Annotated in this window: 41 protein-coding genes and 2 pseudogenes; 9 read left to right on the top strand and 34 right to left on the bottom strand. The window is 68.2% G+C overall.

Annotation, left to right across the window (positions count from 1 at the left end; all coding sequences use genetic code 11):
• Window positions 1-125: 125 nt before the first annotated feature.
• Window positions 126-407: pseudogene (locus ACFYX4_RS38850) on the top strand (IS5/IS1182 family transposase); the annotation flags it as partial.
• Window positions 408-461: 54 nt separating this feature from the next.
• On the opposite strand, the gene ACFYX4_RS38845 reads toward ACFYX4_RS38850, so the two are convergent.
• The 6 genes from ACFYX4_RS38845 to ACFYX4_RS38820 form a co-directional block, all read right to left on the bottom strand.
• Entirely contained in the window at window positions 462-1,685 is a 1,224-nt protein-coding gene (locus ACFYX4_RS38845; RefSeq protein ID WP_389344284.1) for an aldo/keto reductase, read from the bottom strand.
• A gap of 340 nt (window positions 1,686-2,025) precedes the next feature.
• Window positions 2,026-2,724 (bottom strand): flavodoxin, encoded by a 699-nt coding sequence (locus ACFYX4_RS38840; RefSeq protein WP_389344282.1) that lies wholly within the window; start codon window positions 2,722-2,724, stop codon window positions 2,026-2,028.
• Window positions 2,725-2,792: 68 nt separating this feature from the next.
• The gene (locus ACFYX4_RS38835) at window positions 2,793-4,067 is read right to left on the bottom strand and encodes an FAD-binding oxidoreductase (RefSeq protein WP_389344280.1); all 1,275 of its coding nucleotides are present in this window, start codon (window positions 4,065-4,067) and stop codon (window positions 2,793-2,795) included.
• Window positions 4,068-5,592: 1,525 nt separating this feature from the next.
• Window positions 5,593-6,579, bottom strand: coding sequence for an aldo/keto reductase (locus ACFYX4_RS38830; protein WP_389344278.1), 987 nt, complete (start codon window positions 6,577-6,579; stop codon window positions 5,593-5,595).
• Window positions 6,580-6,642: 63 nt separating this feature from the next.
• Window positions 6,643-7,602 (bottom strand): aldo/keto reductase, encoded by a 960-nt coding sequence (locus ACFYX4_RS38825; protein ID WP_389344276.1) that lies wholly within the window; start codon window positions 7,600-7,602, stop codon window positions 6,643-6,645.
• Between the two features lie 79 nt (window positions 7,603-7,681).
• Window positions 7,682-8,587, bottom strand: a complete 906-nt coding sequence (locus tag ACFYX4_RS38820; RefSeq protein WP_389344274.1) for a helix-turn-helix transcriptional regulator — start codon at window positions 8,585-8,587, stop codon at window positions 7,682-7,684.
• Window positions 8,588-8,847: 260 nt separating this feature from the next.
• On the opposite strand from ACFYX4_RS38820, the gene ACFYX4_RS38815 reads away from it, so the two are divergent.
• Window positions 8,848-9,894, top strand: a complete 1,047-nt coding sequence (locus ACFYX4_RS38815; RefSeq protein ID WP_389344272.1) for an NAD(P)-dependent alcohol dehydrogenase — start codon at window positions 8,848-8,850, stop codon at window positions 9,892-9,894.
• Between the two features lie 72 nt (window positions 9,895-9,966).
• On the opposite strand, the gene ACFYX4_RS38810 is transcribed toward ACFYX4_RS38815, so the two are convergent.
• From ACFYX4_RS38810 to ACFYX4_RS38780, 7 genes are all read right to left on the bottom strand, one after another.
• A complete protein-coding gene (locus tag ACFYX4_RS38810; RefSeq protein WP_389344270.1) occupies window positions 9,967-10,953 on the bottom strand; it encodes a zinc-binding alcohol dehydrogenase family protein in 987 nt (328 codons plus the stop codon).
• Window positions 10,954-10,978: 25 nt separating this feature from the next.
• The gene (locus ACFYX4_RS38805) at window positions 10,979-11,398 is read right to left on the bottom strand and encodes a cupin domain-containing protein (protein ID WP_389344268.1); all 420 of its coding nucleotides are present in this window, start codon (window positions 11,396-11,398) and stop codon (window positions 10,979-10,981) included.
• Window positions 11,399-11,437: 39 nt separating this feature from the next.
• Window positions 11,438-12,280, bottom strand: a complete 843-nt coding sequence (locus ACFYX4_RS38800; RefSeq protein ID WP_389344266.1) for an SDR family oxidoreductase — start codon at window positions 12,278-12,280, stop codon at window positions 11,438-11,440.
• A 159-nt stretch (window positions 12,281-12,439) separates the two neighbouring features.
• Entirely contained in the window at window positions 12,440-13,483 is a 1,044-nt protein-coding gene (locus tag ACFYX4_RS38795; protein WP_389344264.1) for an NAD(P)-dependent alcohol dehydrogenase, read from the bottom strand.
• Between the two features lie 206 nt (window positions 13,484-13,689).
• Window positions 13,690-14,529, bottom strand: coding sequence for an SDR family oxidoreductase (locus tag ACFYX4_RS38790; RefSeq protein WP_389344262.1), 840 nt, complete (start codon window positions 14,527-14,529; stop codon window positions 13,690-13,692).
• Window positions 14,526-15,407 carry a carboxymuconolactone decarboxylase family protein gene (locus ACFYX4_RS38785; protein ID WP_389344260.1) on the bottom strand — a complete coding sequence of 294 codons (882 nt, stop codon included), beginning with the start codon at window positions 15,405-15,407 and terminating at the stop codon, window positions 14,526-14,528. Before ACFYX4_RS38785 ends, ACFYX4_RS38790 begins: the two co-directional genes overlap by 4 nt.
• A 560-nt stretch (window positions 15,408-15,967) precedes the next feature.
• Window positions 15,968-16,627: an SDR family NAD(P)-dependent oxidoreductase gene (locus ACFYX4_RS38780; RefSeq protein WP_389344258.1), complete on the bottom strand. Its 660-nt coding sequence runs from the start codon at window positions 16,625-16,627 to the stop codon at window positions 15,968-15,970.
• A 189-nt stretch (window positions 16,628-16,816) separates the two neighbouring features.
• Here ACFYX4_RS38780 and ACFYX4_RS38775 point away from each other — a divergent pair, with 189 nt between their 5' ends.
• From ACFYX4_RS38775 to ACFYX4_RS38755, 5 genes are all read left to right on the top strand, one after another.
• A complete protein-coding gene (locus ACFYX4_RS38775) occupies window positions 16,817-17,713 on the top strand; it encodes a helix-turn-helix domain-containing protein (RefSeq protein WP_389344256.1) in 897 nt (298 codons plus the stop codon).
• Window positions 17,714-18,003: 290 nt separating this feature from the next.
• Window positions 18,004-18,981 carry an aldo/keto reductase gene (locus ACFYX4_RS38770; RefSeq protein ID WP_389344253.1) on the top strand — a complete coding sequence of 326 codons (978 nt, stop codon included), beginning with the start codon at window positions 18,004-18,006 and terminating at the stop codon, window positions 18,979-18,981.
• Window positions 18,982-19,014: 33 nt separating this feature from the next.
• On the top strand, window positions 19,015-19,983 hold the full coding sequence (locus ACFYX4_RS38765; RefSeq protein WP_389344251.1) for an aldo/keto reductase: 969 nt from the start codon (window positions 19,015-19,017) through the stop codon (window positions 19,981-19,983).
• Window positions 19,984-20,065: 82 nt separating this feature from the next.
• Complete coding sequence (locus ACFYX4_RS38760) at window positions 20,066-20,713, top strand: alpha/beta fold hydrolase (protein WP_389344249.1); 648 nt, start codon at window positions 20,066-20,068, stop codon at window positions 20,711-20,713.
• Window positions 20,668-20,838, top strand: a complete 171-nt coding sequence (locus tag ACFYX4_RS38755; protein WP_389344247.1) for an alpha/beta fold hydrolase — start codon at window positions 20,668-20,670, stop codon at window positions 20,836-20,838. The genes ACFYX4_RS38760 and ACFYX4_RS38755 overlap by 46 nt, the downstream gene beginning before the upstream one ends.
• A gap of 102 nt (window positions 20,839-20,940) precedes the next feature.
• Here ACFYX4_RS38755 and ACFYX4_RS38750 read toward each other — a convergent pair.
• The 17 genes and pseudogenes from ACFYX4_RS38750 to ACFYX4_RS38670 all read right to left on the bottom strand — a co-directional run.
• Window positions 20,941-21,085 (bottom strand): annotated as a pseudogene (locus ACFYX4_RS38750) (transposase); the annotation flags it as partial.
• A gap of 111 nt (window positions 21,086-21,196) precedes the next feature.
• Window positions 21,197-21,922 (bottom strand): L-ribulose-5-phosphate 4-epimerase AraD, encoded by a 726-nt coding sequence (gene araD, locus ACFYX4_RS38745; protein WP_389344245.1) that lies wholly within the window; start codon window positions 21,920-21,922, stop codon window positions 21,197-21,199.
• A gap of 35 nt (window positions 21,923-21,957) precedes the next feature.
• Entirely contained in the window at window positions 21,958-23,475 is a 1,518-nt protein-coding gene (araA, locus tag ACFYX4_RS38740) for an L-arabinose isomerase (protein WP_389344243.1), read from the bottom strand.
• A 65-nt stretch (window positions 23,476-23,540) separates the two neighbouring features.
• Complete coding sequence (gene araB / locus ACFYX4_RS38735) at window positions 23,541-25,220, bottom strand: ribulokinase (protein WP_389344241.1); 1,680 nt, start codon at window positions 25,218-25,220, stop codon at window positions 23,541-23,543.
• A gap of 194 nt (window positions 25,221-25,414) precedes the next feature.
• Complete coding sequence (locus ACFYX4_RS38730) at window positions 25,415-27,220, bottom strand: RICIN domain-containing protein (protein ID WP_389344239.1); 1,806 nt, start codon at window positions 27,218-27,220, stop codon at window positions 25,415-25,417.
• Between the two features lie 21 nt (window positions 27,221-27,241).
• Complete coding sequence (locus ACFYX4_RS38725) at window positions 27,242-29,425, bottom strand: beta-galactosidase (protein ID WP_389344237.1); 2,184 nt, start codon at window positions 29,423-29,425, stop codon at window positions 27,242-27,244.
• 49 nt (window positions 29,426-29,474) lie between these two features.
• Window positions 29,475-30,410, bottom strand: coding sequence for a carbohydrate ABC transporter permease (locus ACFYX4_RS38720; RefSeq protein ID WP_389344235.1), 936 nt, complete (start codon window positions 30,408-30,410; stop codon window positions 29,475-29,477).
• Entirely contained in the window at window positions 30,407-31,348 is a 942-nt protein-coding gene (locus tag ACFYX4_RS38715; RefSeq protein ID WP_389344233.1) for a carbohydrate ABC transporter permease, read from the bottom strand. The genes ACFYX4_RS38720 and ACFYX4_RS38715 overlap by 4 nt, the downstream gene beginning before the upstream one ends.
• 78 nt (window positions 31,349-31,426) lie before the next feature.
• Window positions 31,427-32,824, bottom strand: coding sequence for an ABC transporter substrate-binding protein (locus ACFYX4_RS38710; RefSeq protein ID WP_389344231.1), 1,398 nt, complete (start codon window positions 32,822-32,824; stop codon window positions 31,427-31,429).
• A gap of 370 nt (window positions 32,825-33,194) precedes the next feature.
• Window positions 33,195-34,337, bottom strand: a complete 1,143-nt coding sequence (locus ACFYX4_RS38705) for a LacI family DNA-binding transcriptional regulator (protein ID WP_389344229.1) — start codon at window positions 34,335-34,337, stop codon at window positions 33,195-33,197.
• A gap of 525 nt (window positions 34,338-34,862) precedes the next feature.
• Window positions 34,863-35,939, bottom strand: a complete 1,077-nt coding sequence (locus tag ACFYX4_RS38700; protein ID WP_389344227.1) for a family 43 glycosylhydrolase — start codon at window positions 35,937-35,939, stop codon at window positions 34,863-34,865.
• Window positions 35,936-38,749, bottom strand: coding sequence for a GH116 family glycosyl-hydrolase (locus ACFYX4_RS38695; protein ID WP_389344225.1), 2,814 nt, complete (start codon window positions 38,747-38,749; stop codon window positions 35,936-35,938). The genes ACFYX4_RS38700 and ACFYX4_RS38695 overlap by 4 nt, the downstream gene beginning before the upstream one ends.
• Before the next feature lie 237 nt (window positions 38,750-38,986).
• Window positions 38,987-39,829, bottom strand: coding sequence for an ABC transporter ATP-binding protein (locus tag ACFYX4_RS38690; RefSeq protein WP_389344223.1), 843 nt, complete (start codon window positions 39,827-39,829; stop codon window positions 38,987-38,989).
• A 1-nt stretch (window position 39,830) separates the two neighbouring features.
• On the bottom strand, window positions 39,831-41,540 hold the full coding sequence (locus tag ACFYX4_RS38685) for a dipeptide/oligopeptide/nickel ABC transporter permease/ATP-binding protein (RefSeq protein WP_389344220.1): 1,710 nt from the start codon (window positions 41,538-41,540) through the stop codon (window positions 39,831-39,833).
• 62 nt (window positions 41,541-41,602) lie between these two features.
• Complete coding sequence (locus tag ACFYX4_RS38680) at window positions 41,603-42,544, bottom strand: ABC transporter permease (protein ID WP_389344218.1); 942 nt, start codon at window positions 42,542-42,544, stop codon at window positions 41,603-41,605.
• Between the two features lie 29 nt (window positions 42,545-42,573).
• Window positions 42,574-44,094 (bottom strand): ABC transporter substrate-binding protein, encoded by a 1,521-nt coding sequence (locus ACFYX4_RS38675; protein ID WP_389344216.1) that lies wholly within the window; start codon window positions 44,092-44,094, stop codon window positions 42,574-42,576.
• A 396-nt stretch (window positions 44,095-44,490) separates the two neighbouring features.
• Window positions 44,491-45,645, bottom strand: coding sequence for a LacI family DNA-binding transcriptional regulator (locus ACFYX4_RS38670; protein WP_389344214.1), 1,155 nt, complete (start codon window positions 45,643-45,645; stop codon window positions 44,491-44,493).
• A gap of 222 nt (window positions 45,646-45,867) precedes the next feature.
• Between ACFYX4_RS38670 and ACFYX4_RS38665 the strand changes: the two genes are divergently transcribed.
• Entirely contained in the window at window positions 45,868-47,244 is a 1,377-nt protein-coding gene (locus ACFYX4_RS38665; RefSeq protein ID WP_389344212.1) for a GH1 family beta-glucosidase, read from the top strand.
• 349 nt (window positions 47,245-47,593) lie between these two features.
• On the opposite strand, the gene ACFYX4_RS38660 is transcribed toward ACFYX4_RS38665, so the two are convergent.
• Complete coding sequence (locus ACFYX4_RS38660) at window positions 47,594-50,215, bottom strand: family 78 glycoside hydrolase catalytic domain (protein ID WP_389344210.1); 2,622 nt, start codon at window positions 50,213-50,215, stop codon at window positions 47,594-47,596.
• A 1,015-nt stretch (window positions 50,216-51,230) separates the two neighbouring features.
• Between ACFYX4_RS38660 and ACFYX4_RS38655 the strand changes: the two genes are divergently transcribed.
• Complete coding sequence (locus tag ACFYX4_RS38655; RefSeq protein WP_389344208.1) at window positions 51,231-53,975, top strand: family 78 glycoside hydrolase catalytic domain; 2,745 nt, start codon at window positions 51,231-51,233, stop codon at window positions 53,973-53,975.
• A gap of 115 nt (window positions 53,976-54,090) precedes the next feature.
• Here ACFYX4_RS38655 and ACFYX4_RS38650 read toward each other — a convergent pair whose 3' ends face one another.
• The 3 genes from ACFYX4_RS38650 to ACFYX4_RS38640 all read right to left on the bottom strand — a co-directional run bounded on the left by ACFYX4_RS38650 (window position 54,091) and on the right by ACFYX4_RS38640 (window position 56,812).
• Entirely contained in the window at window positions 54,091-55,266 is a 1,176-nt protein-coding gene (locus ACFYX4_RS38650; protein ID WP_389344206.1) for a GDSL-type esterase/lipase family protein, read from the bottom strand.
• A gap of 243 nt (window positions 55,267-55,509) precedes the next feature.
• Complete coding sequence (locus tag ACFYX4_RS38645) at window positions 55,510-56,136, bottom strand: NAD(P)-dependent oxidoreductase (RefSeq protein ID WP_389344204.1); 627 nt, start codon at window positions 56,134-56,136, stop codon at window positions 55,510-55,512.
• Between the two features lie 94 nt (window positions 56,137-56,230).
• Window positions 56,231-56,812 (bottom strand): SRPBCC family protein, encoded by a 582-nt coding sequence (locus tag ACFYX4_RS38640; protein ID WP_389344202.1) that lies wholly within the window; start codon window positions 56,810-56,812, stop codon window positions 56,231-56,233.
• Window positions 56,813-57,671: the final 859 nt, after the last annotated feature.

The raw sequence follows: 57,671 nt of genomic DNA, 5'->3' as shown, positions 1-57,671 counted from the left end.
TCGGATCGCATGGCGCGGGGTGCTCACGCGTGCATTCCTGCCCGACGGCGAGCGACGGTGGGAGGACATCTGGCGGGTGCCGATCATGGCGGCGATTGGCAGAGCACGTCTGCGTCTGGGTCCCGAACCGCTCAGGGTGTAGTTCGCCCGGGTGCGCCGACCTGTGGCCACTGGAGAAGGACCAGGCCGCCAACCGGAAGAAGAAGGGCTCCGGAGGGCGGTCGGCCCGTCAGCCACGCCGCCGACCTGTGCAAGGAGAGGAACACCGTCGAGCGCCTGATCGACAAGTTAAGGCCTGGCGAGGCGTCGCCACCCGATACGACAAGACCCCGGACAGCTACCTCGCCGGCCTACACCTGCGCGCCTCGATGATCTGGATCAAATACGTCACCCGGACCGCCCATTGATCACGACTCGATACGCGACCCCTGTGCACGCGCTGTTCGGTTTGTGTCAGCCGGTCAGCCGGTCCGTGGCGGTGCTTCGACGCCCGTCAGCGCGAGGCCCGCCGGCGAAAGCCGCTCACCATGGATGGTGATGCGTGCGACTGCGGCGTTCAGTTCCTGGAGTTCGTCGGGGCTGAACCTGACTTCTTCGGCGCCGATGTTCTCCAGGAGGTGTGACAGCCTGGTGGTGCTGGGGATCGGCACGATCCACGGCTTCTGGGCCAGCAGCCAGGCGAGGTCGATCTGGGCGGGCGTGGCACCCTTGCGTACGGCCCAGTCCTGGAGCAGCTGTACCAGTGGCATGTTGGCGGCCATGTTGTCCCGGCTGTTGCGGGGTGTTGCGGTCCGGCGGTCTCCCTCCGTGAACCGGGTGTAGGGATTGATCGTGCCGGTCGTGAAGCCCGTGCCCAGGGGCGAGAAGCACACGAAGCCGATGCCGAGTTCCTCGCAGAGCGGCAGGACCTGCTCTTCCGGTCCGCGCCACAGTGTGGAGTACTCGTTCTGGATCGCGGTGAGGGGCAGGACCGCGTGGGCCCGGCGGATGGTCCCCAGACCCGGCTCGGACAGGCCCCAGTGCAGCACCTTGCCCTGGGCCATGAGGTCCTTCACCGTGTCCGCGACGTCCTCGATCGGGACGGCGGGATCGACCCGGTGCTGGTAGAGGAGGTCGATGTGGTCCGTCCGCAGGCGCTTCAGCATGCCGTCGACGACTTGCCGGATGTGGTCCGGACGGCTGTTCCGGCCGGTGTTCGCGCCGGTGACCGGGTCGATGTTCCAGCCGAACTTGGACGCGATCACCACGTCGTCGCGGACGGGCCGGAGGGCCTCGCCGATGATCCGTTCCGACTCGAACGGCCCGTACGCCTCGGCCGTGTCGAAGAGTGTCACCCCCTGGTCGGCGGCCGTCCGGACGAGGGCGACCATGTCCTTGCGGCTGGTGACGGGGCCGTAGAGGTTGCCCGGCATGGTCTGGGTGCCGAGGCCGATGCTGGAGACCTTCAGGGACCCGGGCCCGGACCCGAGCCGACGGTGACCAGTCTGCGTGATGGCTGCGGTCACCGGGTTGCGACGGCCGACGGGGCCCTTGGTGCCGGTCGCGGACGATGCGGTGTGCGCCTGTGCCAGTGTGGCTGGCGCGGCCACCACCGAGGTGGCTGCCAGCCCGGCCGCACCCATCAGGAAGCCGCGACGGCCGCGATCGGTCGAGTTGCCGTTCGGCGTGCTCTCGTGTTCGTGCATGCGTTACATCCCTCATGTTCGTCGGTTGGGAGCACCCTCGGTGCGTCACCGCATCACAGTCGGTGGCGAAGAAGCAGACCGCGTCGGAATGAGCACCTGGGCACTTCGTCCGGAGGCATCGGCCCACCACGTCCGTGAATTCGGACGACGTTCCTGCTCGTCCGGTGAGGGGCGCGTCCTGTGGTGCCGATGGTGCCGGGCGGTCAGTAAAACTCAAGCAGAGCGCCCGCCGGGGTGGGAGGCCGTGCTGTTCCACGCCGTACCAGTGCCCCCCAAAAACCGGGCAAAGGTCCCTTTTGCTCGGGCTCGGCCCGGGCCGCAGGACCGCAACTGGCGGGCGTCATGAAATCCCGAGACTGTCGAGCCAATCGCTCACCTCCGCCTCGGCATTGTCCATATCGTCTCGTGAGATCGTGAACGCATTACTGATCACAGTGGCACCAGCAAGCTTTTTGGTGACGACTTCAACAGTTCCCGACAGGCGGCTTCCGCCATGGGTCGTGAATAGAATGATGGTTTTTTTACTAAAATCGTGCTGTTCGAGGAACGTGTGCATCGGCATCGGCAGGCTGTACCACCAGATCGGATAGCCGATGAATACGGTGTCATATTCTGCAAGGTTCGGTGTGAAGGCTTTGAGTTTCGGCCTTTCGTCGTCTTCCTGCTGTTTTAGTGCGAGATCTGACAGTGTTTTATGATCGAGGGGCAAATCTTCCGCTGTCTCGATGCGGAATACCTCGGCACCCGTGCTCTCCCCGATGATTTGAGCAACGTGTTGGGTGTTCCCGAGAACCTTTCCATCAACGACATGAGTGCTGTTCTGTTCGTTCTCCGTCATGTTGTTCGGATCATCGGTTTCCGGCATCGAAAAGTAGGCGACCAAAGTGCGTGATTTATCCAATGGCGGGGCGGTTTTCGAGGATTCGGAACCGCCGAGCGCCTCGCCTGCCCCTCTTATTATTGAACAGCCCGCGGTTCCGGCTCCCGCCAGTGCGACGGTGGTCAGTGCAAGAAATTTCCGGCGCGTGGTGCTTGTCATCTCAGTGAACTCCGTCTCGTCGGCGATGGTCGATTTCCTGGGGCCACGACGAACTAAGGCTGCAACGTCTACATGGTGAGGCGTTCATGGTGTATTCGCCGTGCAGAGACTCCAATGCGCCGCAAGATACGCTGGTTCGCCAACACGGCGGGGTTCGGACCCACAATGAAGAACGCGCCCTTCGCGACTGCCTCTGCAGACAGCGTGCTGGCGAGATCTTCACGGCGGAACCGGCCGACACTGATGGTGACCTGCATGCGGTTTCCGGAGGTCGCCTGGTACTCCTCGATCACGTCACGGTAATAGGCGTCTTCCGGGCTACGGACGGCCCACAGCAGATGAATCTTCCGCGTGGTGTGGTGAGCTGCTGCCAGGCTGAGCAGCGGCGCAACGCCCGCGCCCATCCCGACGAGCACGAGAGGAGCTTCGTGGTTCCGCCCCTGGACGATCGATTCGAAGCGGCCGAACGGGCCCTCCAGGCGGACTCGGGTTCCTACTTCGACATTGTCGAGGCGGCGGGTGAAGTCTCCGTGCTGTCGAATGGTGAAGGCCAAAGTCTTCTGGTTGTAGTCCGTCACTGAGAAAGGGTGCCATTCCCTGCTCACAGAAGAAGACCCCTCGAAGCTGAGGAAGAAGAAGTCACCTGGCTGCAGGGTCGCCGCTTTGCTGTCGAGGCCCACCGACACCCTGCGGGTCGCCCCACCGCGCATTTCATTGCTGGTGACTGTCCCCATCAGATACGTGTCGGGCGCTATCCATTTCTTCCAGACATAAATACCGAACGTCACCACTGTGTACAGATCGAAAAGCGCCATGAACACGAAGTACTGGTTCACTCTCACGAGCAGGTGGGCGTGCAGCCAGATCATCGCCACGATCACCAGGTTGAGTCGGTGAATCCACACGGAGAGCCGCCGGCGGAGGACGGTCTCCAGGAGTCCCTTGACCCTCAGCAGCAGTCTCGACCTGTCGACGAACCACCCGCTCATGAAGAACATCGAGTAGCACAGCACTGCGAGGGCTCCGTAGAACCCCCAATCCCCCAGGATTCGGGCTAGGTGGCTCGGAGAGTAGGAGTTGTCGCGGTGTACATATGCCGCGGCGATTGCCAGTATGCCGAGTGCCCCATGCAGGCCGTAGATGGACGGAAGTCCCGCGAAACGGTGCAGCCAGGCCGGTCTCACGCTGAGCAGGATGGACAACAGCCACCATGTATAGGCAATCAGGCCGAGGAAGACGTAGAATTTCAGGAGGTCGGGTTCAGTGGCCACGAACTCGTAGGTGAGAATCAGCGGGAGTGGAAACACCACCGCGAAGCTCCAGAAGAGCAGTTTACGTAGCATCGTCAGGACTCCACCTGAGCTGTCCGGTTCGGCTCGCTCGACCGTTGTTCGACCTCAGGCGTCCCGGCATCACCCGCGAGGGAAACTCCTCGGCTGCCCGTGTCTCGCACATTTTGCAGGTTGACGTAAATGAGTGTTGCCATAATCAGGGCGGCAACAACGATCAGGGTAATCGCTTTGTATTTCGGATTCACGTGCAAGCGTTTCTCGGTGAGGGCGACTTGGAGTTATGGCTCATCGAGTACTCTTCCTGTTTCCATTGCGTGGATCGCCTGGCGGCACTCTCGTTGCGAGGGAACGGGCGCCGTACGTCAGGCCGTCACCGCCATACGGCGACGCGTCAACGCTCGTGCGCACACCACGATGTCCGTGACACCGAGTACATCCAGTGCCCGGTGAGCGTGGCGTGAGTGGGGCGGGAGCCGGCTCGGTCCGCAGACCGACTCAGCAGCGGAGCAACTGGAGTGATGCGAGCGAGCCGGTGGCTGGGGATCGCGACGCGAGGGGGGATGCCGTGAGGCCGCCCGGAGGCAGTGCGGTGCGTTCGTTCCGCACTGCACCGGCAGCGGAGCGCTCCGCGTCGGGTTCCACGGCGTGGCGACGGTCACGGCCCGCGGGCCGTGATTTCAGGCCCGCGATCTGCCCGGCGTCTCCGCAGGGGGCGAACTCGTCGGTGCGTTCGGCGTCGGCGACGGCTACGTCCGTCGACCGCTCCAGGGGCACCGGGGCAGAGCCGTAGGCGGCATGCCCAGATCCGCCGGGCGCCATCACACCGAGGAACTGCAGACCTACGAGGAGAGCGGCCAGAGCGAGCACGAACTGGGGTGTCCTGTCTCGCGGCATGCTCCCTCCTTCCGGCCGTTCTCGTTGCGTTCGACTTTTGTCGGGGAAGCGGGAAAGACCTCGCCCTTTGCAGCGCTCCGGGAATCCCCGGTGGCAAAGGGTGTACGCCGTCGAGTGGCTGTACCGGCGCGGGGTCCGCCATGAACAGCGCATCAACCATGAGCGCGCGGGAGTTCCACGTTCGTCACCCACCTTGCCCGAAGGACTCACCAAACGACAGGCCGTGCTGTGCCAGGGAGCGCTGATCAGGGCACTGACAGGGCACCCAACATGCCTCCCAGGCAGATCACTTGTCTGCTATAAGCGGGCTCACCACGTGGGAGGCTCGGGCCACGAGATGAGAGCACCGCAGGCACGCCCGGGCGCGGCCGGAGCCGGCCGGGGACATCAGCAGGAAGAGCCGCCGGGTCGGTGCCGGCCGCAGGTACGAGGCGGTGGCCGACCAGTTCGACTCGCAATTCCAGGTTTCGCCGCGCCGACTGCCCGCCAAGGATCGTGTGGGAACAGGCACGGCCACCGCACGGTCTTCGGGAGTTGTGGACTCCCGAAGACCGTGCGGTGGCCGCGGGTCCTCAGCGGCCGGCCGCACCCGGCCGTGGCCGATGCGGCGCCTGCAGGGCTGCAACTCGGCACGCCGGTCGCGTCCGGGTACCGGTTCGGTACGTCGGCCCGTGCCGACCGGTCAGGAGAAGAAGATGGGCAGGCGCGGCACGTACGGTGCTTCAAGAGCGTCGATCTCGTCGCCGGTGAGTTGGATGTCGAGCGCGGCGACGGCGTCGGCCAGGTGGTGCGGCTTGGTGGCGCCCACGATCGGAGCTGAGACCACCGGGTTCTTGAGCACCCAGGCCAGCGCGATCTGCGCCATGGACACCCCGCGACCCTCGGCGATCTTCTGCACGGCGTCGACGATGGCCTTGTCGCTGTCGAGGAAGAGCGGCCGGCCGTTCATGTCGACCTGGCGGTCCTCCTCCGACCTGCGCGTCGTGCCCTGCTCGCCCCAGGGGCGGGTCACCCTTCCCCCGGCGAGCGGGCTCCAGGGGATGCTGCCCACGCCCTGGTCGGCGAGCAGGCCGTACATCTCCCGCTCCTCCTCGCGGTGGATCACACTGTAGTGATCCTGCATGGACACGAACTTCGTCCAGCCGTTCGCCTCCGCGGCGTGCTGCAGCTTCGCGAACTGCCACCCCCACATCGACGAGGCGCCGATGTAGCGGGCCTTGCCGGCCTTGACCACGTCGTGCAGCGCCTCCATCGTCTCCTCGACCGGTGTCTCGGGGTCGAAGCGGTGGATCTGGTAGAGGTCGACGTAGTCGGTGTCCAGGCGCCGCAGCGAGGCGTCGATCTGCTCCATGACCGCCTTGCGCGAGAGCCCCGAGCCGCCCGGCCCCTGATGCATTGGCTGGAACAGCTTTGTGGCAAGGACGATGTCCTCGCGCTGGGTGTACTTGCGCAGCGCGCGTCCGACGATCTCCTCAGAGGTGCCCAGGCCGTAGATGTTGGCGGTGTCCCAGAAGGTGATGCCGAGTTCGACGGTCTGCCGGAAGATCGGCTCTGCCGCCGTGTCGTCGAGCACCCATGGCATCCGTTTCGCGGGGTCGCCGAAGCTCATGCAGCCGAGTGCGATGCGGCTGATCTTCAGGCCCGAGGTTCCCAGGCGCGTGTACTCCATGACCAACTTCCTCTGTCTGATCTGTGTGGGGTTGATCTGTTGTGGTGCTTTGCCGGTGTCGGTTCAGTAGTAGCGGCCGCCCTGCGGGATGGGCAGGCCGTCGAGCTCGGCGAGGTCCTCGGCGCTCAGCTGGACATCGGCCGCGCCGGCGTTGTCCAGCAGGTACTTGGGGGTCTTGGTGCCGGGGATCGGGACCACGTGCTCACCCTGGGCCAGCACCCACGCCAACGCCACCTGAGCAGGAGTGGCACCGATGCGGTCGGCGATCTCGCGAACCTTGTCGGTGATGGCGCGGTTGATAGCCAGGGCGTCGTCCTGGAAGCGGGCCAGGCCGCGTCGGAAGTCGTCCTGCGGCAGGTCGTCGAAGGAGGGGAACCGGCCGGTGAGGAAGCCCTTGCCGAGCGGTGAGTACGGCACGAAGGCGATGCCCTGCTCCTCGCAGTACGGCAGCACCTCGGTCATCCAGTCCCGTGTCCACAGCGACAGTTCGGACTGCACCGCCGTCACCGGATGCACGGACTGGGCCCGCTTGATCTGCTCGACACTCACCTCGGACAGACCGATCGCACGGGCCTTGCCCGCCTCCACCGCCTCCGCCAGCGCGCCCACGCTCTCCTCGATCGGCACACTCGGATCGACGCGGTGCAGGTAGTAGAGGTCGATGTGGTCCGTGCCCAGACGCCCGAGACTCTCGTCCATCGAGCGGCGGATGTGCTCCGGGCGGCCGTCGACGCCGGTGACCGCACCGTCCTTGGCCAGCACGCCGACCTTGGTGGCCAGTACGGCGCGCTCGCGGTGGCCGTCTGCCAGGGCTCGCCCGACCAACTGCTCGTTCGTGTAGGGGCCGTACACGTCGGAGGTGTCCAGCAGAGTCATCCCCAGATCGAGGGCCTGGTGGATCACCGAGACCAGCTCGGCCTCGTCGCGCGGGGTCGCCTGGTCGTAGCTGAAGCTCATGCCCATGCAGCCCAGGCCGACGACGCCGACCTCGGGTCCCTTGGTGCCGAGCGTGGTGATGCGCATGCCGTTCGTCCTTTCGGTCTTTGGGGGTTTGGACGGGCGCATGGCGTGTCGGTCGACGACCTGTTGGAAGGGGGGCGCGTCAGTCCGTGAACCCGGTCCGCGACGCTCCGATCCCCGACGCGTGCGCCGAGTCGGACGCCGCCAGATCGAGCAGGACCATCGCGTCGTACTCGGTGCTGCCGGGCTCGGCGTGGTACACGACCAGCCGGTGGCCGGGGGTGCCTTCCAGCTGCATGGACTGGTAGCCGAGGGTGAGGTCGCCGACGTCCGGATGGTGGAACGTCTTGCGGCCATACGAGTGGCCGCGGACGTCGTAGCGTTCCCACAGTCGGGCGAACTCCGGGCTTTTGAGCAGGAGTTCACCGGCGAGCTGGGTGAGGTCGGGGGCGTCCGGGTCGGTGCCGGCCAGGGCCCGCAGGCGGGCTACGCAGCCGCGGACCTGGTTGCCCCAGTCGTCGAAGAGGTCTCGGGCGGCGGGGTGGAGGAAGACGTAGCGCGCGATGTTGCGCTGTCTCGCGGGCCAGTCCTCCATTCCGGCGAGCAGTCGCAGTCCGCCCGGGTTCCAGGCCAGTACGTCGCCCGTGCGGCTGACCACGTGCGCGGGCTGGGGTCGCATGGCCTCCAGCAGGATCTTCACTCCGGGCCGCACGGAGCGGCTGGGCGCGGTGGGCGGTTCCGGAGCGGTACGGGCGGCATGTGCGACCAGGCTGCGCAGGTGGTCGTGTTCCGGCTCCTCCAGCCGGAGGGCGCTGGCGAGGGAGTCGACGACGGACGGGCTGGGGCGGGTCTCCTTGCCGCGCTCCAGCCGGGTGAAGTAGTCGATGCTGATTCCGGCGAGGGTGGCCAGTTCCTCGCGGCGCAGTCCCGGTGTGCGACGTGGGCCGGTACCGGGTGGCAGGCCGACCTCCTCGGGGGTCACCTGGGCCCGTCGGGCGCGTAGGTAGCGCCCCAGCTCGGTGCCGCTGCTGTGTTGCTCACGATCCATGTCTTCCGAGTGTGGGGACACCACGACCTGGGTGGAAGGCGGGCGGGGTGCCCTGTCACGGCACTGAACAGCACTCCCGGCTACAGCGCGGTCTGCCACATGACGAGCCGGAAGCGCAGGCTTGATGCTCGTAGAAACATCTCCGTTCCCGGCAGCCGCGCACCGCGACGATCCAGCTCGTGGCCGCGCTCGGAAGGCCACGGGGACGGACTCGGCGGCCCCCCGGCTGCCCGGCGCCACCCCGTCCTTATGGAGAAACCGTGCTCACCGTCAACGCCTATGCCGCGACCTCCGCGACCGAACCGCTCGCCCCGACCACGATCGAGCGCCGTGACGTCGGCCCGCACGACGTCCTCATCGAGATCAAGTACTGCGGCATCTGTCACTCCGACATCCATTTCGTCCGCGGCGAGTGGGGCCCGCAGACCTACCCCGTCGTCCCCGGCCACGAGTTCGCCGGCATCGTCACCGAGGTCGGCTCCGAGGTCACGAAGCACGCCGTCGGTGACCGGGTCGGCGTCGGCTGCATGGTCAACTCCTGCCGCGAGTGCGCGAACTGCCTCAAGGGCGAGGAGCAGTACTGCCTCAAGGGCAACACCCTGACCTATGGCGCCCCGGACAAGGACGGCACGCGCACTCAGGGCGGCTACTCCACCCACGTCGTGGTGACCGAGGACTTCGTCGTACGGATCCCCGATGGGCTCGGGCTGGACGAGGCGGCCCCGCTGCTGTGTGCGGGCGCGACGACGTACTCGCCGCTGCGCCACTGGGGTGCCGGCCCCGGCAAGAAGGTGGCCGTTATCGGCCTGGGCGGTCTCGGCCATCTGGGCGTCAAGCTCGCGCACGCCATGGGCGCCGAGGTCACCGTCCTCTCGCAGTCGCTGAAGAAGATGGACGACGGGCTGCGCCTGGGCGCGGACCACTACCACGCCACCAACGACCCGGCCACCTTTGAGAAGCTGGCCGGAAGCTTTGACGTCATCCTGAACACCGTGAGCGGGAACGTTGACCGGGGCGCCTACATGAACCTGCTGGCCCTGGACGGTGCGTTCGTCACCCTGGGCGCCTCCTCGGAACCGGAGATCTCGTTCCCGACGTTCGCCGTTGCCGCCAACCGCCGTGTGTTCACGTACTCGCTGATCGCCGGCATTCGCGAGACCCAGGAGATGCTCGACTTCTGCGCCGAGTATGGCATCGGCGCGGAGATCGAGGTCATCCCGGCCGAGAAGATCAACGAGGCGTACGAGCGCGTCCTCGCCTCCGACGTGCGCTACCGCTTCGTGATCGACATCGCGTCGCTGGCCTGACCAGCACGCTCTCACCGTCCGCCCTCCGGTATCAGCGCCGGAGGGCGGACCGGGCTTTGGCGGGGCCGGGTGTCAGGGGACGGTGAGAACGACTTTTCCGTGGGCTTGGTGGGAGCGGAGCCGTTCGGCGGCCTGGGCGGCGGTGTCGAACGACAGTGTCGTGTCGATCAGGGGCCGTACCCGTCCGTCGGCGACCGCGGGCAGCAGTCGCCGGCCGGCCGTAGCGATGACGGAGCCGAGTTCAGCGGGACGGGTGAAGCCGAAGGAGACTCCCCGGACGCGCAGGTGGCGATAGGAGAGGGCGTCCAGGTCGATGGTGGAGGCAGCCTGGTCCAGGCGGCCGATGTTGACCACGGCGCCGTCGGTGCGGGTGGCGGGCAGGCAGGCGGCGAAGGTCTGGCCGCCGACGTGGTCCAGGGCCACGTCCACGCCCTCGCCGCCGGTGGCTTCCAGCACCGCGTGGGACAGGTCCTGCTCGCCGGTGATGACGACGGTGTCGGCTCCGGCCTTCTCCAGGAGTTCCCGCTTGGCGGACGACCGGGTGGTGGCGATGATCCGGCTTGCCTTGAGGGCGCGGGAGATCTGCACGCCGATCAGGCCGATGCTGGAGGTGGCGCCGGTGAGGAGCACCGACTGTCCGGCCTGGAAGCCGGCCACGCTGAGGGCACCGTGTTCGGTCAGCAGCCCGGTGGGCAGCGCGCACGCTTCCTCGTAGCCGAGTTCGTCGGGGACGGGCAGCACGTGGCGGTGATCGGCCAGGACGTACTGAGCGAAGCTGCCTGGTGTCGTGCCCATCACGCGGCTGCCGACGGCATGCGTCCGGACGCCGTCCCCGACGGCGGAGACCTCACCGGCGAACTCGAAGCCGGCCTGGTACTCCTTGCCGGTGCCGCCGGAGGTCGGGTCGGCGGTGGCGAGCATGGAGGCGTCCGCGTTGTTGAGCGCCACCGCATGGGCACGCACCACGACCTGCCCGGGACCCGGCTGGGGTACCGGGACCTGACGTGGTGTCCAGTCGGGTCCGGCACCGCCGAACAGGGCGGTCATCGTCTCGGACATGTGCACTTTTCCTTCGGGTCTGAGGTCAGTGGCTGCGGGTGCGCGGGCCGGTGTACTGCTCGTCGGTGATGTGCTCCAGCCAGGTGGTTTCGGGCCTGTCGTCGTCCGGGGCGGTGCCGTCCCACAGGGCGAGGTGCTGCATGAAGTGTTCTTCGGTGGCGCCGTGCCAGTGCTCCTCGCCGGGCGGGCAGGTCACCGTCTCGCCGGGGTGGGCCTCGTAGACGGTGCCGTCGCGGGTGCCGATCAGGGCGATGCCGGCGACGACGTGGAGGGTCTGGCCGACGGCGTGGTGGTGCCAGGCGGTGCGGGCGCCGGGGGCGAAGCGCACCATGTTGGCGCGGATACGGGACGGCTCTCGGCCCGCGTGGATGACGTCGAACCAGACGTCACCGTTGAACCAGTCCTCGGGCCCCTTGCCGGTGGGCTGCGGCTTGACGAATTCCATGAGTGCTCCTCGAATTGATCGCGTGGGGGGACCGGATGGTCAGGCAGCGTCGTCGTGGGAGAGGCCGGTGCCCAGGGCGCGGGAGGCGCTCGCCTGGTCGGTGATTTCCTTGCCCTTGCCCTCGGCCGTGGGAATCGCGTCGTCGCCGGCGACGAACCGCAGTGGCGGTTGATCCAGGTCGATGACCTTCAGCAGGGCGTCGGCAAGTTTGGCGGGATCGCCGGCCTGCTGACCGTTCATGGACTGCCACATCTTCTTGGTCTCGGCGGTGCGCTCGGCGTAGTCGTCGAGGGACAGTTCCGCCCAGCTGGTGGAGGCGTCCACCAGCAGTTCGGTGCGGAAGAAGCCGGGCTCGACGATCGTGGTGCGGATGCCGAACGGTTCCAGGTCGAAGTGCAGGGACTCCATCCAGCCCTCGACGCCGAACTTGGAGGCGGCGTAGGCCGCGCAGAACTCCTGGCCGACCAGGCCGGCGATCGACGAGATGGTGACGACGTGACCGGCGCGCTGGGAGCGCATGACGGGCAGGACGGCGCGGGTGACGTTCATCGGGCCGAACAGGTTCGTCTCGATCTGCGCCCGCATCTGGGCGTCGGAGATCTCCTCGAAGTAGCCGGCCTGGAAGGTGGCGGCGTTGTTGATCAGCACGTCGATACGGCCGAACTTCTCCATGGCGGCCTCGGCCGCGGCGCGGGCGGTGTCCGGGCTGGTGATGTCCAAGGAGGTGGCTAGCAGGTTGTCCTGCTCCCCGCCGAGGGCGTCGATGACCTTCTGCGGGTTGCGGGCGGTGCCCACGACCGGATGGCCGGCGTCCAGGGCCTGTCGGGCGATGTCGGTGCCCAGGCCGCGCCCGGCACCGGTGACGAAGATGACCTTGCTCATGTGGGTGCTTCCTTGTCTGCCGGCGCGGTGGGGGCCGGACGGTGAGTCGGGGGCGGTGTTCTCCTTCACCCGCGACACGCGCTCGGTGCCCGGGGAGGGGCGCGATGTCGCCCTGGGCCGACGACGGGGCCGTGGGCGACTCGGCATCACCAGAGGGGCTCAGCTCAGCGTGGCGATGTCGATGACGAACCGATAGCGCACGTCGGAGGCCAGGACACGCTCGTACGCCTCGTTGATCTTCTCGGCCGGGATGACCTCGATCTCGGAACCGATGCGGTGCTCGGCGCAGAAGTCGAGCATCTCCTGCGTTTCGCGGATGCCTCCGATCAGGGAGCCGGCGAGGGCCCGCTGTCCGCCGAGGAGGGCGAAGACGTTGAGTGAGACGGGTTCGGCGGGAGCGCCGACGTTGGCCATGATGCCGTCCGTGGCAAGCAGCGCCAGGTAGGCATCGAGGTCGATCCGGGCGCTGACCGTGTTCACGATGACGTCGAAGGTACCGGCGAGCTGCTCGAAGGTGGCCGGGTCGCTGGTGGCGTGGTAGTGGTCGGCGCCCAGGCGCAGGCCGTCGTCCATCTTCTTCAGCGACTGCGACAGCACGGTGACCTCGGCGCCCATCGCATGTGCGAGCTTGACGGCCATGTGACCCAGCCCGCCCAGACCGACGACGGCCACCTTCTTGCCGGGGCCGGCACCCCAGCGGCGCAGGGGTGCGTACGTGGTGATGCCCGCGCACAGCAGGGGCGCGGCGGCGTCGAGTCCGATGCCGTCGGGGATGCGGAGGACGAAGTCCTCGGTGACGACGATGTGAGTGGCGTAGCCGCCCTGGGTGAGGCGGCCGTCCTCGCCGAGGGAGCCGTAGGTGAGCGTGTTGCCCTTGAGACAGTACTGCTCCTGGTCCTTGCGGCAGTTGACGCATTCGCGGCAGGAGTCGATCATGCAGCCGACGCCGACCCGATCGCCCACGGCGTACCGGGTGACGTCGGAGCCGACCTCCTTGACGACGCCGGCGATCTCGTGGCCGGGAACGAGGGGGTAGGTCTCCTCCCGCCAGTCGCTGCGGGCGTGGTGGATGTCGGAGTGGCAGATGCCGGTGTACTTGATCTCGATGAGGACATCGTGTGGGCCGACCTCGCGACGGTCGACCGTCATGGGGACGAGCGGGTCGGTCGCGGAGGTCGCTCCGTACGCGTTGACGGTGAGCATGGTTCTCCAATCAGTACCGGTGCGGGTACGTGACGGGTGGGCGGTTCTTGCCCGGTTGTCCCGGACGGGTTGGCCGGTCCGTGGGGCAGGTAGCGGCGGCGCCTCCGCCGTTCAGGCAACAACCAGCGCTGACGCCCCCGTTCGTCGGGGCCGGCCGCTGGTGGAGATGTGAGTTGGCCTCTGCCAGCGCCTGCTGCGTCGTGCGGTCATTCCCCGGCGGGGTAATCCGTGGACTTCGCCAGGTCCCGCTGCGACTCGAAGTCGGCGGTCCTCCTGCGCAACACGTCGAGGGTGGAGTCCAGGGCTTGCGAGCCGAGGACCACCCGCATGGGGGCGGGCTCGACGTCGACAGATTCGATGATGCGTGCGGCCATACGCTGAGGGTCCCCGGGCGCCAAGCCGTTCGCGGGGTCGAGCATCGCCTTGAAAGCGTGCGCGGGGGTGGCGTCGTACACCTCGGTGAGGTCGGCGACTCGTGCGCTGCCGTAACGGAACTCGGTGCGAGCACCGCCGGGCTCGACGATCGTCATGCCGATGCCGAACGGAGCGACCTCCTGGGCCACCGACTCGACAAAGCCTTCGATGCCCCACTTGGTCGCGTGGTACAGGGAGTTGCCGGGGAAGGCGACCTGACCGCCGTAGGAGGACAGCTGAATGACGCGTCCGCCGCCCTGTGCGCGCAGATGGGGGAGGGCCGCACGGATCAGCGTGATGGATCCGGTGAGGTTGGTGGCGATGATGTGGTTCACCTGCGCGTCGGTGAGTTCCTCGGCGGCGCCGAACAGCCCGTACCCGGCGTTGGAGACGATCACGTCGACGCGGCCTGCCGCGAACGCCTCGTCCACCACGACGCGGACCGCAGTGGTGTCGGTGACGTCGAGGATCTTCGCCTGGAAGGCGTCCGGATACCGCTCGCGCAGATCGGTCACCTTGTCCAGGGAACGGACCGTGCCGATGACGTGGTCTCCACGCTCCAGCAACTGAGTGGTCAGGGCGTGTCCGAAGCCGCTGCTAACGCCCGTGATGAGCCAAGTGCGTGTGGTCATGCTTCTTCCTTTGGGGCCGGGGCGCCCGGGGACGGGGCAACGGCGTCGACGGCGCTCAGAGCGTTGAGGGTGCGGGGATAGCCGATGAACGGCAGCAGGCCGGTGAGAACGGCGATCAGAGTGGCGCGGGTGTTGCCCACGTTCAGGTTGGCCGCCACGTGTCCACGTACTTGCGCGTCCGCGCCGCCGAGCGCGGCCAGTATGGCGAAGGTGAGCAGCTCGCGGGTGGGGACGTCGAGGCCCGTGCGTGTGTAGTGGTCGCCGAAGCAGTTGGCGCTCAGCAGCTCCTGGATGTGCTGCTGATCCTCGGGAGCATTGGCGTACAGGGCGTCCACCGTCTCGTCGCCCACGATCCGCTTCTGCACCGCCAGACCTTCCGCCCTTCGGGTGGCGGGGGTGGTCGTGGACTGTTCTTCCAGCGGCAGGCGCACACCGCGGTCGGTGAGCGTTTCGTTGGTGGCGTGCAGGAAGTCGAAGACGCGGGCCATGCCGACGTACGGCACCGCCTGGTAGACGATCTCCTTCGCCTCCACCGGGGTGACGCCGATGGTGAGGGCGGCGCCGAGCATGATCCGGTACTCCGCCACCGCGCCGACGCCGATCATCGCGGCGAGCTGCGTCATCAGCCGGGCGCGCTCGGGCAGATCGGCGGTGTGGCGCAGTACCTCGTCGAAGGCGAAGTTGTCGAAGTACTCGATCAGCTCCGGATCGGTGACCGCGAGGCTGGAGACGTGGCCGGGGAACAGCCGCTCATGTGCCGCCGCGGCGGCTTCGTTGGGCTTGCGAAGGGTCACGGCCGCCTCCAGGACCCGGTGCGGGGAACGGTTGGACTCCGCCTCGCCGGTGCACGATTCGCCCCAGCCGTGGGACATGCCCATGGCACCGGCCCCATCCGGGAAAGGTGTCGCAGCTCGATGTGCTGCATCGCTCGTTCCCTCTCGTCGTTCGTCTCCCCGGCGCGTCACCGAGGCCTGGACAGGCGATGCGGAACCTGCCGGACGGCAGCGCCTTCCAGTCGGCCGGTGCTCCATGTGCGCAGGCACCGACGTCCTCCAGCGTGCCCCTGTAAGCCGGTGACAGGCAGGCCCCGATGTTCCGGGGAGCGGCCAGCCAGGGTGTGACAGGGCACCCCTGACCGGGCGTGTCACCGCGGCGGCGGGGAAGGACCGGCGTCACGGCTCACGAGCACGGCGGCGGCACCGAACTGGGAGGCTTACTGCGCGTCCGCCGTACCCGGAGCCGGACCAGCCGCGGCCCAGACCAGCCGCGGCCGACACCCTCTCCCGTCACCTCCGGGTAGGCGACGCCGAAAAACGGCACCTGGCGACGGTTCCCAGAACCGGGCAATGAGCTGCCGGCCGCGCAGTGGAGCAGGTGGCCCAGCAGGTGTAAGTACCGGCCGGAGCGTGTGCCCCGCCTCGGCCCTGAGGGCTTGCTGTCAGGCGTAGACGAGCTCGGCCTGCCACTGGTCCTTCGGCTGGTGGTGCAGGTCGAGGTAGGCAGCGGCCAGGAGGTCGGGAGCGAAGCGCGGGTCCTCGCCTCCGATGTTGCCGGCAACGGTGACGGTTGAGACGTGCACGTCCGAGCCGTGCTGGTCGGCGTGGAGGGCCTGGACGTAGGCGCGCAGGGCGGCCTTGCCCGCCGACATCGTGGTGTATTCGGGCGAGGGCTGGAGGGCGAAACCGCCGCCGGTGAAGAGCAGACTGCCCCGGCCGTCCCGCAGGAGAGGAAGGACCGTCCGGGCGGCGACCACGGCCCCGGTGACATTCACCGCGAGGGCCTGCGCCCATGCCGCGGCGTCCAGTCCCGTGGGGGTGTCAGCCCGCATCACGGCTGCGTTGTAGACGAGGACCTCCGGCGCGCCGAGGTCGTCCACCGCTCGGCCGAGCGCGGTTCGCAGATCCTCGGGGTCCCCCGCATCGGCCCGGTACGCCGCCGCCACAAAGCCCTGGCCGGTCAGCTCCGTCGCCTGCTTCCCGAGGCGGTCGGCGTCGCGGCCGAAGAGCGCGACCGGGTGACCGTCCCGGGCGAAAGCCTCCGCGAGCGCCAGGCCGAGGCCGGGGCCGACACCGACGATGAGGGCGGTTCCTTTGCTCATATCTCTGAATCTTCTCCCGATGTTCTGCCGTCCCTGGGACAGCGGTGATCCAAGTCATGCATGCGGCGGACATTCCCGCCTGCGGTGCGCCGTCCATGAAACAGGCAGGGCGGCCGATGAGGGAGAGCCTGCTGACACAGGTACTGACAGGTCCTCCCAGGCCGTGGGCAAGGGACCTAACCTCGAAAAATGGACAGGCGCAAAGAGATCCGTGAATTCCTGACCTCTCGCAGGGCCAGGATCACGCCCGAGCAAGCGGGGCTGCCCGTCTATGGCGGGGACTCCCGGCGGGTCCCGGGCCTCCGCCGCGAAGAGGTCGCGCTCCTGGCCGGAGTCGGTGTCGACTACTACACGCGGTTGGAACGCGGCAACGCCCGCGGGGTCTCCGACAGCGTCCTGGACAACATCGCGCGAGCGCTCAAGCTCACCGAGGCCGAATGCACCCACCTCTTCGACCTGGTCCGCGCCGCGAACGCCACGGCTCGGCCACGCCGGACCGCCAGAGCACATGTACGTCCTGCCGTCCAGCGCGTCCTGGACGCCCTTGCCATCCCCGCCCTCGTGTGGAACGGACGCTTCGACACCCTGGCCGCCAATCGCCTGGGGCGGGCCCTGTTCTCCCCGTTGTTCCAGGACCAGCCCCCGTCCGTCAACAACGCCAGGTTCGTCTTCCTCGACCCGCGGGCACAGGAGTTCTTCGGTAACTGGGAGGGCGTCGCCAACGACACCGTCGCCGTGCTGAGCTGGGCAGCCGGTCGCGACCCCTACGACAAGGCACTCACCGACCTGGTCGGTGAGCTGTCCACGCGCAGCGAGTTCTTCCGCACCCGCTGGGCAGCACACAACGTGCAGCTGCACCGCAACGGCGTCAAGGAGTTCCACCACCCCGTCGTCGGCGACCTCACCCTGGCCTACGAGTCGATGTCCATCGACGCCGACACCGGCCTCACCCTCATCTCCTACAGCCCCGAACCCGGATCGCCCTCCGAAGACGCGCTCCAACTCCTCGCCACCTGGGCAGCCACCATCGACCGCGAGCAGGCTGCCCATCCGGCGCCCGAGCCCGACCCGCGGCAGAACCGCTGAGGCCACCGGGCGAAACCGTCACCGTCACCGGTCCGCTGCGTGGTTGGGCGGTTCGCGCCACCACTGCCCCTCGCCCGCCCACAGAGTCGCCGGCTCCCACCGATACTTCCGGGCCCCAAGATCGCTGAGTGCTGCCCACAGGCGGAGCCCGTGGGGTGCCCGTGGGGTGCCCTGGCACACCACTGAACCCCGCTCCCCGGCCCAACCCGCCCTGCCATCCGGCGAGCGCAGCGAGCACGCTGGGTGTGCACTGAAGATCCGTTCCGAACGACATGCGGAGCACTGGAGTCATGAAGTACATCAAGCTGGGGGGCCTGGACGTCTCCCGCATCGGCCTGGGCACCATGACGATGTCAGGCGTCTACCTCAGCCCCGGCGAGACCCCGGACGACACTGAGTCCATCCGGGCGATCCACCGGGCGCTCGACCTCGGCGTCACCCTGCTCGACACCGCTGAGGCATATGGCCCCTTCGTCAACGAGGAACTCGTCGGCCGGGCCATCAAGGACCGGCGTGAGCAGGTCGTCCTCTCGACGAAGTTCGGCATGCTCTCGCACAGGACCGGCGGCATGATCGACGGTACGCCGGAGAACCTCCGCACCGCGCTCGAGGGCTCCCTCAAGCGGCTCGGCACGGATTACATCGACCTCTACTACCAGCACCGCGTCGACCCGAACACCCCCATCGAGGAGACCATCGGCGCCCTCGCCGACCTCGCCACCGAGGGCAAGGTCCGCCACATCGGTCTGTCCGAAGCGGCCCCCGAGTCGATCCGCCGCGCCCACGCCGTGCACCCGATCGCCGCCCTGCAGTCGGAGTACTCGCTGTGGACGCGGGACGTGGAGGCGGAGATCCTGCCGCTGCTGCGGGAGCTGGGCATCGGCCTGGTGCCCTGGTCACCGCTCGGCCACGGCTTCCTCACCGGCAAGATCCGCGCCACCGAGCACTTCGAGGCGAACGACTGGCGGGCGAACAACCCCCGCTTCACGGAGGAGAACCTCAAGCGCAACCTGCGCATCGTCGAGGAGGTCGAGGCCGTCGCCGCCGAGGTCGACGCCACTCCCGCGCAGGTGGCTTTGGCCTGGCTGCTGGCCCAGGGCGACGACATCGCCCCGATCCCCGGCACCAAGCGCGTCTCCCGCGTCGAGGAGAACACCGCGGCCGACGCCGTCGTGCTGACCGCCGAGCAGCTCACCCGCCTGAACAACCTCGCCCCGGCCGCCGGCGACCGCCTCCACGAGGCGGGCATGCGGCTGGTCAACCACTGACCCGGCCCGCCCGACGACCTTCGGAAGGAACACATGCGCACCACCACACTCGGACCCGACGGACCCGAGGTCGGCGTCATCGGCTTGGGCTGCATGGGCATGAGCTTCGGCTACGACCTGGCCACCCCGCGCGACGAGGCCGAGCTGGTCTCGGTGATCCACCAGGCCCTCGATCTGGGGATGACCCTGCTGGACACCTCCGACGTGTACGGCCCCCTGATCAACGAGCAGTTGCTCGGCCGTGCTCTCGCCAAGGGCCACCGGGAACGAGCGGTGCTGGCCACCAAGGTCGGCGCCCTCACCCGTAACGCCCAGGGGAAGCCCGTACCCGGTCTGAACAACCGGCCGGAGCACATCCGTCGCTCGATCGACGAGAGTCTCGGGCGTCTGGGCACGGACCACGTGGACCTCTACTACCTGCACCGCGTCGATCCGGATGTGCCGATCGAGGAGAGCGTGGGCGCGCTGGCGGAGGCGGTGGAGGCGGGCAAGGCCCGCACGATCGGTCTGTCCGAGGTGAGTGTCGAGCAGATCAAGCGGGCCCAGTCCGTGCATCCGGTCACGGCGGTGCAATCCGAACTGTCGCTGTGGACACGGGACTGGATGACCGAGGTGCTGCCGTACTGCGAGGAGCAGGGCATCGCCTTCGTGCCGTACTCACCGCTCGGCAAGGGCTTCCTCACCGGCCGGTTCCCCTCCTTCGACGACCTGCCGCAGGACGACTTCCGACGCGGCCTGGCCCGCTTCCAGCAGGACGCGCTGCGCGCCAACTTCGCCCTCGCCGAGAAGGTCCGGCAGCTCGCCGAGCGCATCGGTGCCACTCCTGCTCAGGTGGCGCTGGCGTGGGTGCTGGCTCAGGGCGAGTACGTGGTCCCGATCCCCGGCACCAAGACCCCCAAGTACCTGCTGGACAACGCCGGCGCGGCCGACGTGCAGCTCAGCGCCGAAAACCTCGCTGAACTGGACGCCCTGCCCACCCCACAGGGCGGCCGCTACTACTGAACCTCCGCACTTGGCCCCCGACGGGCCGCACCCCACCAGCCGAACATCCGTAGAGAACACCGATCCACCGGAAGCGGAGATCATGACCGAGACCAGACCCTACGTTCCGCCCGCCCATGTCGTCGGCAGCGGGGCCCACAAGGTCATCGTGCTGCACTCGCTGTTCGCCGGACACGAGTCGTTCAGCCCCTGGTGGCCGTACCTGGACGGCACCCGCTTCAGCTACGCGTTCATGGACGCCCGCGGCTTCGGTGATGCCATCGACGTCGACGGCTCCTACACGTGCGACGAGATCGCCTCGGACGTCCTCCTGCTCGCCGACAGCCTCGGCTGGCGCGAGTTCTCCCTGATCGGGCACTCGCTCGGCGGGATGCCGGCCCAGCAGGTGGTACTCAAGGCGCCCGAGCGTGTGCGCAAGCTCGTCGGGCTCAGCCCCGCGCCCGCGAACGGTCTCGGCATCCCGGAGCAGGCCTACCCCTTGCTCGCCGAGGCCGCGCACAAGGTCGAGAACCGCCGCATCATCATCGACTCGTCCACTGGCGGCAAGCTGTCCGCGCACTGGGTCGCCTCCTGGGCAGAGCAGTCGATGAAGGCTGTCGGCCCGGACGCCTTCCGCAGCTACCTCGACCCGTCAACACCACCGACTTCTCCGCCGAGATCACGGGTGCTCCGCTGCCCGCACTGGTGGTGGTCGGTGAGAACGACCCGGCGACCAACGCCGACGCCATGAACCAGACCTGGATGCGGCACTACCCGAACGGACAGCTCGCAGTCGTCGGCAACGCCGGCCACCACCAAATGGTGGAGACACCGATCGCCCTCGCGACCCTCGTCGAAGAGTTTCTCGGCGACTGACCGGAGCGAGGCGGCCTCGTGTTGCCGCGGCAACGCCTCGGGGTGCCGGGGCGTCACCCCTTCCATGATCTTCTGACAGACACCGGAAGCCAAACCGGCTCTTCACAATCCAGGGTGTAGTCGTGGCCTGAAGCCGCCGGTTTCCAGCAGGGATCTCGCGATGTGGTTGGTGAGGTTACCGGAATCCGAGGGCGGAGCCGCGGAGGTGTTCGAGCCGTCCGTTGATGGCCTCGGTCGGTCCGTTGGCATTTCGCCGTACCGGCGAATGAGGCGGTCTTGGCATAGCCGATTTCGACGAAGGCTCCGGCCGACCGTAGGTGGTCGGCCGGTACCGCCCCGGGCGTGACGACAGCGTTCGTCACGTGGAAGTTGCTATCTCCGGGTTGCCGTAGTAGGCGTCGGGGCCGTGTTTGCGGGTGTAGTGGCGCTCGAGCAGGTGGCTGGGAGGTGGGGCGGTCGGGGACAGGGACAGGGTGTGGAGGGCGATGTCGGCGACGGCCTCGCAGATGATCGCGTGTTCCAGGGACTTGCGGGCGGTGGTGCCCCAGGTGAAGGGGCCGTGGTTCGCCACGAGGGCCGCCGGGACCTCGACCGCCTTCTGGTCCTCCTCCCTCAAGAGATCCACGATGACGACGCCGGTGTTGTACTCGTAGTCCTTCGCGCACTCCTCGGGGGTGAGGTCGCGAGTGACGGGGATGGGTCCGTTGAAGGTGTCGGCGTGGGTGGTGCCGAGGACGGGGATGTCGCGGCGGGCCTGGGCGAAGGCGACGGCGTGGGTGGAGTGGGTGTGGGTGACGCCGCCGATGGAGGGGAAGGCGCGGTAGAGGCAGCGGTGGGTCTCGGTGTCGGTGGAGGGGCGCAGGTCGCCCTCCACCACGGCGCCGTCGGACAGACGGACAATCACCAGGTCGTCGATCGTGAGGACCTCGTACGGGACCCCTGAGGGCTTGATGACGAAGACCCCCGCCTCGCGGTCGACTCCGCTCACGTTCCCCCAGGTCAGCGTGGCCAGGCCGACCTGGGGGATGGCCAGGTTCGCGTCCAGTACCTCTTGGCGCAGACCATCGCGGACGTGAACGGTCATCGGTCGTCCGTCTCCTCGGATGCGGTCCACGGGCTTCACAGGGCTTGGGCGAGGCGGTGGTAGGCGGCGTTCCATCGGACTTCCTTGGTGAACTGCTCGGTGCTGGTGTGCTCGTCGATGGTGAGCAGTTCGACGCCGGTCATGGCGGCGTAGTCGGTCAGGGTTTCCAAGTCGACGGCCGAGCTGAGCACGGTGTGGTGCGGGGCGCCGGCCAGCAGCCAGCTCTCGGCGGACTCCGCGAGGGAGGGGCGGGGCTTCCAGACGGCCCGGGCCACCGGCAGACGGCGAAGCGGCTCGCTGGGGGCGATGACGTCGACGGCGTTGGCAGTCAGCCGGAAGCGATCGCCGAGGTCCGAGAGGCCAACCACGACGGCGGATCCGGGCGCGGCGTCGAAGATTAGACGAACCGGGTCTTCGCGGCCGCCGATGGACAGGGGATGGATCTCGCAGCGGGGGCGGGCGGCGGCCACCGACGGGCAGACCTCCAGCATGTGGGCGCCGAGCACGCGCGGGGTGCCCGGGCCGAGGTGGTAGGTGTAGTCCTCCATGAAGCTGGTGCCGCCGGACTGTCCCTGGCCCATGACCTTCATCGTGCGCAGCAGGGCGGAGGTCTTCCAGTCGCCCTCGCCGCCGAAACCGTAGCCGTCGGCCATCAGCCGCTGGACTGCGAGGCCGGGCAGCTGGCGCAGTCCGCCGAGGTCCTCGAAGTTGGTGGTGAAGGCGGTGAAGCCGCCCTCGGTGAGGAAGGCGCGCAGGCCGAGTTCGAGGCGGGCCGCGTAGAGCAGGGAGTCGTGGCGGATGCCGCCCGGGCGCAGCGCCGGGGCGACGTCGTAGGACTCGACGTACTCGTCGGCGAGTTCGGCCGTCGCCTTGTCCTCGACGTCGTCGACGACGGCGACCAGGTCGTTGACGGCGTAGGTGTTCACGGAGTAGCCGAACCGCAGTTGGGCCTCGACCTTGTCGCCCTCGGTCACCGCGACGTCGCGCATGTTGTCGCCGAAGCGGGCGAGGCGCAGACCGCGTGAGGTGTGGCGGCCGACGGCGGCGCGGGCCCAGGCCGCGATGCGCCGGACGACGCGCGGGTCGGTGGCGTGACCGGCGACGATCTTGCGCTCGATGCCGACCCGGGACTCGATGTGCCCGAACTCCCGGTCGCCGTGGGCGGCCTGGTTGAGGTTCATGAAGTCCATGTCGATGCTCGGCCAGGGCAGCGACAGGTTGTACTGGGTGTGCAGATGCAGCAACGGCCGGTCCAGGGCGCTGAGTCCGGCGATCCACATCTTGGCGGGGGAGAAGGTGTGCATCCACGTGATCACGCCCACGCAGACGTCGGAGAAGCTCGCCTCCTGGCACATCCGCCGGATGGAGTCGGCGTCGGTGAGGACCGGCTTCCACACGATCTTGACAGGGACCTTGCCGGGGCGGCCGAGGATCTGGGAGATGCTCCGGGACTGGTCGGCGACCTGACGCAGGACGTCGTCGCCGTACAGGCTCTGGCTTCCGGTGAGAAACCAGATCTCGTGGTCGGGGTAAGGGGTGACGTTGGTTTCCATGAGGTTTTTTCCTTCCAAAAGGGGGCGGCCGCAGCAATTGGCTGCCGGGCAGAGGGCGGTGTTGCTCAGGCGGAGACCTCGGCGCGAATGCGGCGCAGGCGGTGCATGACCTCGTTGGCGCCGCGGCCGAAGTAGTCGTGCAGGAGCCGGTACTCGGCGTACAGGCGGTCGTAGGCCGCGGCCCGCTCGGGGTCGGGCAGGTAGACGGCCGGGTGGGCCTTGCCCATGGTCCGGGCGGCGGCCCGGATGTCCGGGTACGCGCCGGCCGAGACCGCCGCGTGCATCGCCGCGCCGAGAGCGGGGCCCTGCGCGGAGTCGATGACACCGAGAGGGAGGCGCGTGACGTCGGCGTAGATCTGCATCAGCAGCGCGTTCTTCGTCAGCCCGCCCGCGACGATGAGCTCCTCCACGGGCACGCCGGCGGCCTCGAACGCCTCGATGATGGTGCGGGTGCCGAAAGCAGTGGCTTCCAGCAGCGCCCGGTAGACGTCCTCGGGACGAGTGGACAGCGTCAGGCCCACCACGATGCCGCTCAGGTCGTGGTCGACCAGGACGGAACGGTTGCCGCTCTGCCAGTCCAGCGCGATCAGGCCGTGCTCACCCACCCGCTGCCCGGCCGCGAGGGCCGTCAAATGTTCGTGCGCGTCGCGCCCGAGGGCGGCGGCCTCTTCGGCGTACGACGCCGGGAACCCGGTGCGCACGAACCAGCCGAAGATGTCGCCGACGCCGCTCTGCCCGGCCTCGTAGCCCCACAGCCCCGGCAGGATGCCCCCATCGACGACCCCGCACATGCCGGGCACTTCGGCCCACTGGTCGGAGCTCATCACATGGCAGGTGGAGGTGCCCATGATGGCCACCATCCGGCCCGGCTCCACAGCCGTGGCGGCGGGCGCCGTCACATGGGCGTCGACATTCCCGACGCACACCGCGATGCCCTCCGGCAGGCCCGTCCACGCCGCCGCCTCAGCCGTCAACCGCCCGGCCAAGTCACCCAGTTGACCGATGGGGTGCTCCAGCTTCGCTGTCACGAAGTCGGCGAAGCCCGGATTGAGCGCCGCCAAATACTCCCTGGACGGGTAGGCGCCATCCTGGAGTTGGCCCTTGTATCCGGCGGTGCAGGCGTTGCGGACGTAAGTGCCGCATAGCCGCCACACGATCCAGTCGGCGGCCTCCAGCCAGCGGTCGGTCAGCGCGTAGAGCTCCGGATCCTCCTCCAGCAACTGCAGCGCCTTCGCGAACTCCCATTCCGAGGAAATCTTTCCGCCGTACCGCGCCAGCCACGGCTCCTTGCGCTCCGATGCCAGCACGGTGATGCGGTCGGCCTGGGCCTGCGCGGCATGGTGGCGCCACAACTTGACGTAGGCGTGCGGACGGCCCGCGAGGCCAGGCAGTTCGCACAGGGGGGTGCCGTCGGCGAGCACCGGCAGGACCGTGCAGGCGGTGAAGTCCGTGCCGATCCCGATGACCTGCTCCGGCCGCACGCCGGCCCGGGCCAGCGCCTCGGGCACGGCGATGCGCAGGACGTCGGTGTAGTCGGCGGGCACCTGCAGGGCCCAGTCGGGCGGTAGTGGCGTCCCGTCCGGCAGCTCCCGGTCGAGGACGGCGTGGGTGTAGGGGTGTTCGACAGCAGCCAGTTCGGCGCCGTCGGCGACGCGAACCACCACGGCCCGCCCGGACAGCGTCCCGTAGTCGACTCCGACGACGCAGGGTTCGAGGCTCGCGCGGTCATCGTGCGGTGTGTTCACAACCGGCCGTCCTTCTGAGAAATCGTGCTGACATGCGTACCGCGGAGTCAAAGTCCGGGATATCGGTCAGTGTTCGGGAATACGAATATGGCGGTGGCAATGGGTAACTGATGATGAGTGACGAGGTCGCACTGCCCTTCTGGGCCTGGTCGAAGAAACCAGGCCCAGATGCGTGGCCTTCCCTCAGATTGGGCCTACTCGACGAGTTCCCAGTCCTGTGAGCCGTCCGTGAGCGCGGCCTGCAGGGTCAATTGCGTCCCGGCGGACGCACCGGTCAGGTACAGGCTCGTGTTCTTGACGGACTGGAGCTTGTAGAACCCGTCGCTGGTCTTGACGAGGTTCCAGCTGCCGGTGGCACTGTTGTCGACCCACTGGCCGATCTTCTGGCCGGCCGTGGCATTGCCGGTCCAGATCGCCGCCGCGCGGCCGCCCGACTTGTTCAGCAGGCTCACGCCGCCGTTCGGCTCGGTCGTCACGTGCCAGTACTGGGTGTCCGGGTTCGCCGCGGAGCCCGGGGCCTCGAGCCGGACGTCGGGCACGTCCCCGTTGCCGATGTTCGCGTCGTTGGTCTTGTTCCCGGTGCCGATCACCTGGTCGGTCTTGCGGTTCACCAGTTGGTAGTAGGCGCCGTCCGTGTGGCCGAGATCGACCTCGGCGAACTTGAGCGTCGAGGTCCCCTGGTTGTTGAGGATCACGATGCGTCCGGTGCCGTCGACGTACTGGAGGTTGCGGCTGTAGCCGGACTGCGAGGTTGTCTGGTATTCCTTCCAGGCGCCGTCGCTGCGTCCGCTGTCGTTGACCCAGACGTTGCCGCTGCCGGCGGCGTTGTAGACCAGGCGGCCACCGGGCAGCTTGATGAGGACCGGGCTGCCGCCCGTCGAGAGAGCACGGGAACCGGTGTCGATCGGCAGTGAGTTGACCCCGGTGCCGGTGGGCGAGCCGGTGAAGAACTTCAGCGGGTCGTCGGCGATCCGGTACCGGGTGTTGGCCCCGCCGCCCCAGTACTCGTAGGTGAGGAGCCACTTGCCGTCCGTCGTGCGGACGACGTTTGTCATGCCCGGCCGTCCGCCCCCGATCTCGCTCTTGCCGCCTCCCATGTCCTGGGTCAGTCCGGCTATGTCGACGACGGGCGCGCTCCAGTTCGTGCCGCGGCCGTCCCAGGTCTTGTGCACGAGAATCTGGCCGTGCGAGTCCGCGGCGGTGTCGTTCGCGGGGTCCAGGGTCGGGACGCCGGTGGCCGGGTCGAAACCGGTGTAGTCGTTCTCGTCGGAGTAGTAGCAGACCAGCTTGCCCTTGTGGACCATCAGGTAGGGCTCCCAGAGGGGGTCCACCTGCTGGTTCGTGTTCGCGGCCGCGATGTTCTGGCCGACGGCGCCCGCGCTGCCGCCCTGCCAGCCGCCGGTCGCGACGATGTTCTCGACCTTCCACGTCGCGCCTTCGTCGGTGCTGGAGTAGAGGGCGATCGCCAGGTCCTTGCGGTCGCCGTCGTTGGTCGGCGTCCAGTTCGGGTCGGCCGCCTTGTGCTCCTTGTAGTAGTAGTCGTCGCCCGAGACGACACTCGCGAGCAGCAGCGTGCCCTGCTTCAGATTCCCGACGTCCTGCGGAAGGACGTACAGATAGGGGTTCGTCCAGTTGCTCGTGTACTTCGCGTACTGCGGGTCGCTGGAGAGATATGCCGGAGCCTTGACCTCGGACAGCGGCTGCCACGTGGTTCCGTGGTCGTCGCTCTTGTAGACGGGGAGCGTCTGCTTGTCGGCGCTGCCCGTCGCCGTCACGACCGTGGACTTCTCGAAGGACGCGACCAGACGTCCGCTCGGCAGTTGCGCCGACTTCGGGTAGACCGCGCAGTTGCCCCGCCCTTTCAGGCACGGCTCGGTGCCGAGCTGGTAGAGGGTTCCGCCCGTTGGGTTGTACGCCTGCGCGCTGACCATGGGTATCGCGAGCATCGCGGATGTCGCCGCGAAGGTTCCGAGGGCTCGTCCAAGCCTTCTTCTCTGCATGGCCCCTCCTCAGGGGATGGATCAGGATCGGTTGGTTGCTCCAGGAGTCGGCGCGCTGTCGGCGTCGGTGGAGATGAGTACGCGTACGTCCCAGGCGCCGAGGTCCAGCGCCGTGCCCGTCAAGACGGGGGTGTCCGTCAGGGCGTCGGAGAGGTCCGCCGGGGCGGGGACGCTCGCGGGCTCCCAGCTCCAGTTGTGGACGATGTGGACACGACGTCCGTCGGGTGAGGTGCCGGTGGTCGCGGTGACCGATGCGGGGAGGTCGCGCCACCCGCTGCTCGCGGCCGGGACCAGCCATTCGGCCAGCGCCCGGGCGAGGTCGCGGCTCGGCACTGTGCCGACGGTGGTGACGCGGCCCGCGCCGTGGCCGCGGGTGGTGACCGCGGGCCAGCGGCCGTAGTGAGGGTGCTCGTACACGGCGAGCATCTCGGCGTCGGTGACCGTGAGGCCCTCGATCCACTGCGTCGCCGTGGCATCCGCGGGCACCTCGAACGGGCCACCGGGCACGGCGCGGATCGGGACGTCGCGCGCGAGGTTGCCGAACTCGTCGTACTGGACTCCCGCGGCTTCCACCAGCCGCCCGGGGGCCGGTTCGTGGCGGGCCCGGGCCTCGTGGTCGGCGTAGGCGGTGCGCGGGCCGAGCACCAGGTGACCGCCGGCGTGGGCGTAGGCCTCCAGCCAGTCGAGCATGGTGTCGTCGACGACGTACAGGGCCGGGGCCACGAGCACGGGGTGGCGTTGCACGGCCTCCAGCGGCGTCATCCCCTCCCGCTCGCCGCGCGGGTCGTGCAGCTGGCGGGCGTGGACGATGCGGACCTGGCGGCCTGCTTCGAAGGCGCCGCGGTAGAAGGGGTCGAAGATGCGGTGGTAGGCGGCAGCGTCAGGTCCGCCGTCAGGCGTCGCGAGCGGCGGATACTTCTGCATCAGCCACTTGCTCGGCATCGAGTAGACCATCGTGATGTCGGCGTCCGGCTGGAGCCCCGCGACGAGCTCGCCCGCCGTCTCGAACTCCGCGCCGAGGCGGGCGATTTCGGCATAGGCACGGCCCGGCCGGCCGCTGTGCGGGAGGACGCCGCCCCAGTAGGTCTCCGCGCCGAAGCGCAGGGTCTGCCACTGCCAGTACTCGATCATCCGCGCCCCGCGCGCGACGTGCGCCCAGGCGGCCTGCCGCCACTGGCCTTCGTAACCGGGCCGGTTGTCCCACGCGAAACCGATGCTCTGGGCATTGGTCTCGGTGACCAGGAACGGCTCCTGGCGGGAGGAGAACATCCAGTCCGCCGTCTGGTACATCGACCACACCCCGGTGGTCTTCCACTTCTGCTCGTGGGCGTCGGGCGTGGGGTCGGGCAGCAGCAGGCCGTCCTGCATGTCGTAGTACGGGTTGCCGGAGGCGATGTCGAGGCGATCCGACATCTCGTCGTCTTCCACGCCCTGGCGGGTGTAGGAGATGCAGGTGGTGACGAACTGGCCGGGCTGGGCGTACTCGCGGACGATGTCGGCCTGCCAGCCGATGAACTCGGTGACCTGCCGGGCCTGGAACTCCCGCCAGGCGACGTCGTACTGGGGCTGTTCGTTGCCGTCGGGGGTCCACAGGTCGGCCCAGTCGGACAGCTGGTGCGACCAATAGACCAAGCCCCACTCGCGGTTGAGGGTCTCGACGTCGCCGTACTTCTCCCGCAGGTGATCCACGAACCGCTGGAAGACCCCGCGGTTGTGGAAGAGGTGCAGGCCAGGTTCGTTGTCGACCTGCCAGCCGATGATCGCCGGGTGGTCGGCGTAGCGTGCCACGATCTTCCGGATCACCCGCTCGGCGTGGAACCGGAACGCGGGGTGGGTGAAGTCGATCTCCTGGCGGGCCCCCCAGCCAATCCGCTGCCCGGTGGCGCGCTCGGCGGTGATCTCGGGGTACTGGCGGGCCAGCCACTGCGGTGCGGCGTAGGTCGGTGTGCCGAGGATGACGGAGATGCCGCGCTCGTGGGCGCCGTCGAGGACCGGCTGGAGCCAGTCGAGGTCGAAGCGTCCGTTCTCCGGCTCCCAGGTCGACCAGACCGACTCGCCGACCCGGATCACGGTGAAGTTCGCCTCGGCCATCAGGTCCAGGTCGGTCTTCAGCTGTTCGTCCGGCTGGAGCTCGGGGTCGTAGGCGGGCGTGTACTCGTGGTAGTACGCGGCACCGAAGAGGACGCGGGCAGGCAGAGCCGCCATGAGGGGAAACCTCCGATAAATGCAGGGACTGGTACGAGGGCTGCGGGCCCTACTGCTTGACGCCGCCGGCGGCCAGGCCGCTCTGCCAGTACCGCTGGAGCAGCAGGAAGGCGATGACGAGGGGCAGGATCGAGATGAGGGAGCCGGTCACGACCAGTGCGAGCATGTCGCTGCTGGCACCGGCCCCGCCGTTCTGCGCCTGCGCTGCCCAGGAGGAGAGGCCGACGGTGACGGGGTACAGATTTGGATCATTGAGCATGATCAGCGGCAGGAAGTAGTTGTTCCAGGTCGCCACGAGCGTGAACAGCAGCACGGTGACCAAGCCGGGCGCGAGGAGTCGCAGCACGATCGTGCCGAAGATTCGCGCTTCCCCAGCGCCGTCGATCCGAGCGGCCTCCAAGAGGCTGTCCGGGACGGCGTCCTGGGCGTAGATGCGCATGAGGTACAGGCCGAACGGGTTTACCAGGGAGGGCAGGATGATCGCCCACGGGGTGTTGACCAGGCCCGCCTTGGCGAAGAGCAGATAGGTCGGGATCGCCAGCGCGGTGGCCGGGACCATGACGGCGCCGAGCACCAGGTTGAAGGAGAACCGGTCACCGCGGAAGCGGAATTTCGCGAATCCGTACCCGCCGGCGGCGGCGAGCAACGCGGCCCCGACCGCGCTGACGCCCGCGTACATGACCGTGTTGAGCAGCCAGTGCACGAAGACCCCGTCGTCCTGGGCGAAGGTCTGCTTGACGTTCGTCAGCAGCTGCGGGGCGTGCGAGAACCACAAACCGAAGCTGTTGAACAGGTCCTGGGTGCTCTTGGTCGAGGCGATCAGCAGCCAGAACAGGGGCAGGAGGAAGTAGGCCAGGACCGCCAGCATGGCGATCGTCAGCGGGGTGCTGCGGCGCCGCGAGGCGGATCCCCGCCGAGGTGGCGCGGCGGAAGGAGGCTTTGTCAATGGCTCGGCGGTCGTGGCCATGCGGGTGGTGGTCGTCATGAGGACCTCCTGCGGTTAGCGGTGAGCAGGACGGCGTAGGAGGCGATCACGATGACGAGGCCGAGGAGGAAGGACACCGTGGCTGCATAGTTGACCTGCTGGCCGGTGAAGGCGAGCGTGTAGGCGTAGAGGTTGGCGGTGTAGGAGCTGCTGATGACGTCCGGGGCGATGGTCATCAACAGCTTCGGCTCGTTGAACAGCTGGAAGCTGCCGATCACCGAGAACAGTAGGGTGAGCATCAGCGCGGGGCGCAGGGCCGGCAGCTTGATCGACCAGGCGATCCGCCAGGCGCCGGCCCCGTCCATGGCGGCGGCCTCGTACAGCTCCTCGGGAATGGTACGCAGGGCCGCGTACAGGATGATCATGTTGTAGCCGACGAACTCCCAGGTCACGATGTTGGCGAGGCTGCCGAGCATCCAGCCGTCGCTGAGGAAGTGCGGGACGGGCAGGCTGAGGTTGCGACTGAGCTGGGCGAAGGGGCCGAAGTCCGGTCCGTACAGATAGCCCCACATGAGCGCGGCGACCACGCTCGGGACGGCGTACGGGACGAAGATGCCCAGCCGGATGACCCGGGCGAGCCGGAGCAGCCCGCTGTCGAGGGCGAGGGCGAACACCAGCGCCAGCAGCAGCATCACAGGGACCTGGATGGCGAAGAACAGCGCGACGCGTCCGATGCCGTGCAGGAACTGCGGATCGCTCAGGGCCTGGGCGTAGTTGTCGAGCCCGACGAAGGCCGTGCCGCCGATGAGGCGTTCCTGGAACAGGCTGAGATAGGCGGCGTAGCCGAGCGGGGCGAGGAAGAGCAGCAGGAACAGCACCATGAACGGTGCGACGAACAGCGGTCCCGCCGCCCGGTGACGGCTCTTGCCGCCGCGCCCGAGGCGTGTCGACCCGTCTCGCCTCCTGCCCTTGGGGGAGGCCGCGGTCGTGGCAGTCATCATCGGGCCTTTCTGAGGGATGGGACTGTGTCAGTGGGGGAGCGGGTCCCGCGCCACCGCACGGGACCCGACGGGCCGTTACGGCGTCTCGACGGTGAAGCCCTGATTCTTGGCGTAGGTGGTGAGTCGCGTCTGCCAGGTGCCGAGTGCGCGGAGTGTGTCGGTCTTGTCGGCGAGGGACTTGCCGACCGTCTCGGTCCAGTCGGTGGCCGCCTGGTCGAGGAACGGGGGCCACTGGAAGGAGGAGTTGACCGTGGAGCTGATGTCGGCGAAGACCTGGTTGACCTTCTGACCGCCGTAGAAGGCAGGCGCGTCGCCGGTGAACGTGCTGTCCGCGAGGAGGGCCTTGGTGGCGGGGAAGAAGAACTGTTCGGTGGCGAACATCTTCGCGCTGGCCGGGTCGCTGTTGAGGAACTGCGCGAACATCGCCGCCGCGATGGGGTTCTTGGTGGAGCGGATGACCGCGGTGGTCGAGCCGCCCCAGTTGCCCGAGCTCGGCTTCGACGCGTCCCACTGCGGGAGGGGGGCGGCGCGCCATTTACCGGAGGTGGCCTTGGCGGAGCCGGAGAGGAAGGCCGGTCCCCAGGCGGCGGTGATCCAGGTGGCGTACTTGCCCTTGTTGAAGCCGGCGTACCAGCCGTCGGTGAAGTCCGGGTCGGTGCTGACGACCCCTTCTTGGGCCAGACCGCCCCAGTACGCGCCGAGCTTCCTGGAGACGGCGTCGTCGACACCGATGGTGATGTCACTCTTGCCGGACACCACGTACGGCTTGGCGCCCGCCTGCCAGAGCAGGCCGTGCCAGGCGGCGACCTGGTTGGCCGCGAGGTTGGTCAGGTAGACGTCGGGGTCGGCCTTGTGGAGCTTGCGGGCCGCGGCGGCGAACTCGTCCCAGGTCGTGGGGACCTTGATGCCGTGCTTGTCGAAGATGTCCTTGCGGTACAGCATGCCGAGCGGGCCGGTGTCCTGCGGGATCGCCCACACTTCGCCCTTGCTGCCGCTGACCTGCTGCCAGGTCCAGTCGACGAACTTTTCCTTGAGCGCGGAGGCGCCGTACGGCCGCAGGTCGAGCAGGCTGTCGGTGATGGTGAAGGTCGGAATGGCCTGGTACTCGACCTGCACCATGTCCGGAGCGCCGCTGCCGGCCTTCAGAGCCGTACGCAACTTGGTGTACTGCGGAGTGCCCTGGCCGGCGTTGACGACCTTGACCTTGATGGCCGGGTACTTCGCCTCGAAGAGGGCGACTTCCTTGTCGATGTTCGGGACCCAGGTCCAGAACGTCAGCTCGGTCGGTGTCTTCATCGCCTTGTCGATGTCGGCCTGACTGACAGGCTTGGAGGCAGCGGACGAGCCGCCGGAGTCGCTGCCGCCGCAGGCGGTGAGAGTGAGGCCGAGCGAGACGGCACCCGTCGTGGTGAGGAACAGTCGACGGCTCATCGAGGAGCGGCCGGACATGGATGTGGACGTGTTTCCGAGCATGGTGAACTCCCGCCGGTGGCGAAGATGACGGCACGCCTGGCAAGGGCGTACGGAGGCGTGGTGAAGGAGAGGCGCGGACGCGCCTACCGAGGCTCGGACACCGACAGGGCCGGGTGCGGGTCCTCGTGGACCGGGGCCGGCGAGCCTTCAGTGTGCGGAGGTGGCGGTCGCGGCCGAAGAAGAAGGGGACGAAACCAGAGGCAGGGAGGGTGGGGAAACCTGGCTCAGCGCCTGCTGGGTTCAGGAACGGCCCCGCGGCGATCGTGCGGCAGAGGCGTCGAAAGGGGCGGGGCGTGACCGGAAAAAGCGGCTCGTCCTGAAGTCACGCGCCCGCCTTGAGCTTGCTCTTGTCCGGGCTGACCGGTGCGGGTCAGCGGTGGGTGGACGGGTCTCCGTTCGGGAGCGGCGGATGGTCCGCGCCCCCGAGTGAACGAGAGGCGGTACGCCGGCCACGAACCGGGGTCGTCCGGCTCGGTGGTGGCGCGGTCGAGGCGCGAATGATGAGATCGATCGGTGGATCGCTCGTCGGTAAGGGATCTGCGTTCGGGTTCTCGATGGCATGCACCAGACGCTTGAGTCCCTCCTGCGCCACGGCGTCGAACGGCTGCCGCACCGTGGTCAGGGGAGGAGTCACATAGGCGGCGACCGGAATGTCGTCGAAGCCGACGACGCTGACGTCCTCCGGCACCCGTCGTCCGGCCTCCGTCAGCGCGCGGATCAGGCCGATCGCCATGTCGTCGTTGGCGGCGAACACCGCTGTGACGTCACTGTCTTCGGCCAGTTTCCGTCCCGCCCGGTATCCGGACGCGGCCGACCAGTCGCCCTCGACGACCGGTGGTACGGCCCTGCCGTGAGCGGTCAGCGTCGCCCGCCATCCCTCGAGGCGGTCCCGGGCGGCGTACCATCGCTGCGGACCGGCCAGATGATGGACTGTCAGGTGCCCGAGATCCAGCAGGTGCTCGATGGCGGAGTGTGCCATCAGGTCGGCACCGCCCCCCGCGGTCAGCGCCCTGGGCGCGGTAACAGGTAGCGGCGCACCCAGGACGAGGACCGGAACATCGATGCGGAAGGAAGCGTCTCCTTCGGCACCCGCTTCGTCGATCGGTTCGGAGATGACGATGCCGTCCACGCCCTGATCGAGGAGTGAACTCACGGCACCGGTCACGCCCGCGGCGTCGCCCTCCATCGTGTTGACCACGCGCAGCGCGTATCCCGTGTCCCGGACGACCCGCTCGACACCCATGAGCAGGGAGGCGGGTCCGTACAGGGCCGTGCCCAGAGTCACCACACCAATGGAGCGAGTGCGTCCGGAGGCCAGTGCCCGGGCGGCGTTGTTACGCCGGTAGCCGAGCTCTTCAGCGGCTTCGAGGACGCGCCTGCGCACATCGGCGGAGACGTACTGCTCGTCATTGAAAACCCGCGACACCGTCTTCTGCGACACCCCCGCCAGACGGGCCACATCCACGCTGCGCGGAGCCGCGGTGTTACCGCTCCGTGCCGTTCCTCGCGTCATGGCGTCTCCCGATGGCCGGATGTACGAGCCAGATGATGTCAGAACCGCCAGTGACTGGCCAGGCGGTCTGTCTGCGGTGTCATGTCTACGCAGTCATAAGGCTGTCGTCAAGAGTTCGGAACGCATCCGTAACCAAGCGCAGGACGGGCGCGGCGTGCGGGGCGCGGTCGGCGCGGTGTGTTTCCTTTGAGTTCCAGCCCTGCGGCCGAACTGCTCAGGTGTGGAACTGAAGGCGATAGCCGCTGGTGGCGGCTCTGCTCTTGGCGCGGCGGTTGTGCGTCGAACGCCTTGTCCGAGGGGCGATGAGGCCGCGAGCGCCGCTGAATGCGGGCGAACGCACTGGGCGACGTCGGAGGCTCAGCCGCGGACAGCCCGTGACGCCGACTGGAAGCCCTGCTGGCCCGTACCGACCACACGGTCGGTGCGGGCCTCACAGTGCGGAACGCCGCAGTCCCGTCGGCGTACGGTTCGTGTGCCCCGTTCCGGCTCGTCTACTGCCATCGCGGCGCCGGTTCGGTGCGTCTGTCAGTCGTAGTCCTCGATCCGCCATTCGTCGTGCCAGTCCACGAAGGCCATCTCGCCTTCGAAGCGCAGGGGCAGCCAGACGTAGTCCGCGATCGAGGTGTCGGGGTCGAGCAGTTCAGGGGGGAGGACGGCCGAGGCATCGGAGGCGTCCTCCGTCGCGTCTCCGGAGAAGCGCCTCCGCATCTCTTCCTGAATCGGCTCCGCCAGCTCGGGTGCTAGGTGGGGCAGCCACCTGTCGGCCAAGGCGATGTAGAGGTCCTTCTTGTGCGGATGCTTGAACACCGAGCTGATCTGGGAGCGGTACGAGTTCCCGGAGGCGTCCTCGGGGTGTGGGTCGCCCAGCACGGTCCACGGGCCGTGGTAGGTCCGCGCGACGGCCACTTCCGACGGGTTGGGGGCGTAGCCGGTGGTGCCCGAAGTGATCAGGTAGTGCAGTCCGCCCCGCGTGAAGTGGGCCGGTGCCTCTCGGACGTACGGCGGATGAGGGAGGGGGAAGTGGGTCGAGTAGTAGCCGGTGACGTCGGTGTAGTCGTCGGTCAGGTCGGCGCAGATCAGCTCGCTGTGCACGCGCTCGAAGTAGTAGTACGCCTTGCCGTCGCCGGGATGGACTGCGATGTCGAAGTCGCCGGCGTTCATGCCGAGCGGGCGCAGCCCCGTGCGGACGACACGGTAGGGGCCGAGGAAGTCGTCGGCGACGAGGACGGTGCTTTCCTGGGTGTGCCCCTCACCCATGATCTTGATCCAGCACACGTACTGCTTGGTCGCCGCGTTGAAGACGATGTGGGGGCGGTCGACCTGCTGGGCAGGGTGGAGGGGAGAGTTCGGGTCGTCCGGCTCGGGCGGGATGATCAGGCCCCGGTCCTCCCAGTTGTAGAGGTCGGTGGAGGCGTAGCAGCGGATGCCCCAGTGCCAGATTCCGCTGCCGGGCTTCGTCTTCTCCTTGTTCTCCCCGTACCAGTAGAACGTTCCGTCGATGTACGTGATCGACCCGCCGTGCGCCTGGATGCGGTGGCTGGCCGTGTCGTACCAGACCTGGCCCGGACGTATGGACGACTGGGGCGGTGGCGGTGTTGTCACTTCGAACTCCCCTGCACGGCGTCGAGTGCGTCGACGAGCTGCCAGACGGAGCGGGCTCGGGCGTAGGCCGCGTACCGGGAGATGTTCGGGTTGTCGACGAACCAGGACTCCGGTGTGGCGAAAGCGTGCCCCAGGGTCGTGGCGCCGTCGTCGTAGATCCGGTTCGCCACGGCCTCGCTCATCTTCAGGGCCTTGGCGATGAGTTTCCCGTCGCCGGTCGCGCGGCCGATGTGCACGGCGGCCGCCGTCGCCATCCAGGTCGTGCCGGGCCACACGTCGGCGATCTCCGGGACGAAACGGCCGGGGGCAGGCTGGATGTAGTCCATCGGGTAGGGCTTCAAGTTCTCGTCCAGGATGATGGGCGGCCCTACGGGAACGCCATCGGCGTCCTTGGGCGCCAGGAAGGCATCAAGGGTGTTGTGCCAGTGCTTGCGGGCGCGTCGGAGGTTTATCAGGTTGGGCAGGCCGAGTTGGGAAGCGACGCACTGGGCGTAGAACGCGTCCAAGAAGGCCGCGTCCTTCGGCAGCACCGGCTTCTTGGCGCCGAAGATGTCGCCGGTCCGTCCCTCGATGCCGCCGGTGCCGTCGCAGTAGCGGTAGCGCCCGGTCTTGGGGTTCCAGAAGAGCTCCTCGAACTCCTCCTTCGCTGCGGCCAGTTCGGTGTCGATCTCCCTCTGGACGGCGGACGTGGCCTCGGGTATCCCCAGGGCTCTGGCCTTGGGCGTGAGCGTCGAGAGGATCTGCAGCGAGAGCAGATACAACTGGCAGTTGTAGATGCCGTGGCCGTTGACCAGGAGCTGGTCGTAAGTGTTCGCCGGATTGTTCGACGGCGGGTCCGCCGGGAGGTGGGAGCCGGGCGGGCGGAAGAACTGAGAGTGCTTCAGCGTCCGCAGCATCTGGGGATAGCCGTAGGTCAGCAGGCTCTTGTCGCCGGTCTCCTGATACAGCGCGTACACCCGGTAGATGAGCTTGTGGAAGCAGTCCCGGAACGCGTCGCCGCCCGCGGGGTCGAAGAGCGCGCCGAGGTCATCGGTGCCGGGAGGTGGTGCGCCGAAGACGGGTTCGGACGTTGCCGAGGGGGCGCCCTGATTGGACGCGGTGGCGCTGATGAACGGACCGGTGTCGGCCATGATCTGCTGGGGCACCCGCCCCCACCGGTCCTGCTTGGTCAGCTGCAACCAGGCGCGCAGGCACCCGAGTTCGATGTTGGGGAACAGCTTCGTGTACAGCAGGTACCCGAAGCTGTCGACGTCCATCTCGTTGGCCCCTGCGCCGCCGCTTCCGGCGTCGATGGTGTAGAAGAGGTGCGTGTTGGGGATCTCCGCACCCAGGCGAGGCCCGCCGGGCGCGGGCGGGATGGTGTTGCTGACCAGGCCGGCTTCCCAGAACGAGGCGTTGAAGACCATGCCGAACAGCTCGTTCAGGGCTGCCTTCCGCAGCCACACCGGGTACTTCGGGTTCTCGGCGATCGGTTTCCACCAGGCCTCGACAGCGGCGAGGGAGTCGACGTGCCGCGCCAGCTCACGCTTGGCGATGGTGAAGGCCTGCTTGAACGGGTACGAGTTCGGGACGTAGTCGTTGGTGGCCGTCGAGGTGGCGCCGAGGAACTCGGTGTACCGGCGCATCCAGACGGCCCGGCCCTGGGGGGCGCCGTCGTAGTACACCTGCGGGAAGTCCCAGGAAAGGGCGTATCGGACGGTTGTCTTCTGGCCTGGCCGCAGTTGCGCGGTCACGGCGACGGCGCCTGCCGAGTTCGAGTCGTCCAGGGCGCTGTTCGGCAGCTTGCCCGTGGAGGAGAACGGCTCGTAGATGTCGCTCCCGTCACCCGCCCCGTTCCATGACGTGGTGTACGTCAGCTTCTGGCCCGTGGCCGGCAGGGCGGCGATGGCCCACTCCGACTTGTAGGAGTCGGGCGTGTTCGTCGCATCGTCCGAGCCCAGCGTCACACCGGCGACGCCTGACCGGTCCGTGTCGAACCGGCTGTAGAGCCCGGTGCGCGTCGTCCCCGAGGGATGCGGAGCGGCGTTGGGGAAGGTGAACATCACCGAGAGGTCGACCGTCTTCGTGGTGGGGTTCGCCAGTTCCACGTCGAAGAAGGCCACCGGCATCGAGGTGCGCTCGTCCTCGCCGGCCACTATCGGCGACCAGAAGCGCATGGACACCTTCGACTTGAACACGTTGTAGGTGGTCCAGCCGAACGGGTACAACGCGGCATAGGTGCCGTCACCGGGGTTGAGCTGGTTCCACCGCGGAAGAACGCCGTCGAAGTCCCGCTGCGGGGCGATGTGGTCGTGCCGCGTGGCGAGGGTCTTGACGGTCGGGCCGCCCGAGGCACCCGCGACCTGCTCACGGATGTGGAAGGCCGCCTGGGGGAGTGTGCGCATGTCCCACCAGTCCGACGCCTGTGAACCGCCCATGCTCCACGGCCCGAAGGTCCCGAACAGGTTGTAGTGGAACGAGCCGGCGCCGACGCCGCCGAGCGGGATGCCCAGACCAGGCACGCTCATCCCACCCGCGAACCCGCGCAGGCCCGAGGGCTGACCGGTGCGGCACTCCGAGTCTGCCGCCGCCTCGCAGGGGCCGTCCGGTGCGAGGCCCCAGGTGCGGACGTACGCCGCCTCCGGCCCTCTCACCGCGTTGAGCGGGGACGCGTGGGCGGTCGGGGTCGAGTGAAGGGTCGGGAATCCACCGAACTCGCCTGCGGCGACGAGCCCGGCCACGGAGAGCGCGCCCCCGCGCAGGAAAGCCCTCCGCGGGAAGCCTCCGCCCTCGCGTGTCGTGTCCAGTCCGGAACTGTCCTGCGGCTCCATGCCAGTCCTTTCGGGGTCAATGCATCGAAGGCGGTACCGATCGCCCTTGCGGCCGACGCCCGCGAGCCGGCGTGCCGGGCTACATGCCCCGTGTCCGTCTACCGATGGGTAGTGCGTCCAGGGGTGGGTGTGCGTGTACTCAGAGGGCCCGCGCGCACGGGGACATGTGCGGACCGTCGGCGGACCGCGACGACGCCCTGGAGACGGAGTCGCCGGTCACGGGCGCGTCGCTTCCGCTCATGAGCCGACCTTGGGGGCCGGAAGCTCCGCCGCCATGGCTTCCAGGCGCTTGGCCCGCCGCAGGCGCTGCTTCATCGGATCCGCGACGGGAGCCGCCATCTGCAGCCTGCGTGTGTAGGGATGCTCAGGAGCAGTCGCGACGTCGGTCGCCTTGCCGATCTCGACGATGCGTCCCTGATGGAGGACGGCGATTCTGTCGCTCACCTCGTTGACGACGCCGAGGTCGTGGCTGATGAACAGGTACGCCACGCCCGTCTCGCGCTGGATGTCCTTCAGCAGCGTGAGGACCCGGGCCTGCGTGGTCACGTCCAGGGCGCTGGTGGGTTCGTCGCAGATGATGACCGTGGGATCGAGGGCGAGTGCCCTGGCGATGGCGATCCGCTGCCGCTGTCCGCCGGAGAACTCCCGGGGGGATCTACGGGCGGAGTCGGCGGGGAGGCCGACGGCGTCGAGCAGTTCCCGTACGCGCGTGCGTCCGTCTCGGGACCCGGTGGCCAGGAGGGGTTCGACCAGGATGTCCTCGATCGACATAGACGGATTCAGCGAGGAGTACGGGTCCTGGAACACCACCTGGATGTCCCGGGCGACCTTGCGCCGGCGGGCCCGTGGGATGTTGCTGATGGTCTCGCCCCGGAACGAGACGGAGCCCTCCGTCACCGGCGCGAGCCCGAGGATCGCGCGGCCGATCGTCGTCTTTCCCGATCCGGACTCGCCCACCAGGCTGAGCGTCTCCCCGGTGTTGAGGTCGAAGGAGACGCCGTCGATGACGGTGGCGCCGGTGGACCGGCGTCCGCCGTAGCGTACGACCAGGTCTTCGACCTTCAGGACCGTCTCTGCCACGTCACACCTCCGCGATCTCGACACGGCGTGCCGACGAGAGCAGTTCCCGCGTGTACGCCTCGTCGGGCGCCTCGAAGAGAGAGTCCACGTCGCTCCGCTCCACGATGTGCCCGTCCTTCATCACGCTGACGGTGTCGCAGAGGTCTGCCACGACGCCGAGGTTGTGGGTCACCAGGATCATCGCGAGGCCTCGCTCGTCACGCAGTTCTCGCAGTAGCTCGAGCACCTCTGCCTGCACGGTCACGTCCAGAGCGGTCGTCGGCTCGTCCGCGACGATCAGGTCCGGGCCGGAGGCGACGGCACCGCAGATGAGTACGCGCTGGGCCATGCCGCCGGAGATCTCGTGCGGGTACTGGCGGAAGACCCTCTCCGGATCCTTGATGCCGACCCGCGCGAGCAGGGCGAGCAGCTCACGTTCGGCTTCGCGTTTCGTCACGGTCTTGACCGCGCGCAGGCCCTGGGTGAGCTGCGCCCCGATCGTGAAGCAGGGGTCCAGATTCGACATCGGCTCCTGCGGCACGTACGCGATGCGCCGGCCGCGTGCCTGGCGCATGTGCTGCTCGCTCGCCAGCAGATCCTCGCCGTCGAGGAGGACACGCCCCCCGAGAATGACCGCCTCGCGGGGCAGGATGCCCAGGGTCGAGAAGGCGATCTGTGACTTGCCCGATCCGGACTCGCCCACCAGACCGTGGATCTCGCCGGGGCGGACGTCCAGGTCGACGCCGTGGACGACCTCGCGTATGCCGCTCTCACCGTCCGGGTAGCCGATGCGCAGGCCCCGTATCGACAGAACCGCGTTCGTCGCGGGGGCAGGTCCTTCCGCGAGTGCGGCAGCGCTCTCCTCACGAACCCGCCGGGCTGTCTCTCGGAGCAGTCGTGCCGAGGGTGTCGGGCGGTGCGCCGAGGACTGGAGCACGTCACGCAGGGCGTTGCCGAGCAGCACGAGAGCCAGGATGGTCAGGCTGATGAGAAGGGCCGGCCATACGACACCGGCCTTGCTGGTGTAGATGTTGCTGAAGGAGTCCTGCAGCACCGTGCCCCAGGATGCCGTGGCGGGATCACCGAGCCCCAGGAAGCTGACGCCGGCCTCGATGCCGATGCCCGCGGCGAGGACGAACGAGCTGTGGATGATGACAGGGGCGCGGACCGCCCAGAGCACGTGACGGCCGACGATGCGCAGGTCGGAGAGACCGACCACCTTCGCCGCATCAACGTAGAGCTCACTTCGGACACCCACCACGACGGACTTGACCAGTCGGAAATAGGACGGTGCGGTGAGGACGCCGAAGACGATCATCGCGGCGACGATGTTGGGGCCAGTCCTGGCGTAGAGCGCGAAGAGGAGGAGGACGCCGGGCAACGTCATGACGACGTCGGAGACCCAGTTCGAGACGGTTTCGACCCTGCCTCGGTAGTAGCCGGCGACGAGGCCGCTCGTCACCCCGATCGCGAGCGAGACGGCCAGAAGGAGCACGCAGGCCAGTGCTGTCTGCTGCGTCCCCCACATCAGCCGCGACAGGATGTCCCGGCCCGATGCGTCCGCGCCCAGGAAGTGCCCTGAACCGAACGGCGGCGCGTTCACCGCCGACAGCTCCGAGGCGTTGGGGTCCACCGGCGCCAGCCAGGGGCTGCCCAACCCCAGGATCAGGACGACGAGCAGGAAGGCCAGACAGCACGCGGCCGGCGGGTCGCTCACGAGTCGGCGAAGCACGGACCGTCCTTTGACCGTCGGCTCTGTCTGCGGCCCGACGGCCGCGGAGAGCTCGGGCACGCTCATCGCGTCCTCGCTTTCGGATTGAGTGCCGCGTTCGCGAGGTCACCCAGCACGTTGACGACGAGGACGATGAAGACGGCCACGACCAGGATTCCCATCACCACCGGTACATCGCCCTGTTGGGATGCCTGGTTGCCGGCTTCCCCCAGACCGGGGAGCGCGAAGATCTGCTCGACGAAGACCGCGCTGCCCAGGAGGGTCATGATCTGCAGGTTCAGGGCCATGAGCCCGGGGCCGCCGGCGTTGCGCAGAACATGGCGGAAGAGGACCCGGGACTCGCTGATCCCGCGTGCCCGCAGCGTGCGGACGAAGTCCCGGGAGAGCATGTCGATGACGGCTCCACGGAACTGCGAAGCCGCGCTCGCGACCGATCCCGTCAGCAGAGCGAGCACCGGAAGCGTGACGGACTCGAGCCAGCCGGTGGGGCTCTGGTCCGGGGAGACGTATCCGGTCGCCGGGAGGAGCCGGACCGAGATGGCGAACGCGAAGACCAGTGCGATCGCGATGATGAAGGCCGGGATCGCGGCCCCCAGAACAGCCAGGAACTGCACCACCCGGTCGATCCAGCCCTCGCGGACGGCGGCGGTGACACCGATGAGGACGCTGAGGATGGCCGTCAGGACGATCGCGAGGATGACCAGGGCGAGTGTCACCGGCACGCGGGAGGCCAACAGGGACGTCACGGACTGTCCTGTGAAGAACGACTCGCCGAAGTCGCCGGTGACCACCCCCTTGAGCCAGTCTCCGTACTGCACGAGCAGCGGCCGGTCGAGACCGAGGCGCGTCATCTCCAACCGGACATCGGAGTCCCTGGCCTCCTGGCCCAGTACCGCACGCGCGATCCCGGACCCGTTGCCGTACATCAACGCAAAAGTGGTGAAGCTGACGACGAGCAGTATGACCACCGCCCGGACAAGCTTCTTCAGCAGAGCACCGAACATCTGCGGCTCCCCTCGCTCTGGCCGACTGCTCACTTGAAGTCACGCAGTAGCGGGTTGAGGGCGTTGAAGTCGGTCGCCTCGGGTATGTCGATCTTCGGGCTGTAGGCGTAGAAGGCGTCCGGGTAGGCCATCGGGACGAACCAGGCCTGGTCGATGATGTAGCGGTTGATCTCCTGCTGGATCTCGGCCGACTTCTGCCCCTTGGCGGTGATGAGCCTGTCGTAGAGCTTCTTCACCGTCGGGTCGGGCTGGTGCATGACGTTCCAGATGCCGTCGGGCAGCACATAGTCCTTGATGTCCGTGATGGACTCGCCGTAGTTCCCGAGCGGCCACAGGGGCACGGGGTACGTACCGCTGAGCAGTTGCTCGACCGCATTGGGGCCGGACAGCGTCTGCTGCTTGACCTTGATGTTGAGCTGGCCCAGCTGCTGTGCGACGACGGGCACCAGCTTCTCGATGCCCAGGCCCTCCATGACGGGGAAGGTGAGGGTGAAGCCCTTCTCGTATCCCGCCTCCCTCATCAGCTCCTTGGCCTTGGCGACGTTGTAGGGGTACGGGTCCTTGAGATCCTTGATGTACGCCGCCGATCCCGGGCGGAAGATCTGGTGCGTCGGAGTGGCCCGCCCCTGGTAGAAGTCCTTCGCCATGGCGTCCTTGTCGAACACCATGTTCATGGCGCGGCGGACCCTCAGGTCACCGATGGCCGGGATTTTTTCGCCCTTGTGGTCCGTCAGGAGCAGCCGTGTGGTGGTGCCGCGCATCGACAGGGTCTTGAGACCGGAGGACTTGGCTTCGTTGAACATCGACTGCTGGATGAGGGTGCCGTCGATCTGCCCGGTCTTCAGGGCGTTGAGCGCTGCCGTCTGGTTCTTGATCACCTTGATGACGAGCTTCTTGTACGGGAAGGACTTGGCGTCCCAGTACGCGTTGTTCTTGACGAAGGTGTACGTGGAGCCGCTGGTCGTCGCCGACTGGTCGAGCGTGTAGGGGCCGGAGCCGACGGGGGCCTTGTTCACCTTGCCGGCGGCGAGGTACTTCGGGCTGGCCAGCTTCGCGCCGCCAATGCCAAGGATCTGGGGATCTGGTTCCGGCACGGTGGCTACCACGGTACGGGCGTCCGGGGTGGTGACCTTTACCTTGGCAAGCCGGGCGGCCTGGCCACCGTGCGTTGCCTGGTATTCCAGCGCCTTCTTGAAGGCCATGGAGTCGACCGGTGTGCCGTCCGAGAACTTCATGCCGGACCGCAGACGAAACGTCACGCTGGTGTTGTCGGAGTTCACCTCCCAACTCGTCGCGGCATCCGGGTGGGCCTTGCCCGTGGTGTCGAACCGCACCAGGGTCTGGTACACCGCATCGGCAGACCACCCCTGGAAGGACGGCTGGTTCGACGGATCCCAGCCCTGGATGTCGGCGGTCGATCCCAGAATGAGCGTGTCCTTCTTGCCCCCGGAGCTGGATGCGGAGTTCGAATCGGTGCACGCGCTGAGGGCTGCCAGGGAGGTCAGGGCCGTCGCCATGGTCAGTGATACGCGAGTTTTGGTGCGCCGCATGATCGGCTCCTTCGGACACGGGAGAGGCTCGGCCGGATGCGGCCGTGAGAACTGGCGGAAACGTCTGCGCTCGGGATGGTCGAAGAGGCGCATACTGGCTGAAATTGCGCTCTGGAACGTTTCAAGTGGAGGCTAAGTAGCGGATAGTGATGGGTCAAGGGAGCGCGTTGTGATTGCGCGGTAACGGTTTCGTAACGCGTCCATACTGTGGTGCCAAATAGGCAGGTCAGGTCGCCTATGGCTCGGTGTGGTCGGCGACAGGCGTCTCGTGTCGGTGCGCTGGTGGACGTCGAGCCGTGCGAAGAGGAATGTCCTCTTCCCTCACCCGTGATCTTTGGACCGTTCTAATGGGGTGAAGGCGTGTGGAGGTGGGAACCGGACGGTTCGCTCGCCCCGTCAGGCCAGCCGTCGGGCGGACTTGCGTACCGGGGCCGCACTCGTGCCACGCGGCATCAGTCGAGGGGACACGACGTAGTGCACGGGCTGGGTCCGGCCGTTCAGCCGTTCCAGCAGGAGCCGCGCGCTCATCTGGCCCGTGAGGTGGCCCGACTGGTCGACCGTCGTGAGGGAGACCCGGCCGATGGTCGAGGCATAGACGTTGTCGTACCCGGCGATGGTGACGTCCTGAGGCACCCTCAAGCCACGCTCTTCCGCAGCACGCAGGGCACCGAATGCGGCGATGTCCGCACCGGCGAAGACGGCCGTCGGTGGCGTCGGCCTGGCGAGGGCTTCCAGTGCGGCCTGGTACCCGCCTGCTTCCGAGTATGTGGTCTCGATGACATCGGGCTCGAGACCGTGCCTCTTCATGGCGTTGACGTAGCCGTCGCATCGCGCGGTGTGGGCCAGGACGAAGGGCCTCTTGAGGCGTCCGGCCGGATGACTGGTGTGCAGGATGCGCTTGTGGCCCAGGGCCACGAGGTGATCGACCATGAGGCGCGCGCCGCCCTGGTCGTCGTCCACGACGGTGTCGTACTGGGCGGAGCCGCCGTGCCGTGCGATCACCAGGGTGGGCAGTCCGGACCCGAGTTTCTCCAGCCACGAGGTGGCCATCGCCGGCGCGATGACGATGAGCCCGTCCACCTGCCTGTCGGTGAGGGCTTCGATGCTTTTCTGCTGGCGCTCGGGGGAGAGGCCTCCGGCGACGAAGATCTCCTGGTACGGACTCGGCTCCAGCTCGTCGGCGATCCCTTCCGCGATCTCGGTCTGGAAGGGGGCCGAGAACTCGGTGAGCATGACGCCGATGGTGTAGGAGCGTCCTCGCATCGCACGGGCGCCGGCCTGGGGCCGGTAACCCAGTTTCCTGATCGCCGCGGTGACCTTGGCCTTCATCTGGGGGCGGACACCCGGGGCGTCGCGGATCACGTTGGAGACGGTCGAAACCGAGACCTGCGCTTCCCGCGCCACGTCCTGAATCGTTGCACGACGACCCCTGGAAGGTTGCCGGGACACGGTGGTGTCGTCAGCGCGCACCGGCACCGCCCGGCCACCACTGGAGTCACGCACGTCGTCCCGCGCACCAGGTTCAGCAGCGTCATCTTCCACGGGCGCCATGCTACAGCCGCAGTGACAGACCAGGACCGCTCAGGTCGCCCTGGAGCGGGGTGCCGACGCCTTCCTAAGCCGATCTATCCATGGAACGATACAAAAGATGATGGTCCCGTCGAAGCAGCTCGATCCAGGAGCCGAGAGCGTGTCTCCGCACGACCACGCGGACACCCCGCCTCGGACCGTCCTCACCGGCGACTCCGGCACACAACAAGAGGCAAGGACAGCATGAGCGAACTCCCCTCCCTTCCGCCCGACTTCGTGTTCGGTGCCGCCACCGCCTCGTACCAGATCGAAGGCGCGGTCCACGAGGACGGCCGCGGGCCCTCCATCTGGGACAGCTTCTCCCGCGAGCCGGGCCGGGTACTGCACGGCGCCACCGGGGACGTGACCTGCGACCACTACCACCGATTTCCCGAGGACGTGGCGCTGCTGCGCGAGTTGGGCGTCGGCTCGTACCGCTTCTCCATCGCCTGGCCGCGCATCCAGCCGACCGGCTCGGGCCCGGTGAACCACAAGGGCCTGGACTTCTACTCCCGGCTGGTGGACGAACTGCTGGCCGCCAAGGTCGAACCGGCCGCGACTCTCTACCACTGGGACCTGCCGCAGGCCCTGGAAGACCTTGGCGGCTGGCGGACACGCGACACCGCGGAGCGGTTCGGCGAGTACACGGCCCTGGTCGCCGCCGCCCTGGCCGACCGGGTCCCCCGCTGGATCACCCTCAACGAGCCCGGGTGCAGCGCCTTCCTGGGCTATGCGGACGGCCATCACGCCCCCGGTGCAAAGGAAGGCACCCCGGCCCTGGCCGCCGCCCATCATCTGCTGATCGGTCACGGCCTGGCGATGCGGGCGCTGCGTACCGCCGGCGTCCGGGAGGCGGGCATCACGCTCAACCTCAGTCACGTGACCGCGGCCTCCGACTCCGCCGCGGATCTCGCGGCCGTCGTACGTGCTGAGACCATGCAGAAGCTGATGTGGACCGATCCGCTTTTGCGCGGGCGCTATCCATCCGCCGAAGAGGAGACGTGGGGTGAGCTGATCACCCGGCAGACCTTCCGGCAAGAGGGCGACCTGGAGCTGATCTCCACGCCGATGGACTTCCTCGGGATCAACTACTACACCCCCACCGTGGTCCGTGACGCGTCTCATCGCCGGCCCGACCCGGCCGTGCGTACCGCGACGGACTGCCGCATCGAGACGGTCGACACCCCGGGAGCCCGGCGCACCGCGATGGGTTGGGCGGTGGTTCCCGACAGTCTGCGCGAACTGCTCGTCTCACTGCGTCACGAGTACGCGGACGCCCTTCCGCCCGTCTTCATCACCGAAAACGGTTCGGCGGAGGACGACGTGCTGTCCGCCGACGGCCAGATCCACGATGCCGACCGGATCGCGTACCTCCGCGACCACATGGCCGCCGTCGCGAACGCCGTCGCCGAAGGAGTGGACGTACGCGGTTACTACGTCTGGTCGCTGCTCGACAACTACGAGTGGGCCTTCGGCTACGACAGGCGTTTCGGGATCGTCCATGTCGACTACGACACCCTGCGGCGCACGCCCAAGGACAGCTACCGCTGGTACCAGCGGTTGATCGCGGCACAGGGCTGACCGGACCGAGAGCTTCCCGTTGGGGCCGCGCGCCTTTCGCTGTGGCGGCCCCCTTGAGCGACAGCACGGGCGGGCGGCACCTCCTCCCCGTGCGCCGTCCGCCCGTGCTGTCTGAGTCGCCCGTCCGCGTCCGCACCCGACATCGTCGGCGTATGACTAGGTCAGCCGACACTCGCACTCATCGCGAACTGGCGACAACGGTGCGACAAGGGCGCCCAGGCCATAGGACGGCGCGCAGCAAGCGCCGCGGGGCCGGTTGCAGCTACCTGCCACCGCCGCGGACGATCACTCCCGCCCGGCGTGCAGCGACGTCCCCACCCACGACAGCAAGAAGACCACCACCGCTGTCCTACCGGGCAAGAGGACTGAACGCGATTACGTGGGTCCCCGGCCCCAGGACAACAGTTTCGCCCACACGGAACTCGCATTCGGTGTCCGCCGGGACGACGACCTCGTAGCGGATAGCGCCGTCCTCACGTCGCCACGATGACGACGCGAGCCCGAAGGGAGTCTCGAGCGTCACTCGTGCCCAGTCCAGCCGGTCGTCGATCACCGGTTCCACGATGAAGCGCTCATACCCGGGGTGCGATTCGAGCGGACGCAGGCCGGCCACGTACCGGTGCAGGAACCCGATGACCGCCCCCTTGCTGTAGTGGTTGAGCGAGCCGCTGGGTGTGCCCTTGGCGTCGATGCCGTCCCAGTGCTCCCAGATGGTGGTGGCGCCACGGTCGATCATCGTCAGCCACGAAGGCGAGGTGTCCTGGAAGAGCAGGTCGAACGCGACATCGGCACGGCCGTTGTCCGCCAGTACCGGCAGCAGCATCCCGGTGGACAGGAAGCCGGTCGACAGGTGTGTGCCATCGGCCCGGATCAGTTCGACGAGGTGCTCGACCGCCGACGGCACGAGGTGCTCGGGGATCAGGCCGAACCGCAGCGCTCTGACGTAGGTTGCCTGGCTGTCCCGCGCCAGCCGACCGTCGGCGCCGATGAATTCGGTGGCCCAGGCGTGCTCGACGTTCGCCGCGAGCTCGGTCCAGCGTGCCGCGTCCGCCGTCTTGCCCAGTACCTCCGCGGTCTTGGCGAGCAGGCGGGCGGAGTGGGCGAAGTAGGCGGTGGCGACGATCGCATGGTCGCCCTCGAAGAGGGCGATCTCGACTCCGGGCTCCAGCCATTCCCCCCAATGGAACCCGGTGTCCCAGAGGAACCGCTCGTGTTCGGGTGCCTCGGGATTCGCCGCGATCCGCTCCGGCGCTCGCGCCGTACGCGCGGTCGTCTCGACGAACTCCAGCCACGCGACGGCCGACGGGTACTGCCGCGCCAACACCTCGCGATCCCGGTACGACTGCCACATCTGCCACGGTACGGAAACCGCCGCGTCGCCCCACCCCGAGGAACCCTCGACGACCGCGACCGCCGCCTCCGGAGACGGGACGTAGTTCCTGACCAGGCCGTTCGGCACCTGGTCGGAGGCCAGGTCCTTCAGCCACTTGTCGGTGAACCCGGCGATGTCGTCGAGGAAGGCCGCCGTCGACACGAAGACCTGGTAGTCGCCCGTCCACCCCGCTCGCTCACGCTGGGGGCAGTCGGTCGGCACGTCGCAGGCATTGGTCCGCCAGCTGCGCACCGCGGCCTCGTGCAGCAGTTCGATGCGGCGGTCACTGCAATGGAAGGTGCCGGTAGGGCGCAGATCCGTGCGGACTTCGACGCCGTGGACGTCGGCCGTGCCGAGAGGTCCGGGCAGTCCGTCGACGGCCACGTACTGGAACCCGTGGGTCGTGTGGCGCGGTTCGAACGCCTGGCCGTCGCCGGCGGAGACCACCGAGTCGATCTGGTTGAACGGGCTCGGAGTGGGGCTGTCCGCGTCGGGACGCAGGTGGTCGGTCGTGACGTCGCCGTCGGCGTCGAGGGCCTCGCCATGCGTCAGCACGATCTCCGTCCCGGGACGTGCCTCGTCGAGGTGGATCCAGCCGTTGGTGTTCTCGCCGAGGTCGACGATGTGCCGCCCGCCCTCGAGCGTCGTCACCGACACAGGCGTGATCGACCGGACGCGGCGAACCGGAGGTGCCGGAGTCGCGCACAGGCGGCTCCAGTCGGCGCACAGCGGATCCGTCGGCTCGAGCACCGGCTGCCAGTCGCGGCGATCCCAGCGGAAGCCGCCCGCCTGCTGCACCACGCGCTGTCCGTCGAGCAGGTCGGCCTCCGTCGAGTCGGAGATGGTGGAGCCCCAGCCGAGGCCGGTACCGACCACGGTCCTGGAACCGTCGGTGTGGACGACTTCGAACTGGGCGAGGAACGCCGTGCGGTCACCGAAGTTGTCGTAGGTACGGCCGTAGCCGAACAGGCCGCGATACCACCCGTCGGAGAGGAATGCGCCTAGGTCGTTCGCACCTTGATGCAATGCGGTGGTCAGGTCATAGGTCTGCACCTGAAGGTTCGACCGGTAGGCGGTGAAGCCCGGAGCGAGCTCCTGGTCGCCGATCCGCTGACCGTTGACCACCAGCTCGTAGATGCCGTGGGCTGTGACGTAGGCCCGGGCCGAGGCGATCGGCCCGGGCAGGTCCACCTTGGAGTGCAGGGCGTAGACGGGTCGATGACCGGGCTCGGGCACGTCCTGCTCATGGGGCCGGATCCAGGAAGCCGACCAGTCGCTTCGCCGCAGCAGCCCCATCTCCCAGAACGCCGACGCCGACCAGTCGCTCTCGCCGAGGTCGGTCCACACACGCACCCGCCACTCGACGCGCTCACGGGCGGACGGCTCAGGGCCCGTGTACGGGACCAGAACGCGCTCGGCGGATCGCACGACGCCGGTCGACCAGTCGCCGGCCTCTATCTCGTACGCCGTCTGACGCGTGGCACCGGCGGGCAATTGCCACGACAGACGTGGGCGGGCGACATCCGTTCCCAGAACGGCGTCATCAAGGTGCTCGAAACGCAGCCGGTGCGGTGCGTTGGTCGTTGTCCGCTCATCCATAAAGGCCTCCGTTGCTCTGACAAGGTGCTTGGGCACAAAGAGGATCGGCGCGCCCGCCTCGCGCTCCGCGGGCGGGCGGATCCATCACCGCTGGCCGTCAACGGCAGGAGGCTCGGTCGCTCTACACGCAACGCTCCATCGCACAGGGCGCCGTGGGGGAGAGGCGCATCCCCTTGGCAGTTCCTCAGGCCGGGCCGGGAAGGCGGGATGCGAATCTCTGTAACGTTTCAGGTGAGGCTAGGTAGCGGACCGACGGTGGTCAAGAAGATGCGCTGGTGTAGCGAGGTAACGTTTCCGTAAAGGTCCGTGTCGTGAGTGTCGAATCACCAGGTCAGGCAGATGTCGCCCGAGGCTTGCCGAGAGGGGGAGCCTCGGGCAAGGCGCTGGTGAACCATGGAGTAGTCGAGGTGGGGGTGTCTCGCGCACCGGCTCCTGGTTAGATTGTTCTACCGAGTATGCACAGGTCACGAGGGCACAGGGTCGCGTACGGGCAGTTGGTGGGCGGGTTTACTCGGCTGGGCTATGCGTCTCGCGCGCGGTCGCAGGTGGCGTGCGGGGCGACGTAGTGCACGGGCCAGTCGAGGTGGGGACAGCAGTAGAGGAGGTCTTGTCCTCCCGTCCAGACTTCTGCATCGTTGCAAGCCTACTTTGGAGAGCTGGGCATGCCAACCATGCCCATGTGTCACGGAGTCCTCCGGCCACCCTTCGGAACGCACGTGTCGGCCCCGCGTTACGGGCCTGGGCCCGGCTACGGACAACTGCTCTGCACTAACGGTGGACTCGCCATCAGTGCCTTCCTAAGTCAAGGTGCTTATGGAACGATGCAAAAGATCAGGCCCCCCATTCGACGCCCCTCATTCCGAGGGCTCGCGAGGTCGTTTCCACCAGACAACGCGTACACCCCGTCCCGGATCCCACCTATCTGCCGAGAAGTCTGGAGACCTGCATGGTTGTGGCTGCCGCTCCCCGCGCACCTCGATTCGAGCACCACACGGACGATTCTTCCGTGCTCGGCGTGGGGACTGGTACCCCCCGCTTGTCGTGGACGGTTCCGCAGGCCGACGAGGGCTATGAGCAGACGGCGTACGAGGTCGAGATCAGTCGGGACGGAAACCGTGAGAGATACCGGGTGGACAGCGGCGAGCAGGTGCTGGTGCCCTGGCCGGCCGAGCCGCTCGCGTCCCGTGAGTCCGCTCGGGTATGGATCCGCGTCGCGCACAAGGAAGAGTGGAGCGAGTGGGGAGCGCCGGCAGTCGTGGAGGCCGGTCTGCTCGACGCCTCCGATTGGTCCGCTGCCTTCGTGAGCCCGACCGGCGTCGGTGATCTGCACGCGCCCGCGCCGGTGTTGAACGGCTCGCTGGACGTGCCTGGCGAGGTGGTCAAGGCCCGGCTGTACGCCACGGCTCACGGTGTGTACGTCGCCACACTCAACGGTCGCCGCGTCGGCGACCTCGTCCTGACGCCGGGGTGGACCGCCTATCAGCACCGGCTGCGCTACCAGACGTACGACGTCACGGACCTGGTCCGCAGTGGGCGCAACGAGCTGGACTTCCTGCTGGGCAACGGCTGGTACCGGGGCCGACTCGGTTTCCAGGGCGAGCGCGCGCTCTACGGTGACCGACTCGCGCTGCTGGCGCAGTTGGAGGTCACGACCGCTGACGGCAGCGTGCACGGCCTCGCCACCGACGGCACGTGGACAGCGCGCGAGAGCGAGGTACTCGCCGACGATCTCTACGACGGCCAGCGCACCGACCTACGGCGGCGGGGCGCATGCCGGCGCCCGGCCACCGGCGGAGTCGAAGTGATCGAGAGTGACTGCACGCCCCTCGTGGCGCCGGACGGGCCCGGCGTGCGGGTCAGTTCTCTGCTCTCGCCCGAGCGGGTGTGGACCTCACCGTCGGGCCGGACGCTGGTCGACTTCGGCCAGATCGCCGTGGGTTGGGTGCGGTTGCGCGTCCGCGGTCTCGCGCCGGGCAGCGAGGTCGTCGTACGGCACGCGGAGGTCCTGGAGGAAGGGGAACTCGGCACCCGTCCCCTGCGCACGGCCAAGGCAACCGACAGTTACCTCGTCACGGGCACCGACGGAGAAGTCCTCGAACCGTCCCTGACGTTCCACGGCTTCCGGTACGCGGAGGTGTCCGGCGCGCCGGGCCTGCGCGGTGAGGACATCGAGGCGGTGGTGATCGGGTCGGACCTGCGGCGCACGGGCTGGTTCAGCTCCTCGCGCGAACTGCTCAACCAGTTCCACGACAACGTGGTCCGCAGCATGCGCGGCAACCTCGTCGACGTACCCACCGACTGTCCACAGCGGGACGAACGGCTCGGCTGGACCGGCGACATCCAGGTGTTCGCGCCCACGGCGGCCTTCCTCTTCGACACCGCGGGCTTCCTCGACTCATGGCTCGCCGACCTGGCAGCCGAACAACAGCCCGACGGATCCGTCCCGTTCGTGGTGCCGGACGTGCTGCGGACCCCGTCTCCCAGCGCGGCGGCCTGGGGCGACGCCGCGACCGTGGTGCCCTGGGTGCTGTACCAACGCACCGGGGACCGCGGCGTATTGGAGCGGCAGCTGCCGAGCATGTGCGCCTGGGTGAACCGGATGGCCGAACTCGCCGGCCCCGACCGGCTGTGGACGGGCGGCTTCCAGTTCGGCGACTGGCTGGACCCGACCGCGCCGCCCGAGGACCCCTACCGGGCCAAGGCCGATCCCGATGTGGTTGCCACCGCACATCTGGCCCGCTCGGCCGAAATCGTGGCCGAGGCGGCCCGAGTGGTGGGGCGGAACGAGGTGGCGGACCACCACGCAGCCCTGGCGGCCGAGGTCCGCGAGGCGTTCGCCCGTGCCTTCGTCACGCCCGCCGGCCGTGTCCTGTCCGACGCGCAGACCGTCTACGCCCTGGCCATCGAGTGGGCACTGCTGCCCGGCGAGGAGCAGCGCAAGGAGGCAGGCCGGCGGCTGGCGGACCTCGTGCGCGCCGGCGGTTTCCGCATCGGCACCGGGTTCGTGGGCACCCCGGTGGTGACCGACGCACTGACCTCGACCGGACATGCCGATGTTGCCTACCGGCTGCTGCTGCAGACGGGCTGCCCCTCGTGGCTCTATCCGGTGACCATGGGCGCGACCACGATCTGGGAGCGCTGGGACAGCATGCTGCCCGACGGCAGTATCAACCCCGGCGAGATGACCTCCTTCAACCACTACGCGCTCGGCGCGGTCGCGGACTGGCTGCACCGGCGGGTCGCCGGCCTCGCCCCCGCAGCGCCCGGCTACCGCGAGATCACCATCCACCCCGTGCCGTCCGCCGCGCTGACCTCCGCCTCGGCCCGCCATCTCACTCCGTACGGCGAAGCCCGCGTGGCCTGGACACGCGCCGACGGCCGGTTCCGCCTGGAGGCGCAGGTTCCCGTCGGGACCACCGCGCAGGTGCGGCTGCCCGGCACCGACGCGCACGAGACCGTCGCACACGGCGAGCATCGCTGGGAGGTGCCCGACCCGTTCCCGACCTCCCCGGAGCCGCGTACGCCGGTCACCGTCCGCGATGTGCTCGACGAACCGGCGACGTGGTCCGCGGTAGTCGCTGCGGCTGTCCGGACCGGTGTGGCCCCCGGCGGCGAGGCGGAGGCGGCCCGTCGGCTCGCCGCGCACCTCGACGCGCCCGCGACGGATCTCGCTCGCGCCCTCGCACCGCAGGAGTTCTCACCGGGCGCAGGCGCCTTCCAGCATGAGGTGGACGCCATCTTCGGACCGTTCCCTGACTGACTGCTCGCGGCCACGACGCATGCCGTAGGAAGGGGTGGGGTTCGTGGGCGGGTGAGGGTTGTGGGTGGTTGATCGCGCCCAGGCGGAGGAGCCGCATATGTAGCTCCGCGCCCCTTTACGGGGCGAAGGGGCCGTCGGCTCGGAAAGCCAGGTCCGCGAAACGCTTGCCTATGTGGCGGTGCGTCTCGGCGTCCGGGTGGAGGTTGTCCGGGAGGGGGAGGGTGGTGGCCTCGGTCTCGCCGTAGAGGGCGAGGCCGTCGAGGTAGTGGAGGTGGGGGTCGTCCTTCGTGCGTTGGGCCACCAGGGCGGAGAGTTCGTCGCGGATGACGCGGAGGGTCAGCTTTCCGGGGGTGGGGTCCGCCGGGTCGCCCATGGCGCGGTAGTGGACGCGGCCCTCGGCGAGTTCGGTGACGTCGGGGGCGCTGGGGCCGGGGGTGTCCTCGTGGATGGGGCAGAGGATCGGGGAGACGACAAGGAGGGGTGCGGTGGGGTGGCCGTCGCGGAGGGTGTCGAGGAAGCCGTGGACGGCGGAGGTGAAGGCGCGCAGCCTCATCACGTCGTGGTTGACGAGGTTGATGCCGATCTTGACGCTGATCAGGTCGGCAGGGGTGTCCCGCATGGCGCGGGCGGTGAAGGGGTCGAGGAGGGCGCTGCCGCCGAGGCCCAGGTTGATCAGTTCGACGCCGCCCAGGGATGCGGCGTGGGCGGGCCAGGTGCCGGTCGGGCCGGCATCGTCGGAGCCGTGACTGATCGAGCTGCCGTGGTGCAGCCACACCCTGCGGCCCGGGTCGGGGGCGGGCTCGACGGGGGCGTCGGTACGCAGGGCGAGGAGTTCGGTGGTCTCGTTGTGCGGAAGCCAGATCTCGATCGTCTTGAGACCGCCGGGGAGGTCCGTGAAGGTCACGGTGCCGGGCGGGCCCGGGCGGTGCTCCGCCGTTCCGGCGGTCATGTCGATGCTGATGGTGTTGCCGTCCGGCACGTTCGCCCGGCCCGTCAGGCGGCCGTCGACGAGGAGTTCGTACAGACCGTCCGGGCGGGCAGGGGCGCCCACAAGGGTCCGCTTGGTGCGCAGGGCGTCGAGCTCGACGGTGGTGGCGCGGCTGCGGAAGACCAGCCGTACGCCGGAGGGCTGGGACTCGACCATGGCCAGTTGCGGGTCGGCGCACTGGGCGCGGGCCCGGGCGGGCAGTCGGTGCGGCAGTACGCCGTGCTCGGTGCGCTCCAGCTCCAGGGCGCCGCGCAGGAGATCGGCGGTGATGGGGGTGGTGATCCGGCGGGGGGTGGTGTGCATCGCTGCCTCAACTGGTTCGTCGGTGGTAGAGAGGCGGTAGGGGATCAGAAAACCAAGATCATCCCGTGGCGGCTTTTGGCCTCACCTTGGCTGGCCCCTATCCCGGGGGCGGCACCCATGAGCGCGTCAACTGGCCCGGTGTATGGGGGCGATGACCGTCGTGATCGGTAGGCATGACCATTACGGTGCGTGGCAGGAGTGATCGCCGTAAGCCCTCCCGGCGACGGCCATGGGAGGGCGGGCCTACTTGGTGAGCACTGCGGTGCGCCGGGACCAGGAGCCCTCGGCGGCGGCGCTGAGCAGGAACGCGGCGACATCGGCCCGGGAGACCCGGGGCATGCCGGGCAGGCGGTCGAGCTGCTTCAGGTCGATGGCCTGGACGGTCGTGGCCGGCTTGTTGGTCAGCAGCACCGGGTAGACGAGCGTCCAGTCCAGGGCGGAGGCGGTGAGGATGCGCTCGCCTGCGGCCTTGTCGGCGAAGTTCGCCTTGCCGCCCTTGTAGAGGAACCGGACGATCCCGGAGGCCTTTGCCAGGGACTCGCCGACGCCGAACGCCGACATGACCACTACTCGCTTGGTGCCGCTGGCCTCGGCGGCCTGGACGAGTGCGCGGGTGCTGTCGGTGATCAGGTTCGCCGGGTCCTTGGCCTTGCCGATCCCGAGGGTGCTGACCACCGCGTCCACGCCGCGCATGGCCTCGGCCAGCGCATCGGCGTCGCGGACGTCACCAGCGACCGCGGTCACCCGCTCGCGCTGGGCGAGCTTGGCCCGGTCGCGGACGAAGGCGACCACCTCGTGTCCGGCGGCGGTGGCCGCGTCCGTGAAGAGGGCGCCGGTCGCGCCGGTGGCACCCAGGAGGAGAAATCTCATTGCAGTAGCCCTTTCAGGAGCCTGAACGGCTCTCGTGTACGAATCTGGTGTTCGCCGCGCCGCACCGGGCAGGCGCAGCTCAGCGCGGGCAGGCTCACCGATGAGCACACCGGCGGGGCAGCGCGCCTGCGGCAACCGGCTCCCGCTGAGGGGGCAAGTCCGGGCAGCTACTACATCTGTTGCTGACGGGAACCCGCTCCTTGCAGCCGGGCACGTCGTGTGCGGTCACCGCCCTGCCCCGGCCGAGGCCTTGGCTTCCGCCCATTCCTTGAGGGGCTGGTTCATCCGCTCGAAGTTCTCCAGCGTGCGGTCGATGATGCTGCTCATCACGGGTAACCAGCAGTCCCGAAAACCTCTCGTCCTGGAGCACCCGCGTCCCGCTGTTGTGCGGGTTGAGGGCAAAGCCGTGATCGCCGCCGAAGAGGCCCGGAACGGGCAGCCCGCCGGCCCAGCGGAGCTCGGCGCCCTCCGTCACCGCTGTCACACGCGCCTTGAAATTGACCGGGCGGCCCTTCGCGGGCTGCGTCCGCAGGGCCAACGTGGCCCCGACCCGAAGCTCTCCGGTCAGCTCACGGATGTACGGATTCCAGTCCGGATAGCGGGCGAAGTCCGTCAGGACCTCCCACACCAGCCCGGGGCTCGCGTCGATGTCGATGTACGTGCTGATCTCTCGCATTTGGCACTCCCCGCTGGCCGCGCCAGCGACCACTTGCCCGCCCGGGAGATGGCTGCCCCCGTGCTCGGCGGCGCGACTCAGACGAGGCACGCCCGTCGGCGCGGCTTCCCTTGGAGCCACTCCGCCATTCGTGCTACACGTTAGCAAAGGTGAAACTCAGTCGCAACTTCGAGTCATAGGATCGCTATCGAGGAATTGCGTTGAGTACAGCCATGAATGCCAGGTGGTCGAATCGGTGCGCATGGGCAGCCGGGATAGTGGGTTTTGCCACCGCAGTTCCGCGTACTGGCGCGCCTCGGCCGCAGCTACGGTGCAGGGATGCAGGCGACGCCTGCCAGGAGGGCGGTCAGTACGCAGGAGAGGCACCGACGGTCGTCGTGTCCCTGTATCTCCTTACGGTGGTCGCCACCTGCGGGCCACGCGTACAAGGAGACCGCCCGGAACCGGTACCCGGTCTGCCACCACTGATGGACGTGGGGGGCAGACCGGGGAACGCGACGCCGCGTGAATGTCTCAGTCCGCAAGCTCGGCCTCTCACGGCCGAGAAGATGACCGTGATGTCCCAGGAAGACTCTGGAAGAACCCTCGGACGTCGGCGACCAGCAGATCGGGCTGCTCCATGGAGGGGAAGTGGCCGCCGCGGTCGAACTCGGACCAGTGCGTGATGGTGTTGGTGGCTTCGGCGAAGCGACGGATGGTCAGGCTGAGGTCCTTGGGGAAGACCGCGACGCCGGTCGGGGTGGTGGAGGGTTCCGGCTGCCGGCCCTAGTAGGGCTTGGTCAGGTTCGTAGTGGTGTGGGTATGTCGCGATGGCAGGTGGGGCAGGCGCCGGTCCAGACGGCGAGGAGTGTCTGTAGTT

Source organism: Streptomyces sp. NPDC002328 (assembly GCF_042890065.1).
Classification (GTDB): Bacteria; Actinomycetota; Actinomycetes; order Streptomycetales; family Streptomycetaceae; genus Streptomyces.
Note: the sequence above shows the minus strand (reverse complement) of the source record. Positions and strands in the feature narration are given on the sequence as shown.

Excerpts from the sequence above, each read along its gene's own strand:
- araD (WP_389344245.1), bottom strand. The coding sequence starts at position 21,922 with ATGACCGTTCACGTCCGCGATGGTCTGCGCCAAGAGGTACTGGACGCG.
- ACFYX4_RS38790 (WP_389344262.1), bottom strand. The coding sequence starts at position 14,529 with ATGACCACACGCACTTGGCTCATCACGGGCGTTAGCAGCGGCTTCGGA.
- ACFYX4_RS38670 (WP_389344214.1), bottom strand. The coding sequence starts at position 45,645 with ATGGCGCCCGTGGAAGATGACGCTGCTGAACCTGGTGCGCGGGACGAC.
- ACFYX4_RS38650 (WP_389344206.1), bottom strand. The coding sequence starts at position 55,266 with ATGCACACCACCCCCCGCCGGATCACCACCCCCATCACCGCCGATCTC.
- ACFYX4_RS38675 (WP_389344216.1), bottom strand. The coding sequence starts at position 44,094 with ATGCGGCGCACCAAAACTCGCGTATCACTGACCATGGCGACGGCCCTG.
- ACFYX4_RS38715 (WP_389344233.1), bottom strand. The coding sequence starts at position 31,348 with ATGACTGCCACGACCGCGGCCTCCCCCAAGGGCAGGAGGCGAGACGGG.
- ACFYX4_RS38805 (WP_389344268.1), bottom strand. The coding sequence starts at position 11,398 with ATGGAATTCGTCAAGCCGCAGCCCACCGGCAAGGGGCCCGAGGACTGG.
- ACFYX4_RS38770 (WP_389344253.1), top strand. The coding sequence starts at position 18,004 with ATGAAGTACATCAAGCTGGGGGGCCTGGACGTCTCCCGCATCGGCCTG.
- araA (WP_389344243.1), bottom strand. The coding sequence starts at position 23,475 with ATGGAAACCAACGTCACCCCTTACCCCGACCACGAGATCTGGTTTCTC.
- ACFYX4_RS38730 (WP_389344239.1), bottom strand. The coding sequence starts at position 27,220 with ATGCAGAGAAGAAGGCTTGGACGAGCCCTCGGAACCTTCGCGGCGACA.
- ACFYX4_RS38725 (WP_389344237.1), bottom strand. The coding sequence starts at position 29,425 with ATGGCGGCTCTGCCTGCCCGCGTCCTCTTCGGTGCCGCGTACTACCAC.
- ACFYX4_RS38840 (WP_389344282.1), bottom strand. The coding sequence starts at position 2,724 with ATGACAAGCACCACGCGCCGGAAATTTCTTGCACTGACCACCGTCGCA.
- ACFYX4_RS38830 (WP_389344278.1), bottom strand. The coding sequence starts at position 6,579 with ATGGAGTACACGCGCCTGGGAACCTCGGGCCTGAAGATCAGCCGCATC.
- ACFYX4_RS38775 (WP_389344256.1), top strand. The coding sequence starts at position 16,817 with ATGGACAGGCGCAAAGAGATCCGTGAATTCCTGACCTCTCGCAGGGCC.
- ACFYX4_RS38710 (WP_389344231.1), bottom strand. The coding sequence starts at position 32,824 with ATGCTCGGAAACACGTCCACATCCATGTCCGGCCGCTCCTCGATGAGC.
- ACFYX4_RS38680 (WP_389344218.1), bottom strand. The coding sequence starts at position 42,544 with ATGTTCGGTGCTCTGCTGAAGAAGCTTGTCCGGGCGGTGGTCATACTG.
- ACFYX4_RS38760 (WP_389344249.1), top strand. The coding sequence starts at position 20,066 with ATGACCGAGACCAGACCCTACGTTCCGCCCGCCCATGTCGTCGGCAGC.
- ACFYX4_RS38645 (WP_389344204.1), bottom strand. The coding sequence starts at position 56,136 with ATGAGATTTCTCCTCCTGGGTGCCACCGGCGCGACCGGCGCCCTCTTC.
- ACFYX4_RS38835 (WP_389344280.1), bottom strand. The coding sequence starts at position 4,067 with ATGCTACGTAAACTGCTCTTCTGGAGCTTCGCGGTGGTGTTTCCACTC.
- ACFYX4_RS38665 (WP_389344212.1), top strand. The coding sequence starts at position 45,868 with ATGAGCGAACTCCCCTCCCTTCCGCCCGACTTCGTGTTCGGTGCCGCC.
- ACFYX4_RS38845 (WP_389344284.1), bottom strand. The coding sequence starts at position 1,685 with ATGCACGAACACGAGAGCACGCCGAACGGCAACTCGACCGATCGCGGC.
- ACFYX4_RS38800 (WP_389344266.1), bottom strand. The coding sequence starts at position 12,280 with ATGAGCAAGGTCATCTTCGTCACCGGTGCCGGGCGCGGCCTGGGCACC.
- ACFYX4_RS38825 (WP_389344276.1), bottom strand. The coding sequence starts at position 7,602 with ATGCGCATCACCACGCTCGGCACCAAGGGACCCGAGGTCGGCGTCGTC.
- ACFYX4_RS38785 (WP_389344260.1), bottom strand. The coding sequence starts at position 15,407 with ATGGGCATGTCCCACGGCTGGGGCGAATCGTGCACCGGCGAGGCGGAG.
- ACFYX4_RS38720 (WP_389344235.1), bottom strand. The coding sequence starts at position 30,410 with ATGACGACCACCACCCGCATGGCCACGACCGCCGAGCCATTGACAAAG.
- ACFYX4_RS38660 (WP_389344210.1), bottom strand. The coding sequence starts at position 50,215 with ATGGATGAGCGGACAACGACCAACGCACCGCACCGGCTGCGTTTCGAG.
- ACFYX4_RS38695 (WP_389344225.1), bottom strand. The coding sequence starts at position 38,749 with ATGGAGCCGCAGGACAGTTCCGGACTGGACACGACACGCGAGGGCGGA.
- ACFYX4_RS38640 (WP_389344202.1), bottom strand. The coding sequence starts at position 56,812 with ATGCGAGAGATCAGCACGTACATCGACATCGACGCGAGCCCCGGGCTG.
- ACFYX4_RS38810 (WP_389344270.1), bottom strand. The coding sequence starts at position 10,953 with ATGTCCGAGACGATGACCGCCCTGTTCGGCGGTGCCGGACCCGACTGG.
- ACFYX4_RS38780 (WP_389344258.1), bottom strand. The coding sequence starts at position 16,627 with ATGAGCAAAGGAACCGCCCTCATCGTCGGTGTCGGCCCCGGCCTCGGC.
- ACFYX4_RS38820 (WP_389344274.1), bottom strand. The coding sequence starts at position 8,587 with ATGGATCGTGAGCAACACAGCAGCGGCACCGAGCTGGGGCGCTACCTA.
- ACFYX4_RS38795 (WP_389344264.1), bottom strand. The coding sequence starts at position 13,483 with ATGCTCACCGTCAACGCGTACGGAGCGACCTCCGCGACCGACCCGCTC.
- ACFYX4_RS38705 (WP_389344229.1), bottom strand. The coding sequence starts at position 34,337 with ATGACGCGAGGAACGGCACGGAGCGGTAACACCGCGGCTCCGCGCAGC.
- ACFYX4_RS38765 (WP_389344251.1), top strand. The coding sequence starts at position 19,015 with ATGCGCACCACCACACTCGGACCCGACGGACCCGAGGTCGGCGTCATC.